Source organism: Aeromonas sp. QDB68 (genome assembly GCF_027707405.1).
Lineage (GTDB): Bacteria > Pseudomonadota > Gammaproteobacteria > Enterobacterales > Aeromonadaceae > Aeromonas > Aeromonas caviae.
In genome coordinates, this window is record NZ_JAPCIQ010000022.1 from 1 (window position 1) to 56,996 (window position 56,996).

Sequence of the window (56,996 nt, forward strand, 5' to 3'; positions counted from 1 at the left end):
AACCAGCGGGGCTGACGCCCCGGCGAAATTCCCCTCCCACCTACGTCGGAGGGAGTCCCCTTTCGCATTTAAGATGGTAGCCGTGGTAGTCGAGGCCGGAGCGGTTCTCCACCGGCGGCGTCACCCAGATGGCGGTGAAGCCGAGATCCTTGATGTAGTCGAGCTTGGCGATCAAACCCTTGAAGTCGCCACGCCACTGGGGATCCCCCGCCTTGTAGCGATCCCGGTTATGGTAGTTGTTGCCGGCATCGCCGTCATAGAAGCGGGCCGTCAGCAGGAAGTAGATGCTCTCGGCGCGAAAATCGCCGCTCGCCACCCCCTGCTCGCCGATACGGTACTCGAAGCGCTGCTCCCGCTGGTTGCCGCTCTCGTCCACCGCGAGGGTGCGGATCACCAGGTCCGTGCCGCTCCCCTTGTCGTTCGCCACCAGGGGCTGGCCTGCATAACAGGCCGACGCCGTGGTGGGCTGGCTGCCGTCCGTGGTGAAATGCACGGCGGGGGCGGCGTCCTGATCGTCGCTCACTCCCAGGGTGATGGACTGGCTGTCCACATAACTCCCCGGCGCCGGGGTAGCGGTCACCGTGGGGGCCTGCACATCTGCCCCCGCCAGGGTCTCGAGTTCAACGACCTTGCGCTGGCTGTCAAAGCAGATGCGATAGCGGGTGTTGGCGCTGACCAGGTAATCCTGGGCAGGATAGGCCTCGGTCCAGTCCCCCTTGTGGTCAATCTTGAAGCGGGGGTTGCTGCTGCCAAACGCCTGCTCGGTGCAGAAGGTGGTGCCATCCTCGGTTGTCATGGGGGTGAGACCCCAGTTATTGGGGGTACCGCGGAAGTACCAGCTGTCGCCGCTCTGTCCGGCGGCCACCACCACGCTCACGCTGCTGCTGCCCTTGGCCCCCTGATCGTCGGTGACCGTGAGGCCATAGGTGAAGGTGCCCGTCTGTGCCGTGTTGACGACCATGCTCTCCGTGGTCTCGCCGCTGCTCCACAGATAGCTCGCTATCTGACCGTCGGGATCCGTGGAGTCACTGCCGCTCAGGGTGAGCGCCGCACCCTGGGCCACGTTCACCGTGCCCCCCGGGGTGATGACCGCAAGCGGCGGCTGGTTGTCATCCCCAAGCGGCACGATGCTGTAGGCCAGGGTCTGGTCATTGACCTGGATGCGCACCGTGCCGGTGCCGTTCCAGAAGATGTCGCCGTCGCCGTTGCTGTCCCCGAAGTTGATGGCCCAGTCGCCGGCCTGATCAAACTTCAGGCGCTGGCTCGCCTTGCCATCCATGTAGGCCTCGGCCTGCCACAGGTGATCCCCTATCAGGGTCATGGGGAGGCTGGCCCAGCCGTTGAAGGTGCCGCGCACATTGAGCTGCGGCAGAGTGCTTGCAAACCCCGAGGCCTCGCAACTGGCGACCGCCGTCGTGCTCACCGCCTGGGTCGTGGCGTTGATGCGGATCTGGTACGCCGTGTTGGCATTGACCCCGTAGTCGGCCGCCGGGTAGCTCTGCTGCCAGTTGCCGTACCTGTCTATCTTGAAGCGCGGCCCGCCACTGGCGTCGCCGCTCACGAAGCGCTGGCAGGTTTCAAAATTGACGCCGTCGGTCGACGCCATGGCGGTCGCCGCCCATCCATTTGCGGTGCCCCGGAAGAACCACTCCGCCGCCATCCCGGGCGGCGTGATCATGGTCCCCAACATTCCGGCCACGAGTATCCATCTAGCCATTGATAGTCCTTTGTTTTTCATTGTGTTGTGTGTGATGCCGGTGTGCCCCGGCATTCCCCCATCCGCGACGTCCCGCCTTCAGATGAGCCCGACCAGTCTAGAAGTCGCCGTGGTCGATTCGTGGCCATAAGGTGCGAAATGTGACCGCCATAGACCAGGAAATAAGCTGTATGTGATTGATAGCGCTTTCATTTCTGGGCATGGGGTCGAACTTCCCAGGATAGAGAGGCGCTCCCCGTGACGGCCGTATCGGGGGGTAGGATCAGCGCTCTGCACGGCGCCGTTGCCATTGGGGGCTCTTGCCGCCATGATGCAGGGCCGCCCTTGCCATCCCGGGCACCGGGCGGCTCATTCAAGGAGAGACGATGAGACCATCGGATTATGGGAGGCTGCTGGCGCTGGCCGCCATCTGGGGCGCCAGCTTCCTGTTCATGCGCATCGCGGCGCCGGCGTTCGGCTCCATCAACACCACCTTCCTGCGGGTCTTCTTCGCCCTCGTCGGGCTCGCCGCCATGCTCCTGCTGCTGCGCACCCCCATGCAGTTTCACGGCAAGCTGAAAGCCATCATGGTGCTCGGCATCATCAACTCCGGCGTGCCCTTCCTGATGTACGCCGTGGCGGCCCTCTGGCTGCCCGCCGGCTACTCGGCCATCCTCAACGCCACCACGCCGCTGATGGGGGCCCTCATTGGCTTCTCCTTCTTTCACGAGGAGCTGACCTTGCGCAAGTGGGCCGGGGTCATGCTGGGGCTGGTGGGCATCGGGCTCATCACCACCACGGGGGAGGTCGACCTGAGCGGTCAGCTCGCCATCGGGGTGCTGGCCTGCCTCATCGCCACCGCCTGCTACGGCTGCGCTGGCTTCCTGACGAGGCGCTGGATCACCGAGCGGGGCGGACTGGACGCGAAGCTGGTGGCCTTCGGCAGCCAGATCGGGGCCGTCCTCTTCCTGCTCCCCTTCTTCGGCTACAGCCTGACGAGCGGGCCCGCCGTCGACTGGGCCCAGCCTGGGGTCTGGGCCAGCGTGCTGGCGGTCGGGCTCCTCTGCACCGCCTTCGCCTATCTGCTCTATTTCAGGCTGATCGCCGACATCGGGCCCCTGCGCTCCCTCACGGTCACCTTCCTCATCCCGCCGTTCGGCATCCTCTGGGGCTATCTGGTGCTTGGCGAAACCCTCACCGGCGGCTTCGTGCTCGGCGGCGCCGTGGTCTGCCTCGCGGTCTGGCTGGTGACCAGCCACGCCAAGCCGGCCAGGGCGCAGGAGTAGGGCAAAGCCTCATCTGTCGGGCCCCATGGCTCGGCAGATGGGCACAACTGGGGTAAGATGGCCCCCATCGTTTCTCCCGCCCCGGCGGACACCACAGCAGGGCCAGCCTTGAATCAGCTCAACCAATCCAGCCAGAACAAGCAGCAGATCTTTACCGTCACCCGCCTCAACAGCGCCGTGCGCATGATCCTGGAGCAGGATCTGGGGCTGGTGTGGCTGACCGGGGAGCTCTCCAACCTCGCGATGCCAAGCTCGGGCCACTGGTACTTCTCCTTGAAGGACATGTCGGCCCAGGTGCGCTGCGCCATGTTCAAGGGCAACAACCGCCGGGTGCCGTTCCGCCCCCAGGACGGCATGCAGGTGCTGGTGCAGGCCCGGGTCTCCCTCTATGAGCCCCGGGGCGACTATCAGCTCATCATCGAGTCGATGCAACCCGCCGGGGACGGCATGCTGGCCCTGCGCTTCGAGGAGCTCAAGCGCCGCCTCGGGGCCGAGGGGCTGTTCGACGAGGGGGCCAAGCGCCCCCTGCCCCGCGAGCCCCGCGCCGTGGGTCTGGTCACCTCGGCCACCGGCGCCGCCCTGCACGACATGCTGACCGTCTTGCGCCGCCGCGCCCCGGACTTGCCCGTCTTCATCTACCCGACCCTGGTGCAGGGCAGCGCCGCCACCGCCCAGATCGTCTCGGCGATCATGCTTGCCAACCGGCGCGCCGAGGTGGATGTGCTCATCGTCGGGCGCGGCGGCGGGTCACTGGAGGATCTCTGGTGCTTCAACGAGGAGGCGGTGGCCCGTGCCATCCACGGCTCCGCCATCCCCGTGGTGAGCGCCGTGGGTCACGAGGTTGACGTCACCATCAGCGACTTTGCCGCTGACTTGCGCGCCCCCACCCCCTCCGCCGCCGCCGAGCTGGTGGCGCCGGACAGGAGTGCCCGCGCCCAGCGCCTCGTGCACCTGCGCCAGCGGCTCACCCAGGCCATGAACCGCCACCAGACCGCCGCCCGCCACGGCTTCGCCCTGCTGCAAAAGCGGCTCGACCACCAGGATCCCAAGCGCCGGCTGGAGCAGCAGTCCCAGCGCCTCGACGAGCTGTCCGCCCGCCTGCAGCAACTGCTGGCAAGCCGCCTGCATCAGGGGGAGCGACGCCTGGCCAATCTTGAGCTGCGCCTGCAGGCCAAAAGCCCCGAGAAGCTGCTGGCCGCCGGCAAGCGCCGCCACCAGCTCGCGGAGGAGCGGCTCCATGCCCTGATTGCCCGGCGCCAGGATGTGGCCGGACACCGCCTCGCCATGCTGAGCGCACGCCTCGACGGGGTCAGCCCGCTGGCCACCCTGGGACGCGGCTACGCCATCGTACGCACCCCGACCGGCGAGGTGATCAGCCGCGCCGCTCAGGTGAACGTCGGCCAGCCCCTGGTCACCACCCTGGCCGAGGGCCAGCTGCGGGTGCGCGTGGAAGAGGTGCACAACCCCTAACCCAGCGGGGGCACTCATGGCGCCCCCGCTGCACTGCACTTCACCTCCCTCTCCCACCCTCTACACCAAGGTGGGGTGTACCGCCGCCCGGTTGCCGGATGACCCGGCGCCCCCCTGCTCCCCCGCCAGCGGGTTGCGTTGCACGTATTCAAACAGCCCGGCCTGCAGATTGACGTTCCAGAAGCGTCCCGCCAGGGTGAGCTCAAGGCGCTCCTGACCGAGCTCGGCCAGTCCGTGCGCCTGCCAGCGCTCGAACAGCGGCAGCAAATGGGCCCGCAGCGGCGCAGGCAGGCACGTCAGATCCAGCCAGCCCGCGTCCAGGCCTCCCCGCAGCAGACCGTCGATGCGCACATCGGGGGTCTGCCCCATCACCATGCCTGGGGGGCGTCGCCCTTCGGCCAGCGCCTCGTGCCAGGCGGCCAGATCCCGCCCCTGCATCAGGCCGTGGCCGTGAATGTTGCCCCCCGCCCCCGCCCCGAAGGGAAGGATCTCGGCGCCGCACTTCGCCATCTGGTTGTAACGGCTGCGCTCGGCGGGGGTGCGCCGCCAGTGGCTGCAGGAGAGGCGCTGCCAGCCTCCCGCCTCCAGCGTTTGGGCGCCCTGGGCATACATGGCAGCCCGCTGCGGGCCATCGGCGGCCCAGCCCAATGTCCCCTTCTCCCCGGCGCGGGCCAGGTTGGTGCCCGCCATGGCGATGAGCTGGTAGAGATCCACCCCGTGCACGCCGCTCGCCATCACGTCCGCAACGTCCTGGCGCCACACGAAGTCGTCCTGGCCGGGCAGACCGAAGATGAGATCCGCCGCGATGACGGCCTCGTCGTGGCGGGTCAACGCCCCTAGCCGGGCCAACAGGGTCTCCCTGTCGTCGAAGCGGGCCGCCTGCTGGCGCACGCGAGTATCAAAGCTCTGCACCCCGAACGAGAAGCGGTTGAAGCCCCCCGCCAGCGCGGTCTCCCACTTGGCGTCATCGAAACCGTTGAGGCGCCCCTCCAGGGTCAGCTCCACATCCGAAGTCAGGGGGAAGCGACCAATGGCATTGGCCAGCAGAGCCAGATCGCCCGCCGCCATGTCGGTGGGCGTGCCCCCGCCCACATAGACGGCGGAGAAGGACTGGCTCTGCACCAAGGGGGTCTTGGCCGCCCTGGTCAGCTGCTCGCAGAGGGCCGCCATATAGCGGCTCATGCGCGCCGGATTGGCGCCATTTTCGAAGAAGTTGCAGAAGCTGCAGCGCTTGCGGCAAACGGGACGTGGATGTAGAGCGCCCGCGCCTCGGCCTGGCTCGGTTGCTGCCACCAAGCCTGCCAGCCCGCCTCGTCGAGCATCAGGGGCCCGGCACCGCCGCGGCTGGCGTGGGCTGAGGTCTTGGCGGTGAAGGCGAATGCGAGGGGATCCGGGGTCGCAAGACCCGTCATGGTCGGGGTAAACAGGGGGGTCATCACTGTGGCTACCATCTGCAAATAATGCAAATGATAACCAATATCAACAAAGCCACCCTTGTGCTGGATCAAGTTCTGGACCTGGGTGCTCAGCCAGGATTCTCAGGAGCGGAGGAGGTTCAACGCCGTCGAAGCGGGTGCGGAAACAGCGGGATGAATAGAAGAAAGGGAAGGACAATGCTGGAGGAGGAAGAGAGCCACTCCCCGGCAGGAGAGTGGTATCACACACGCAGTCGGACATCAGAGACAGCCTCGTCATGCCGACGCAGGGACAAAATGGCTCAGCCGTTGTCGATGACGATGGCGACCCGGCGATTCTCCGCTCGTCCGGCGGCGGTGCCGTTGTCGGCGATGGGCGCCGCTTCACCCCGGCCGCGGATGTCCAGGTTCGCAGGTGGCATGCCCACCGACATCAGGACATCGGCCACGGAGCGGGCCCGTTTGAGCGAGAGCTGCTCGTTGTAGCTCGCCTCCCCGTTGGAGTCGGTGTGGCCGTCCACCCTGGCCCGGTTCAGACCGACGCCGATGAGGGTCTTGCCAAGACGCTCCACCACCAGGCGGGTCTGGGGAGTGAGGGCCCCGACATTGTTGGCAAACAGCACCTTGTTGGAGATATCCAGGGTCCAGCCCTCATCGGTCAGCTGAAATCCCTGCTCCCTGAGGGTGGCGATCTGCTCCGCCGTGAGCCCCTGGGGCGCACTCTGACACCCGGCCAGCACTCCCAGCAGCAGCGCAACAAGCCCGATTTTTAGCGCCTTCAAAATGATCATTGTTATGGTCCTTTCACTATGTCCGGTTCAACTTCACGTGGTTCTCCTGTGTGCTTCTTCCTCCTTACGTTGTCGTTTGGCTTGATACATGGCGTCGTCGGCGAACTGCAACAGGGCCTCCGCCGTCTCCCCCTGCTCGGGGTAGAGGGCGGCGCCGATGCTGATGCCCACCCCGAGGTGGCGGCCGTCGCTCAATACCACAGGGGTGCTCATCCCCTGCTGGATCCGCGTCATCACCTCGTGCACCTCGTGCTCGTCCCGGATCGGGGCGAGCAGGATGACAAACTCGTCGCCCCCGAGGCGGCACACCAGATCCAGCGGTCTGAGCTGGTGCTGCACCCGCCGCGCCAGAGCGATCAACACCTCGTCGCCTACCCCGTGGCCCAGGGTGTCGTTGATCTGCTTGAAGCGATCACAGTCGAGGTAGAGCAGGGCGAAGCGCTCCTGATCCCCCTGGATGGCCTGCCCCAGCCGCGCCTCGAACAGAGCCCGGTTGGGCAGGCCGGTGAGGGCGTCGTGGGTGGCCCGGTGCAGCAGGCTGGCATTTTCCCGCTTCTGGTGGGCCTGCCAGGCCTCCAGCTCGTCGAGCAGGGTGTTGAAGTCCTCCCCGAGCGCGTGCAGCTCGGCGATGTTGGCCGCCGGCACCCGCTGCTTGAGGGCGCGCTGGCGACTGACACTGTAGGCGACCTCGGCCAGGGCCTTGAGGGGCGCCGTGATGGAGCGCTGCATGCGGCGCGCCACGTGGAGAGCCCCGAGGATGCTGAGCAACAGGCACACCAGGGTCGCCAGCAGGGTCTGCAGCAGGAAGTGCAGCAGATATTGTCCGTGCCCCACCAGGTGCACCCGGGCTATCTCCCGGCTCTCCCGCACCATGGCCACTTCCACCGGCCCCGGCAGGATCAGGCGGGCCAGGTGCTGCTCCAGGGTAGTCCAGGGGGTGGTGATGGCACGGCGCCAGCTTGCCAGCACCTGGCCATCGGGCAGCACTATGCTGGCGCTCGCGATATCCTCCCGGGAGGTGATGGTCTCCAGGGCATCTTTCGCCGCCTCCTCGTCATCGAACACCACGGCGGCCTCTGAGGTGTAGCTGATGGCGCGGGCCACCAGCTCGAGGTTGTGATCCGCATAGAGGCGCAGCGCCAGCAGCGCCGTGATGGTCAGGAACAGGCCCGCCATGCAGACGGCGGTCAGGGAGATCATCATGTGGGTGCGGCCCAGGCTCTGTCGCAGGGTGAGCCTGGGGCTTGCGGGTGCAGTCGTCATCGTGCGCCCTCGTCAGCCTTGGCGAGCTTCAGCACGGCCGGGTGCACCCGCACGCCGCTGCGGGCGAGCGCATCCAGGTTGACCCGAAAGCGGACCCGATCCGTGTCCGGCTGAAGGCAGAAGACAGCGTCGGCGATGCACTCCCTGCTCTGTTCGCTGATGCTGAGGATAGCGTGCCCCTGCAGTCGCTCGAACAGGGGGAGACGCCGCTCCGGGGCCAGCACCCCCAGATAGATCACATCGCAGCGCTGGATCAGTGCCTCGTCGTCGAGCCCGTAGCGATGCACGTCCACCGGGCGCCCGTTGGCCTGCCGCTCGATGGCAAAGAGGGCGCCGGCATATTCCGTCGGCGCCGCAATGCAGAGCCGAAGCTTTGCAGGCTCCTTGGGCCAGCGGGTGTAGCTGAGGATGTCGAGCACGGTCTGGCGCACCAGCTCGCTGCGAAGCTCGGCCGAGGTCGCCGCCACGGCCGCATTGGCCAGCACCAGCGTGCAGCCCAGTGGCAACAGCCACACAAAAATCCGGATGAAAGACAACAACTGCATGATGTCCGCACTTATGTTTACGTCGACAATGGGGTGGGCCGACGCCCATGAAGGGATTGCCTGAAGGGAGTCGTACCGAGCTTATCAGCCCGAGGGGGTTGCCCCATCCGCCCGCACGCAGGGTGCGTCACGGGGTGTCGCAGTGCCGCCCGGGGTGCGCGTCAGCGCACGCCACGGGCAGCTCAGCCGCTACTTCTTGCCAATCCCGTACTCGCGCAGCTTGTTGGCGATGGCGGTATGGGAGACGCCGAGCCGCTTGGCCAGCTGGCGGGTGGAGGGGAAGGCCGGATAGAGGCGCTCCAGCAGGCGGCTCTCGAAGCGCTTCACCGCCTCGTCGAGCCCCCCTTCGAACCACTCGTCGATGAGGGGCATGGCATCGGCCGCCACCGGCAGATCCACGTGCTCGGGGCCGAGCTCGTCCCCTTCCAGCAGGGTCATGGCCCGGTAGAGGCAGTTGCGCAGCTGGCGCACGTTGCCCGGCCAGCGGTAGGCGGTGAGGTACTCGGCCATGTTGCGGGTAAAGCGCGGCTTGGGACGTTGCAACTCGCTGGCGAAGCGGGCGACGAACTGCTGGGCCAGTGCCATGATGTCCGCCTTGCGCTCGCGCAGCGGCGGCAGCGCCAGGCTGAGCACGTTGAGGCGGTAGTAGAGGTCTTCCCGGAACTTGCCCTCGTGCACCAGATCCAGCAACTGCTTCTGGGTGGTGCAGATGAAGCGCACGTTGACCCTCACCTCCTGCTCGTCACCGACCCGGCGAAACACGCCATCTTGCAGCACCCGCAGGAACTTGGTCTGCAGATGGGGGGACATGTCGCCGATCTCGTCCAGCATCAGGGTGCCGCCGCTGGCCAGCTCCAGCACCCCGCGCTTGCCCTCGGTGTTGTTGCCAAAGGCGCCGGGGGCATAGCCGAACAGCTCGCTCTCGGCCACGTTGTCCGGCATGGCCGCGCAGTTGAGCGCCATGAAGGGGTGGCTGGAGCGCAGGCTGGCGCCGTGGCAGGCCCGGGCCAGCAACTCCTTGCCGGTGCCGGTCTCCCCCACGATGAGCAAGGGAGCGTCCTGCATCGCGAGCTTGGCTGCCTGGGCCAGCACCTCTTTCATCTTCTGGCTCTCGGCCTGGAGGTGCTCAAAGCCCCCCACTTCCACCGCGTGCAGGGCACTGAAGTGCATGCCGACCCGGCGGGCGGATTTGAGCACCACTACGGCGCCGGCCAGAGCCTGCTTGCCCTTCTCTTCGGCCACGAACAGCGGCATCAGATCGCCCAGGTACTCTTCGCCACCGAGGCTCAGCTTGCAGGTCTGGGGCTTGATCTCCCCCGACTCCAGCCAGCGGCCAAACGAGAAGCCCTTGACCAGGGAGGCGATCGCCACGCCGCGCACCTCGTCCGGTGGCAACGCCAGGGTGGTGAGGGCGGCCTGGTTGGCCTGGGTCACCCGCCCCTTGCTGTCGAGGGAGAAGACCAGGTCCGGCAGCGCCTTGAGCAGGGCCTCTATCTCGTGGTGTTCCCGCTCGGAGGGCATGTAGGGGATGGTCTTGACGTCATAGACGCCGGGAATGCGGCGAATTTCCGGCATCAGATGCTGAAAGTCACGGAACTCCAGCTCGGGGAAATTGAGATAGATGATGCCTGAGGTATCGATTTCGATGCCGCGCAGATCGATGTTGTGCTCCACCAGTCGGTCGAGCAATTCCCGGGTCAGGCCCAGACGGTCTTCACAGCTGACTTCAAGACGCATTCGGCACACACTTCCTAGCTAACATTCTGAATAACGGGATAATACAGACTCGATCCCGCCAGTGCGAGCGCTCCCCCATAAAAATGCGGGCCTGCCCCGCTTTCACCGGGCAAGCCCTGTCTGCGTTGGCGCCAGATGGCGGTTACTTCATCAGCCCGTCGGTGCGGGCTGCCATGATGAAGTCGTTGCGATGCAAGCCGCCTATCTTGTGGGTCCACCAGCTCACGGTCACCTTGCCCCATTCAAGCAAGATCGCCGGATGATGGAACTCCGCCTCCGCCAGTTCTCCGAGGCGGTTGGTGAACGCCAGCCCCTCCTTGAAGTTGCGAAACACAAATTCACGGCGCAGTTGCAGCTCGCCGTTGACCACCAGGGGCTGCCAGTCGGGGATGAGGTGCATCAGCTCCCCCAGCTCCTGATCGCTCACCCTGGGGGCATCGGCGCGGCACGCCTCGCATCGTTGACTCGCCAGTTCAGTCATTCGGGACTCCTTTCATGAAACATCGTGGGAATGAATTCGGGTTAGCTCGCCTGCTTGCCGGCAACGGGGGCAAAGCGGGGTGGACGCAAGCCAAGACGACGGGCCTCGGCCACGGCCGCCATGATCCCCTGCCCCTCCAGACCATAGAGGGTATCGAGACGAGGCAGCACGAAATAGGTCGGCTGCATGATGTCGATGCGATAGGGGGTACGCAGGATCTCCAGCAGATCGAAGGGCTGCAGCTCGGGCTTGCCCGAGAGGGCATAGGCGGTCTCGCCGATGGAGGAGAGAATGCCGCCGCCGTAGATACGCAGCCCCTCCTCCCCCTGCAGGAGACCGAACTCCACCGTGAACCAGTAGAGCCGCGCCAGATAGACCCGCTCCTCCTTGCTCGCATGGAGTCCGAGCCGACCATACAGGTGAGTGAAGTGGGCAAAGGCCGGGTTGGTCAGCATGGCGCAGTGGCCGAAGATCTCGTGGAAGATGTCGGGCTCTTGCAGGTAGTCGAGCTCGTCCCGGCGGCGAATGAAGGTGGCGACGGGAAAACGGCGATCAGCGAGCAGCGCGAAGAAGTGATCAAAGGAGATGAGGGCCGGCACCGCCGCCACCGACCAGCCGGTGGCGGGCATCAGGGCAGCGTTGATCTCGCCTAGCTGGGGGATGCGGTCCAGAGGCAGGTCGAGGCGTGCCAACCCGGCCTGGTATTCGTCGCAGGCCTTGCCATCGAGCGCCGCAAGCTGGCGTGCAATCAGGATCCGCCAGGTGCCGTGCTCCTCGTCCGTGTAGTGGATCCTGCCCTGCCCATCCGGTTGGCGGGCCGTGTAGAGACTTGCCATGAGTGATCCCATCCTTCGGGTGCCAGCCGCCATCCGGGCGGTCACTGGCCGTTGAGTCATGGGATCACTGTAACGGTTTGCCCCTCAAAAAAGCAGCCGACCCCGGGGTCGGCTGCTTTTGACAATTGTAAATTATTTGTGACATCCCTATCAAATCCCAGCCACCTCACGACTTGTTGAGATAACCCGCCAACTGGCCGATCAGCCGCTTGCGCAACTCCCCCAGTTTCGGCTTCTCGTCGGCACACCAGGGGAGCGGACGACAGGCTTCCATGGTACGCATCCCAAGGCGCGCGGTGAGCAACCCGGCCCCGACCCCTTGGGCGGCGCGGGCGGAGAGCTTGGCGGTCAGCTCGGCCCCTAGCAGATCCATCCCTACCTCGGTCACCAGCTCGGTGGCCCCCGCATAGAGCATGTTGCGAAACACCTGGCGGATGAGGCGGATGCGGCTCCAGTAGCCGAGCTCGATGGCGTAGACATCGGCGATGTCCTCGATCATCCGCAGGTTGCGCCAGAGCATCAGCATCATGTCGACGGTGGCGAGCGGGCTCAGGGCCACCAGCACGGCGGCCTCCCCCGACCATTTGGCGACGCGGGCCTGGGCCAGCTTGTCCCGCTCGGTGAGCACCAACTGGCTGTAGAGGGTCAGCACTTCCCGATCGCTGTGGCTCTCGTCAAGCTGGGATAGCCAGGTGCGATACCCTTCCCGCCCCTTGTCACCGCTCTTCTCGGCCAGGGCCTCGCAGAAGGCCTGCCCCTGACCCACCCCCTGATGGGCCAGCAGACCCTCGGCTCTTGAGCGCACATCCTGGCGCCGCTTCAAGGTGCGCAGCCGCAGCCATTCGCGCCCCGCCACCCCGGCGGTGCCCACCGCCACCAGGCCGGAGGCGAGCAGCCAGGCGCCGCCCCAGAAGGGGGAGGCGGCAAACTGATCCACCAGAAAAGCGCCAAACTGGCCAAGCGACAGCAGCCCCACCCCGCCCAGCCCCCAGGCCAGCAGACGATGGCGGCGCCGAGGCCTGACGGTAAGCGCGGGTTCCACCTCGGTGAGCTCGTCCAGCGCGTCCAGAGGCTCGAAGCTCTCCTCTTCCAGCCGCCGGGCCGGGGCCGGTGGTTGCGCTTCGCTTGCCACCGATGGCGCGGGCTCCAGCGTCACCTTGCCTTGCAGGGGAGCGGCGTCATCGGTGCGCCATCTTGTCTGATCGTTCATCGCATTCTCTCCTGTGGGCGCCCCTCGAGCACAGCGGGTCACCCACCCGTTATTCGAGGTGATCCCCGAGCAGGAATTCCAGCGCCGCATCGAGCCGGATATGGGGGAGCACCTGATGGGCGCTCATGGGCAGCGGGCGAAAGGCCTGAAAATCAAACCCTTGAGTTTTCCACCACTGCGCAGGCGGGATCTGGGCAGGCACCTCCCCCGGGAAGAGCAGCAAGGGTTCGCCCGAGAGGGTAGTGCCACGAATGGCGGGAAATTCCCGTCCGTCTGCCACCCCCTTGCCTACCTCGGTGGCCTTGATGGCGGCCAGCGCCAGGCATTCGGTCTCTATCCCCTCGAAGCGGGCCTGACCCCGGCCACGGCTCACCAGGTGCTGCAGGAGCGACACCAGAGGCCCGTGCTGCTCCGGCGTGACGTGATCGGCCTTGCTCGCCACAAACAGCAGCTTGTCGATGCGCGGGGCGAACAGACGGCGCCACCAGTTGCTCTTGCCATAGGCGAAGCTCTCCATGATGCGGGCGATGGCCTGCTGCATGTCACCAAAGCTCGCGGCACCGGCATTGAGGGGCGCCAGGCAGTCCACCAGCACGATCTGGCGATCAAAGCCTGCAAAGTGCTGCTCATAGAAGCCCTGTACCAGATGCTGCTTGTACTGCTCGAAGCGCTGCTTGAAGGTGGCGTAGAGGGTGCCGTCTTCAGGGGAGTGTGTGGGCATCTCCCATACCCAGGGCACGAATTGCAGCAGCGGCGCACCGGCATACTCGCCGGGCAACACGAAACGCCCGGGCTGGATGAGGTGAAGCCCGAGCGCCTGCTTGCAGGCGTGCAGATATTCGGTGTAGCGGGCGGCCAGTTCGCTGGCGGCACGCTCCTCGAAGGCTTGATCTGCCTGCCAGAGCGGCGTCAACCAGCCTGCCGCCAGGGCTTGCAGCTCGGGGCGGCACAGTTGCTCCCGCACCTGCTCGCTCCACTGCTCGTAGTTCAGATCCAGCAGCGGCAAATCCAGCAGCCATTCCCCGGGATAATCCACCAGATCCACATAGAGGGTGGAGATCTCCCCCAGGTGCCGACGCAGCGGATGGCGGGTGCGATAACGGATCTCGAGGCGTACCTCAGCCACCCCCCGGGTCGGCGCGGGCCAGGCGGGCGGATCGCCAAACAGGGCATCGAGGCCCCGTTCATAGGGAAAGGTGGGAATGTGGGCGTTTTGCTGGGGCACCCGGCGAGCACCAAGGATGCGTCCCTGACGCTGGGCGTCCCAGAGTGGCAGACGACCGTCGATGGCCGCGTGCTCCAGTTGATTGACCAGCGCCGTGATAAACGCGGTCTTGCCACTGCGAGAGAGGCCGGTGACCGCCAGCCGGATGTGGCGATCCCGGGCCCGGTTCACCGCGTCAACGGCCTTGTGCTGGAGCACCGACCAGGAGTGTTCAAGTTTGTTGCGTATCAAGGCGGGTCTTCTTCTCCTTGTGATCACATCAGAGAGACGGCCGCGAGGCAGTATCCTCGCGGCCCGGCACGATTAGAGCTTGCTGAACTCCCGTTGCAGGGTGAACTCCTTGGAGGTCACCAGCTTCTCGATGCGCTGCACCCTGGGCTCCAGTGCATCCAGCTCCTGGCCGATGCGGACAAGGGCCTGATGAGGTGTGACGCCAGCCTGCCAGCTGCGCACCTTCATCCGCACCTCGGCGAATTCGGCATCTTCCTGGGAGTAGAGGGTGACCGGCTTCTTGTCGAGCAAGAACCAGGCGGCAATATAGGCGGTGAAGGTGATGAAACCGGCGAAGATGAGACCACTGATGGCCAGCAGCCGCACGATCCAGGTCTCCACCCCGAAGTACTCTGCCAGACCGGCACAGACCCCGGCAATCTTGCCTCGCTGGGGATCCCGGTACAGGTTGCGCCCTTCACGACTGACACTGTTCATACCTTGTTCCTCCAACCGGGGACTTCCGCATCCAGAATCGACGCCAATACGGTTTCGGCCCGCTCCGGCTTTTTGCCACGGTCATGACATCTCTCATTGAAAACCGTCATACCTTGTTTCTCCAACCAGGAACCTCGGCATCCAGAATCGACTCCAGGGCGCCGACCCGTTCCTGCATCTTCTCGGCACGCACCAGCAAGCCCTGCAGCTGTTCACGCTCACCATCGGCAAGACCGGCGCCAATGCGTCCCTTGGCGCGGTAGTGCAGCACCAGCCAGATGGGGGCCACCACCACCATGAAGACCACCATGGGAACCATCAATACACCCAGCAGATCTTCCATCTGTTACTCTCCCTGTTTCGGTGCCGGATTGTGCTGGCCCAGCTTCTGGCGCATGGCTTCCAGCTCGCGGCTGATCTGGTCGTCCGCTTCCAGCTCGGCAAACTGCTGGGCGAGCGCCTTGTCGGACTGCCCCAGATCGGCGCGGGCTTCCATCTCGTCGATGCGGCGCTCCATGCGCTCGAACTTGCTCACCACGGCCTGACTGTCGCCACGAGCCACCTGGCTTTGCACGTTGAGGCGGCTGCTGGCGGCTTCGCTGCGAATGGCCATCGCCTTCTGGCGGGCACGGGCGTCTTCCAGCTTGGCTTCCAGCTGGCGGATCTCCTCCCCCAGCTTCTCGATGCCGCTGTCCACCGCCTGCTGTTCCCGAGACAGGGCGTCGGCAAGCTCCGCCTGTTTGCTCTTCTCGATGAGGGCGGCCCGGGCCAGATCTTCGCGCCCCTTGGTCAGGGCCAGCTCGGCCTTGCCCTGCCACTCGGCGACCCGCTCCTGATGGCGGCTCACCTGACGGCCGATCTCTTTTTGATTCGCGAGGAAGCGGGCCAGGTTGGAGCGCTCCTTCACCAGTTCATCTTCCATCTCCTGGATGATCAGACGCACCATCTTCTGGGGATCTTCCGCCTTGTCGAGCAGGGCCGTCAGATTGGAATTGATGATGTCGGCCAGGCGAGAAAAAATGCTCATGATTGTACTCCTGTGATAGGCATCGGGTTGTGTCTCCATTGACAATGGCAACTTGTGTGCCAATCTGGAACAATATTTAACTTGTTGATTTATATGGGCACTCAGAATGCAGTTCAAGTCCCTGGGAAACAAGTGATGATTAAAATAACCAACTTTTGGTAAGATTAACCAGATTTTTCAACTCACAGGGGCAGGGATGACCACGGCCACGGAAAGTCTGTTGGGTGAATCCAACGCATTTCTAGAAATCATCGAGCAGGCATCGCGCCTCGCGCCGCTGCGCAAGCCCGTACTCATCATCGGCGAGCGGGGGACCGGCAAGGAGCTCATCGCCCACCGCCTACATTATCTCTCGGATCGCTGGGATCAAAGCTTTGTCACCATCAACTGCGCCACCTTGAGCGAGAGCCTGCTAGAGACCGAGCTGTTCGGCCACGAGGCGGGCTCTTTCACTGGCGCCGCCAAGCGTCATCAGGGGCGCTTCGAGCGGGCCGACGGCGGCACCCTGTTCCTCGACGAACTGGCCACCACCAGCGCCCGGGTGCAGGAAAAACTGCTGCGGGTCATCGAGTATGGGGAGTTCGAGCGGGTGGGCGGCGCCAAGCCCCTCAAGGTGGATGTGCGGCTGGTGTGCGCCACCAACGAGGATCTGCCAGCACTGGCACAGAAAGGACGGTTTCGTCACGACCTGCTGGACCGGCTCGCCTTCGACGTCATCACCCTGCCCCCCCTGCGGGAGCGGCGCGAGGACATCCTGATGCTGGCGGAGCACTTCGCCCACGGCATGACCCGGGAGCTGGGGTATCCGCTCTTTGCCGGCTTCTCGCGCAAGGCGACCCAGCTGCTGCAAGATTACCCCTGGCCGGGCAACGTGCGGGAGCTCAAGAACGTGGTGGAGCGCAGCCTCTATCGCCAGGGCAACCCCCAGCTGCCGCTGGCGGAGCTGGTGCTCAATCCCTTTGACTCCCCCTGGCGCCCCCGTGCCCGAGGTGACGCCGCCCCTTCCACCGACGCGCCGACCTCGGCAGAGACGGCCCCGACCCTGCCGCTGGATCTCAAAGGGGCGGTGGCGGAGTACGAGATTAATTTACTCAAGCAAGCGATGCAGCAATCCCAGTATAATCAGCGCAAAGCAGCCCAGTTGCTGGCCCTGAGCTATCACCAGTTCCGGGGGATGCTGCGCAAATATCAATTGCTGGACGGGGATGACAACAGTGGCAACCAGGAGGCGGGCTGATGCCTGGCACCGGGTCTGTGCGCGCGGATAACGCGGCGCACGTCACCCCCGACGGGAGCGCCTGCCCGGCCGCCCCCCGCAACGCGCCCGCCCCCTGGCGGGCAACTTTGTCTGAAAACATGGTTCCAACATGAGAATGCTCACCCCCCTGCTGCTTGGTCTCCTGGTCCTGGTCAGCGGCTGTCAGAAACGCGATGAAGCCTCCAAAACCGGGCTCATCTATTGTGCCGAAGGGGCACCCCGAACCTTCAACCCGCAGCTTGCCAATTCGGATGCGACCCTGGATGCCAGTGCCCGTCCCATCTACGATCGCCTGCTCGAGGTCAATGCCAACACCCTCGGCATCGAAGGGGGGCTCGCCACCCGCTGGCAAAGCAGCGAGGACGGCCTCTCCTATACCCTAACCCTGCGCAAGGGAGTGACCTTCCACCGTACCCCCTGGTTCAGCCCGACCCGTCACTTCAATGCCGACGACGTCCTGTTCACCTGGCAGCGTCTGCTGGACGAACACCACCCCTTCCACGCCGTCTCCGGCGGCGAGTACCCCTATTTTTACAGCCTGGGGCTCGGCAACCTCATCAAGCGGGTCTACAAGAAGGGGCCCTATGAGGTGGTGTTCGAGCTGAACCGCCCCGATGCCTCCTTCCTCGCCACCCTGGCCAGCGACTACGCCATCGTGCTCTCCGCCGAGTACGGGGAGCAGATGCTAAAGGCCGGCACCCCGGCGCTGCTGGACAGCCGCCCCATCGGCACCGGCCCCTTCAGCTTCAAGGAGTATCGCCACAACGAGTTCGTGCGCTACCTGCGCCACCCCGGCTACTGGGGCGGCGAGGCCAGAATGGAGCAGCTCATCTACGACATCACCCCCAAATCCTCCAAGCGCCTGGCCAAGCTGCTGACCGGCGAGTGCGACGTGATGAGCACCCCCTCTGCCAGCCAGCTGTCGGTGATAGACAAAGACTCCCACCTGGATCTGTCGGTGCAGTCGGGGATGAACGTCGCCTTCCTCGCCCTCAATACCCGCAAGGCCCCGTTCAACAAGGTGCAGGTGCGCCAGGCCCTCGCCAGCGCCATCAATGTGCAGAATCTGCTGCAGGCGGTCTATTTCGAGACCGGCCAGAGCGCCGCCAGCCTGCTGCCGCCCCTCTCCTGGGGCTACAATCCCTCCCTGCCCCAGCGCAAGCCGGATCTCAAGCTCGCTCGCCAGTTGCTCAAGGACGCGGGCTACCCCAACGGCTTCGAGATGCAGGTGCTGGTGCAACCCGGCGCCCGTCCCTACAACCCGGACGGCCTCAAGACGGCGCAACTGATGCGCAGCGATTTCGCCAAGATTGGGGTGAGCCTCAAGATAGTGCAGCAGGCCTGGCCGGTCATCGAGACCCGGCTCGCCCATGGACAATATGACAGCCTGCTCTCGGGCTGGATCGCCGACAACGCGGATCCGGACAACTTCTTCCGCCAGTTGCTGAGCTGCGCCGCCGTCGAGCGGGGCAACAACTACAGCCGCTGGTGCAGCCCCGCCTTCGATCAGCTGCTGGACGATGCGGTGACCACCCCGCAGCTCGCCTTCCGCCTGCGCAACTATTACTATGCCCAGTCCTTGCTCAACGAGCAGTTGCCGCTCATTCCCCTGGCCCATGCCCTGAGAACCCAGGTGAGTCGCAGCGACATTCAGGGGCTGACCCTGATGCCCTTTGGCGGCACCACCTTCAACCAGGCCCATCGGGAGTGACCATGACAGATAACCACTCCATCGTCGGGCCATCGGCGCACCGTCCCCAGGAGGCATAAGCATGTTTTTCTATATCCTGCGCCGCATCACCCTGCTGGTGATCACCCTCCTGGTGCTGACTCTGGGGGCCTACCTCCTGGAGTTTCGCCTCATCACCCAGGTGCTGGATTTCTGGCACGGCTATCCTGACTTCCTCCAGCGCATCGCCGCCGGGGATTTCGGGCTCTCCAGCGTCTCCGGCCAGCCGGTCCTCGACGAGATCCGTCACTACTTCCCGGCGACCCTGACCCTCTGCCTCGCCGCCTTCGCCATCTCGCTGCTGGTGGGCATCCCCCTGGGCACCCTCGCGGCCCTCTATCAGGGGCGCAGCCCGGACCTCTCCATCATGGCCGCCGGCCTCGTCGGCTATGCCATCCCGGTCTTCTGGCTGGGGCTGCTGATGGTGATGTTCTTCTCCCTGGATCTTGGCTGGCTCCCCTCCTCTGGCCAGATCAGCCTGCTCTACGACGTGCCCTCCATCACCGGGATCGCCATCGTCGATGTGCTGATGAGCCAGGAGCCCTGGCGGGAGGCCGCCCTGCACGACGCCCTGCGCCATCTGGTACTGCCTTCCCTGGTGCTGGCCGTGGTGCCCACCACCGAGGTGATCCGCCACGTGCGCAGCTCCCTCATCGACGTGATGAAACAGAACTACATCAAGGCTGCCGCCAGCCGCGGACTCTCCCGCCGCCAGATCGTCTGGCGTCACGGGCTCAAGAACGCCCTGCCCCCGGTGTTGCCGCTGCTGGGGCTGCAACTTGGCAGCGTGCTCACCTCCGCCATGATCACCGAGGTGGTGTTCGACTGGCCCGGCATCGGCCGCTGGCTGGTGAGCAGCATCGCGCTGCAGGACTATGCCGCCATCCGCGGCGCCTTCCTGGTGGTGGCGAGCTTCGTCATCTTCATCAGCGTCAGCACCGATCTGCTGACCACCATCATGTATCCGGCACGGCGTAAAGAACTCTATGCAAGACAAGATTGATTGCGGTCTGTGGATGAACCACGGCGGCCCATGGGCCACCGGCGCACAGGCGTGCCCATCCCCTTGCGACCAGCACGGGAGCCTGCATCATGCACGATAAATCGAACATCTATCCGGAGCTCAAGATCCTCTCCCCCCTGGAGCAGACCTGGGCCTCCTACCGACGCAACCCGCTGGCCATGGCGGGGCTCTGGTGCTTCGGGCTGCTGCTGCTGGTGACCCTCATCGGTCCCCTGGTGATCCCCTACGGCATCGACGATCAGCACAGCAGCCACCTGCTGCTCGCCCCCTCCTGGGCCAACAGCGGCAACATCGATTACTTCCTGGGGACCGACGATCTGGGGCGCGACATCCTCTCCCGTCTGGTGGCCGGGGCCAGACTCACCTTCGGCAACGCCCTGCTGGTGGTGCTCATCGCGCTGGTCATCGGCTCGGCCATCGGCATCCTCGGTGGCATGAGCAAGGGGGTGAAGTCGAGCGTGCTCCATCACCTGCTCGATACCCTGCTCTCCATCCCGTCCCTGCTGCTGGCCATCATCGTCGTGGCCATCCTGGGGCCGGGTCTGTTCAACACCCTGATCGCCATCACGCTCGCGTTGATACCGCCCTTCATCCGGGCCACCTACAACGCGGTCCACGCCGAGATGCAGAAGGAGTACATCATCGCCAGCCGCCTCGATGGCTCTCCGCCCCAGCGGATCATGCGTCTGGCCATCTTGCCGAACATCGTCGAGACCCTGGTGACTCAGACCACCCGCACCCTCTCCGCCGCCATCCTGGACATCTCGGCGGTGGGCTTCCTCGGTCTCGGGGCCCAGTCTCCCCAGCCGGAGTGGGGGGCCATGCTGGCCGATTCGAGCGATCTTATCTATCTGGCCCCCTGGACGGTGACCCTGCCCGGGATGGCCATCCTGTTCAGCGTGCTGGTGACCAACCTGGTGGGCGAAGGCATTCGCGAAGCACTCAAAGAGGGGAACGACTGATGTTGCCAGCCTTGTTATCTATCCCCGCCCCCGGACGCCCTGAGCGACCCGGCTGCGCCCTGAACGGGGGACGTTGCTGATGCCCCTGCTCGACATACGCAACCTCACCATCGAAATCGACACCCCCCAGGGCAAGGTCAAGGCGGTGGACAGAGTCAGCCTGACCCTGAACGAGGGGGAGATCCGCGGGCTGGTGGGGGAATCCGGCTCGGGCAAGAGCCTGGTGGCCAAGGTGATCGTTGGCATCCAGAAGGACAACTGGACGGTGCGCGCCGACCGGATGCGCTTCAACGACATGGACCTGCTGACCATGGCGCCCAAGGAACGACGCCGCATCATGGGGCGGGAGATAGCGATGATCTTCCAGGACCCCATCAGCTGCCTCGACCCCTCCGAGGAGATAGGCACCCAGCTCGAGGAGGCCATCCCCACCAGCGCCTTCACCGGCAAGTTCTGGCAGCGCTTCCAGTGGCGCAAGAAGCGGGCCATCGCCCTGCTGCACCGGGTCGGGGTCAAGGATCACCGCAAGGTGATGCGGGCCTATCCCCACGAGCTGTCAGACGGCATGTGCCAGAAGGTGATGATCGCCATGGCCATCGCCAACCAGCCGCGCCTGCTGGTGGCGGACGAACCCACCAGCGCCATGGAGTCCACCACCCACTCCCAGATCCTGCGGTTGCTGGACAAGATGAACAAGCTGGGCAATACCACCATCCTCATCATCAGCAACGACATCGCCGCCATCGCGAACCTGACCGACACCCTCAACATCATGTATTGCGGCCAGATGGTGGAAGTGGGGACCCGGGACCAGATCCTGGAATCCCCTCACCACCCCTATACGGATGCCCTGCTCAAGTCCATCCCGGACTTTGACAAGCTGGTGCGCCACAAGTCCCGGCTCGAGACCCTGCCCGGGGTGATACCGCCGCTGCAGCATCTGCCCATCGGCTGCCGCCTCGGCCCACGCTGCCCCTACGCCCAGAAGCAGTGCGTGCAGACGCCGCTGATGAGCAAGGTCAAGGGGCATCAGTTCAGTTGCCACTTCCCCCTCAACATGGAAGAACCGAAGAAATGAACCGGCACCAGACCCTGATCCGGGGCACCTGCCCGCCCCGTCAGCCCCTCTATCCGGCGAGCACACCCAAGGAGACCACGTCGTGACCGAACCTTCCCTGTTGCAGGTCAGGGGCCTGTGCAAGACCTACCAGAACCGCACCGGCCTGTTCAGGCGCCGCGCGGTGGAGGCGATAAAGCCCCTCTCGTTCGATCTCGAGGTGGGCCAGACCCTGGCCATCGTCGGGGAGGCGGGCTCGGGCAAGAGCACCCTGGCCCGCATTCTGGCGGGCATGATTGAACCGACCGGCGGGGAGATCGCCATCGAGGGGCAACCCATGGTCCACGGCGATTACCAGACCCGCTGCAAGCTGCTACGGATGATCTTCCAGGATCCTAACACCTCCCTTAACCGGAAAATCCGGGTCGGCCAGATCCTGGAGACCCCCCTTCGCCTCAACACGGCCCTGAGCGAGGAGGAGCGCCGGGAGAAGGTGATCCAGACCCTGCGCATGGTGGGCATGCTGCCCGACCACGCCCTCTTCTATCCCCAGATGCTCTCCGCCGGCCAGCAGCAGCGGGTGGGGCTGGCGCGGGCGCTCATCCTCAATCCCAAGATAGTGGTGGCGGACGAGGCGCTCTCGACCCTGGATATTTCGGTACGCTCCCAGATCATCAACCTGCTGCTGGAGATGCAGGAGACCATGGGGCTGAGCTATGTGCTGGTGGCCAACGATCTGGGGATCGTCAGCCACATCAGCGACGAGGTGCTGGTGATGCACGAAGGGCGTGTGGTGGAGCGCGGCAAGACCTTGCGGGTCTTCGCCGACCCCCAGCACGACGTCACCCGCCGCCTCATTCAGAACTACAACAACGAATACCGCCGCTGATCCCGCGGTGCGTTTCCCCTTGTGCCAGACATAAAAAAACCCGGCCTGATGTCTCATCAGTCGCCGGGGGATTGCGCTCAAAAAGTGATTGCGTCGCTCGTAGTAGGAACAGGGGAATGGTAGGCAGCCCCCGTCACCTCAACAACTGTCAGATCTGACAGGCAGTCCGCTATGGAACCGGAATTGCGGATCCGGCGAACAGATGAGCTCGGCCTCCAGGCGACCGAAGAAGGCCACCCGCTCGCTGATGTCTTCGTTTGCGAACGTCTGTGCCAGGGCCAGGTAGTCCTGATAGTGACGCGCCTCCGAGCGCAGCAGGGAGACATAGAAGCGGCCAAGCTCCTCGTCCAGATGAGGGGCCAGCCTGGCAAAACGCTCGCAGGATCGCGCTTCGATATAGGCACCGATGATCATCTTGTCCACCACGGCCGCCGGCTCATAGGTGCGCACGTGGGCCAGCAGGCTGCGGGCATAGCGGGAGGCGGTGACGGGACCATAGGGGATGCCCCGTGCGGCCATGATCTCCAGCACCTGCTCGAAGTGGTGCAGCTCCTCCTGGATGAGGCGCACCATGGGGAACAGCAGGGGATTGCGCTCCAGCTCGGCAAACACGCTCCTGTCTGATTCGCCCATGGTGCGCTTGCCGAGGATCTCCGCCTTCTCCGGCAAGGCATCGAGCTCCCGGTAGAAGGTCAGCTTGGGCAGCAGGTGACGCTTCTCCTTGGGCAGGCAGTAGCGGCGCACCAGGCTGTGGGCGGTGAGTGCCGCCTTGTTCTCGCAGTTGGCGTGATCGATAAGCAGGGTCGGCAACTGGGCGGGATCCCGCGCCATTTCCACCCACTCATCCGGGGTCTCGCAATGCAGGAACTGGCGAACGGGGGCTAACAGGTCATCCATCTGAACTCTCATCTGTTGATACGACACGCGGCGCCTCGCGCCGGGGGGCCTATGCTAACGGATCCCGCCCGGCCTGCCCACCGCCATCATGGCTCAGCCCGTCAGACGCCTGAGGGAGTCACGGCGGATCAGGGTGCCGCTGAAGGCGGGCAGTGCGTCCCGGCTCCCCTCCTCCACCATGGTGATCAGGCGGTTGATGGTCTCCTGGATCATCCCGTTCACCGGCATCTTGACGCTCGACAGCGCGGGAATGACGTAAGGGGCCAGGGGGATGTCGTCAAACCCCACCACCGAAACCTCGTCAGGCACCATCACACCGGCTTCGTGCAGCCGTTTGATGGCCCCGATCGCCATGTCATCGTTGCTGGCCACCAGGGCGCTGAAGCGAGCGCCTCGCGCCAGCAAGGTCGAGACGGCGGCCGCGCCACAGGCGGGGGTCCATTTGCCGGGGGCGATCAAGGTCTCCTGCACGGGGATGCCGTGCCGGATCAGCGCCTGCCGGTAACCGGCCAGGCGCTCGGCGCCGGTGGGGGAATCCGCAGAGCCTGCTATGAAGGCGATCTCCCTGTGCCCCATGGCCACCAGCTTGTCCATCACCGCCTCCGCCGCCGCCTGCTGGTCCGCATAGACGCAGTGGGCCGGATGGCGGCTCAGACGCCGGTTGAGCACCATGATGGGCTGCTCATGCTGCTCGATGATCTCGTCCATCTCCTCCACCCCAAGAAAGCGCGGATAGATGATGACGCCATCGCAACGGGAATCGAGCAGATACTGGATGGCCTGGCGCTCCTCGTCGGCGCTGTGCTTGCCGTCCGCCAGTATGAGCTGGCGCCCGCGATCCTCGGTCATCCGCGCCACCTGGGAGAGCAGCTCGCCGAAGTAGACGCCGTGGTAGAGGGTGTTGGTGACCACCAGTCCCAGGGTCCGGGTGTGCCTGGTCGCCAGCTGCCTCGCCACCAGGTTGGGGCGATAACCACACTCCTCGATGGCCTGCTGCACCCGGTCCCGGGTCTCCTGGCTGGTGTAACCATTGCCCGACAACACCCGGGAGACCGTCGCCTTCGACACCCCTGCCCGCCTTGCCACCTCCAGCATCGTCGTCATTGTGTTCTCCCTTGCTCGTAACGGGGCGCAGTGTACTGCACCGCCCCCGGCTTGTCGTCGCACGAATGGCGTGCAGGCCCGGGTTCAGTGATCTCATTCACGGATCCGGACGCTCGCTGCACAAGATGCTTGTCTCCCGCGCTCAGGCCGCGCACTCTATGTGGAACCGGTTCCACATTCAGTTTCATGCGCGTTCCCGCCCTTCGCGGCGGCGGGGGTGAGCAGGCCCACTTGGTTAAAAGGATCTACCTCGATGTCAAAAAACTATGCGGCTCTGGCCGGTACCGTCATCACAGCACTCGGCGGCGCCGACAACGTCGTCGCCGTGACCCACTGCATGACGCGGCTGCGCTTTGTGCTCGGCGATCCCGCCCGGGTCAATGGCCCTGCCCTCAAGGCGATCACCGGCGTGCTCGGGGTGGTGCAGGCGGACAACCAGTGTCAGGTGATCATCGGCAACACCGTCTCCCACGCCTATCGCGAAGTGCTGGCCCTGCTGCCCCAGGGTGGCGGGCAGACTCCGCTTGCGGAGGCTTCCGCTGGCTGGAGCCTGCGCCGCATGGGCGCCGCCATCCTCGACGCCCTGATCGGCACCATGTCCCCCCTCATCCCGGCCATCATCGGCGGCTCCATGCTCAAGCTGCTGGCCATGGTGCTGGAGATGACCGGCGTGCTGGAGAAAGGCTCCTCGACCCTCACCATCCTCACGGTGGCCGGGGATGGGGCCTTCTTCTTCCTGCCCCTGATGGTGGCCGCCTCCGCCGCCGTCAAGTTCAAGACCAACATGTCCCTGGCCATCGCCATCGCAGGCGTGCTGGTGCACCCCAGCTTCATCGAGCTGATGGCCAGAGCCGCCGAAGGGGAGCAGGTGACCTTCGCCCTGGTCCCGGTGACTGCGGTCAAATACACCTACACCGTCATTCCGGCCCTGGTGATGACCTGGTGCCTCTCCTACATCGAGGGCTGGGTCGACCGCATCACCCCGGCGGTCACCAAGAACTTCCTCAAACCCATGCTGATCGTGCTGATCGCGGCGCCGCTGGCCATCCTCTTCATCGGCCCCGTCGGCATCTGGATTGGCACCGCCATCTCCGGCCTGGTCTACACGGTCCACGACTACCTGGGCTGGCTGTCGGTGGCCATCATGGGGGCGCTCTGGCCCCTGCTGGTGATGACCGGCATGCACCGCGTCTTCACCCCGACCATCATCCAGACCATCGCCGAGACCGGCAAGGAAGGCATGGTCATGCCCTCCGAAATCGGCGCCAATCTCTCTCTTGGCGGCTCGTCCCTGGCGGTGGCCTGGCGCACCCGTAACCCGGAACTGCGCCAGACGGCGCTCGCGGCGGCCGCCTCCGCCATCATGGCGGGGATCTCCGAACCCGCGCTCTACGGTGTGGCCCTGCGCCTCAAGCGTCCGCTCATCGCGAGCCTCATCAGCGGCTTTGTCTGCGGTGCCGTCGCCGGCATGGCGGGGCTCGCCAGCCACTCCATGGCCGCCCCCGGGCTCTTTACCAGCGTGCAGTTCTTCGATCCGGCCAACCCCATGACCATCGCCTGGGTGTTCGGCGTGATGGCCCTCTCGGTGGTGCTCTCCTTCGTGCTGACCCTGGTGATGGGGTTCGAGGACATCCCGGTCGAGAGCCCGCCCCCCCGCGCCGAGCCCGTGCAACCCGTCGCCACCAGCCAGGCGCAGGCCGGGCTGTGACACCCCATTCAGACATGACAAGAGGTAACCAATGTCGTTAACAAGATTTCCCGAGGGCTTTCTCTGGGGCGGTGCCCTGGCCGCCAATCAGGCGGAGGGCGGCTATCTCGAGGGGGGCAAGGGGCTGACCACGGTAGACATGATCCCCCATGGCCCGCGCCGCATGGCGGTCAAACTCGGCCAGGAGAAGCGCATCACCCTGCAAGATGACGAGTTCTACCCAAGCCACGGGGCCATCGATTTCTATCACCGCTATCGGGAGGACATCGCCCTGATGGCCGAGATGGGCTTCACCGTGTTTCGCACCTCCATCGCCTGGGCCCGTCTCTACCCCAGGGGGGACGAGCGCGAGCCCAATGCCGAGGGCATCGCCTTCTACCGCGCGGTGTTCGAGGAGTGCAGAAAGTACAACATCGAGCCCCTGGTGACCCTGTGCCACTTCGATGTGCCCATGCACCTGGTGACCGAGTACGGCTCCTGGCGCAACCGCCAGATGGTGGAGTTTTTCACCCGCTACGCCCGCACCTGCTTCGAGCAGTTCGACGGCCTGGTGAAGTACTGGCTCACCTTCAACGAGATCAACATCCTGCTGCACAGCCCCTTCTCCGGGGCGGGGCTGGTGTTCGAGGAAGGGGAGCACCAGGATCAGGTGAAGTATCAGGCCGCCCACCACGAGCTGGTGGCCAGCGCCCTGGCGACCCGGATCGCCCACGAGGTGAACCCGGCCAACCAGGTGGGCTGCATGCTGGCGGGGGGCAACTTCTACCCCTACTCCTGTAAGCCCGCCGACGTCTGGACCGCCCTCCAGAAAGATCGGGAGAACCTCCTCTTCATCGACGTGCAGGCCAGGGGCGCCTATCCGGCCTATGCGCAGAGGGTGTTTCGTGACAAGGGGGTCACCCTGGTGAAGGGGCCGGAAGATGACGAGATCCTCAGGCACACCGTGGATTTCGTCTCCTTCAGCTACTACGCCTCCCGCTGCGCCGCCGCCGACATGAATGCGGGCAGCACCAGCGAGGCCAACGTGGTCAAGTCCCTGCGCAATCCCCACATCGAGGCGAGCGAGTGGGGCTGGGGCATCGACCCCCTGGGCCTTCGCATCACCCTCAACACCTTGCACGATCGCTACCAGAAGCCCCTCTTCCTGGTGGAAAACGGCCTGGGGGCGGTGGACGAGATGGATCCGCAGGGGGAGATCCGGGATGACTACCGCATCGACTACCTGCGCGCCCACATCGAGGCCATGGGGGACGCCATCGAGGACGGCGTGCCCCTGATGGGATACACCAGCTGGGGTTGCATCGATCTCGTCTCCGCCTCCACCGGGGAGATGAGCAAGCGCTATGGCTTCGTCCACGTGGACAGGGACGACGCCGGCCATGGCACCCTGGCCCGCCGGCGCAAGAAGTCGTTCTGGTGGTACAAGAAGGTGATCGCGAGTAACGGGGAGGATCTGGCCTGAGCCCCCCCTCAGTTTCGCCGCAAGGCGCATCCATGCAACAGGGGGGCCGAGGCCCCCCTGTTGTTCATCACGCTGGCAATCTGAAAACGTTTAACTGCCTTCGTTGAAGATCTCGAGGTTGCTGGTCCCTTCCTGCCACTCGCGCACCGCCTTGTTGTCGTCGCTGCGCAGGGCATTGAGGTGGTCCAGATAACCCTGATCCACGTCGGAGGTGACGTAGTGGCCGTTGAAGACCGAGGTCTCGAAGTGGCGCAGCTCGGGGTTGATCTCCCGCACCGCCTCTTCCAGATCTTCCAGATCTTGGAAGATGAGGCCGTCGGCACCGATAAGCTTGCACACCTCTTCCACTTCACGGCCATGGGCAATGAGCTCGTTGGCGGTGGGCATGTCGATGCCGTAGACGTTGGGGAAGCGAATTTCCGGCGCGGCCGAGGCGAAGTAGACCTTGGCGGCCCCCGCTTCACGGGCCATCTGGATGATCTGCTCGGAGGTGGTGCCCCGCACGATGGAGTCGTCCACCAGCAACACCTTCTTGCCCTTGAATTCGGAGCTGATGGCGTTGAGCTTGCGGCGCACCGACTTCTTGCGCTGGGTCTGGCCCGGCATGATGAAGGTACGGCCGATGTAGCGGTTCTTCACGAAGCCCTGACGGTACGGCAGGCCCAGGGTGTGGGCGATTTCCAGCGCCACGTCGCAGGAAGTCTCGGGGATGGGGATGACCACGTCCACGTCGAGATCGTCCCACTCCCGTGCGATCTTCTGGCCCAGCTTGCGACCCATGTTGAGGCGGGCGGCATAGACGGAGACCTTGTCGATGAAGGAGTCGGGACGGGCGAAGTAGACGTATTCGAAGATGCAGGGGTTCATCTGCGGGCTTTCCGCACACTGCTCGGAGAAGAGCTGGCCCTGCTCGGTGATGTAGATGGCCTCGCCCGGGGCGACGTCACGCACCGTCTCGAAGCCGATGGCGTCGAGGGCCACGCTCTCGGAGGCGAGCATGTACTCCACCTGCCCCTGCTCGTCGACCCGGCGACCCAGGATCAGCGGGCGAATGCCGTTCGGGTCACGGAACCCGATGAGGCCGTGGCCGATCACCAGAGAGACCACGGCATAGGCGCCGCGGATCTGCTGGTGCACCTTGCGCACCGCCGAGAAGATATCTTCCGGGCGCAGCGCCATCTTGTCGCACAAGTCCAGCTCGTGGGCCAGCACGTTCAACAGCACTTCGGAGTCCGAGGTGGTGTTGATGTGGCGGCGGGCCACCTTGAACTGCTGCTCCTTGAGCTCCTTGGCGTTGGTGAGGTTGCCGTTGTGGGCCAGCACCATGCCGTAGGGAGAGTTCACGTAAAACGGCTGTGCCTCTGCCGCACTGGAGCTGCCTGCGGTGGGATAACGGACGTGTCCGATGCCGATATTCCCTTTCAGGCGCTGCATGTGGCGCACTTCAAACACATCCTTCACCAGACCGTTGGCCTTGCGTTGCCGGAAGTTTCCACTGTCAATGGTCACGATCCCGGCGGCATCCTGTCCCCTGTGCTGCAACACCGTCAAGGCGTCGTAGAGGGCCTGATTGACGGGGGTGGTGCCAACTATACCGACAATACCGCACATGTCTTTGCTACCTCGAAGTCACTGTACCTGTTGAAGAAAACTGGACGAGTTCATCATGAACCCGAAAAACCACTGGATCACCGGCTTGAACTCCGGCACCAGCCTGGACGCCACCCACCAGTCGCTCTGGGAGAGGCTGGTGAAGGTATCCATGAAAAAAAGCAGGGCGCTGACGATCAGCACCCCGCGAATGGCGCCAAAACAGACCCCGAGCACCCTGTCGGTGCCGGAAAGCCCGGTCTTTTCCACCAGCAGGCCCACCACGTAGTTCACCACGCTCCCCAGGATCAGGGTCGCCACGAACAGGGCGGCGATGGCCAGACCGTTGCGAACCATGGCATCGGAGAAAGAGGTGAAATAGACGGCGAGATCGGGATAGAAATGGCTGGCAATGAAAAAGGCGACGAACCAGGTGACCAGAGACATGGCCTCCTTGAGAAAGCCGCGCACCAGGCTGATGAGGGCGGAGAAACCGACGATGCCGATGATGGCGTAATCAATCCAGACCATAGAAAAAGATGTCCTGCGAAATTGCGGCGCAGTCTAACAAAAACGATTGCGCAATGCTTGATAAAATTGTGTTACAGGCCCGAAGGGAGCTATCCCTTCCCCTTGCGGCGGGTTTCCCGGGCCCAGAATGCACAACGCCATGGCATGCCATGGCGTTGTCGTCTGCAACGAGCGCTTACCCGATGTGGGTCAGGCCGCCCATGTAGGATTGCAGCGCAGCCGGGATGGCGATGCGGCCATCTGCCTGCTGGTAGTTCTCGAGCACGGCCACCAGGGTACGACCCACCGCCAGACCGGAACCATTCAGGGTGTGAATGAGCTGCGGCTTGCCGTCGATGCGCACGCGAGCCTGCATGCGGCGCGCCTGGAAGTCGGTGCAGTTGGAGACGGAGGAGATCTCGCGATAGGTGTTCTGGGCCGGCAGCCACACTTCCAGATCGTAGGTCTTGGCGGCGCAGAAGCCCATGTCACCGGTGGAAAGCGCCATCACGCGATACGGCAGCTCCAGCAGTTGCAGCACCTTCTCGGCGTGACCCACCATCTCTTCCAGGGCATCCCAGGATTTTTCCGGGTGCACCAGTTGCACCATCTCGACCTTGTCGAACTGGTGCATACGGATGAGGCCACGGGTATCACGACCGTAGGAGCCCGCTTCGGAGCGGAAGCAGGGGCTGTGGGCGGTCATCTTGATGGGCAGCTCCTGCTCGTCGAAGATCTCGTCACGGGCCATGTTGGTGAGCGGCACTTCGGAGGTCGGGATGAGGGAGAACTTGCGCACCTTGCCTTCGTCTTCCCCTTCCCCTTCGATGCCGGTATTGAAGAGATCCTGGGAGAACTTGGGCAGCTGGCCGGTGCCGTACAGGCTGTCCGGGTTGACCAGATAGGGCACGTAGCACTCGGTGTAGCCGTGCTGCAGGGTGTGCAGGTCCAGCATGAACTGGGCCAGGGCGCGGTGCAGACGGGCAATCTGGCCCTTCATCACCACGAAACGGGCGCCGGAGAGCTTGACGCCGTTCTTGAAGTCGACCCCCTTGGCCGCCTCACCCAGATCGATGTGATCGCGTACTGGGAAATCGAACTCACGGGGAGTGCCCCAGCGGCGGACCTCCACGTTGTCGTTCTCGTCACGGCCCACCGGGGTGGTCTCGCTCGGCAGGTTGGGGATGGCGTCGGCGATCACCTTGAGCTGGGCCAGCAGGGCCTCCAGCTCGACCTTGCTGGTCTCGAGCTCGTCGTTGATCTTGGTCACCTCGGCCTTGAGGGGGGCAACATCTTCACCACGACGGGCAGCCTCACCGATGGACTTGGAGCGGGCGTTGCGCTCGGCCTGCAGCTCCTGGGTGCGGGACTGCAGATCCTTGCGTTTCTCTTCCAGAACATTGACCGCCGCTACGTCCAGAACGTAGCCACGTGTCGCCAGACGAGCGGCAGCTTCGGTGATGTCGCTGCGCAGATATTTGGGATCCAGCATGGTTTACCTACTTTTTTTAATGGGATCTGGGCCCGGGTCATCGTGACCGGGTTGGGAAACAGATCCGGAAGTTAACATCGGTTGGCGCACCCCTTTGCCTTCGGAATCGGGCCTTCGAAATCAAGAAGATGGTGCAAGGCCAAGACAACCGGGGTCAGACGGGCAGTGTAGCAGACCGCCCCCCCGCCCGAACAGGGACTATTGCGCCCGTTTTTTCCGGGCCCCCCTCCCCTGATGCCCTTGCCGTGCGCTTTCCGGGCGAGGGGCTTGAAGGTCTTTCCTATCGCTTGCGCGGGCTCTGCTTGTCCAGCTCGTGCAGATAGTCGAGCTTCTGGGCTATCTGCTTCTCAAGGCCTCGCTCGGTGGGCTGATAGTACTGCTTGCCGGCAAGCTCCGGGGGGAAGTACTGCTCGCCGGCGGCATAGGCCCCCGGCTCGTCGTGGGCGTAGCGATACTCGGCGCCGTAGCCCAGCTCGCTCATGAGCTTGGTCGGGGCATTGCGAAGGTGCGATGGCACCTCGAAGTCCGGCAGGTTCTTGGCGTCGTGAAGCGCCGCCTTCCAGGCGGTGTAGACCGCATTGCTCTTGGGGGCGCAGGCGAGGTAGACGATGGCCTGGGCGATGGCCCGCTCCCCTTCCGCCGGGCCGATGCGATGGAAGCAGTCCCAGGCCGAGAGCGCCACCTGCATGGCACGGGGATCAGCGTTGCCCACGTCTTCCGAGGCAATCGCCAGCAAGCGGCGGGCGATGTAGAGGGGATCGCAGCCGGCGCTCACCATGCGGGCATACCAGTAGAGGGCCGCATCCGGCGCCGAGCCGCGAATGGACTTGTGCACCGCCGAGATGAGGTCGTAGAAGTGATCGCCGCCCTTGTCGAAACGGGCCACGTGCTCCCCCACCACGGCGGCGAGCAAGGTACTGTCGATCACCCGCGCCCCTGAGCTGTCGGCCTCGGCCATGTCGGCCAGGAGCTCCAGATAGTTCAGAGACCTGCGCCCGTCCCCGTCCACGGCTTTCGCCAGCGCCTCCTTGGCCCCGGGGGCAAAGCGCAGGCTAGGGTCATTGAGACCGCGCGGGTCCTGCATCGCCTGATCGATCATGGCGAGGATGTCCTGCTCCTCCAGCCTCTTGAGCAGATAGACCCGGGCCCGGGAGAGCAGCGCATTGTTGAGCTCGAACGAGGGGTTCTCGGTGGTGGCGCCGATGAAGGTGATGGTGCCGTCTTCGATGTGGGGCAGAAAGACATCCTGCTGGCTCTTGTTGAAGCGGTGGACTTCATCCACGAACAGGATGGTGCGCACCCCGCGCCAGCCGTTCTCCTTCGCCTTGTCGAGGGCGGCGCGGATCTCCTTGATGCCGGAGGTGACCGCCGAGAGCCGCTCCACCTCCGCCTGGCAGTAGTGGGCAACCAGTTCTGCCAGCGTGGTCTTGCCGGTGCCGGGGGGGCCCCAGAGGATCATGGAGTGGCAGTGCCCCGCCAGGATCGCTTTTCGCAGGGGCTTGTCCGGCCCCAGGATATGCTGCTGGCCGATGTATTGCTCGAGGGTTTGCGGCCGCATCCGGGCCGCCAGCGGACGAAAGTCCGAGGAGAAATCCAGGGATAAATTGCTCATCTGCATTGACCTTTCATCTGACCGGTCGTCCATGACGCCCGGTCAGACGATAACACCGGTAACGGCTGGCTCATCAGCGCTGGTCGTCCAGCTCGACCCCCTTCGGGATCTTGAACACGAACTCGTTGCCCTTGAGCACCGGCTTGCGGTTGAAGCTGCTCAGGGTGAACTCGCTCCACTGGCCCTGGGCCTCTTTCACATCGAAGCGACTGATGTTGTTCTGACGGTCGAAGGTGATGCGAAAGGAGGCGATCAGCTCGTCCTTGTTGCGGCTGGTGACGGTATAGACATCCCCTTCCTGGGTCACGTCATAGTTCTTCCAGAGGCTGTTGTCGTTGCCCGCGATGAGCACGAAGGGGGTGTTGAGCACCGCATCCTTCATCTTGAGGGCGGTGACCTGCTCGACGAAGGGGTCGTACACCCACACATCCTTGCCATCGGCCACGATCAGGCTCTCGTCCGGGGAGGTAGTGTGCCAGTTGAAGCGGTTGGGTCGCTGCACCAGCAGGGAACCGCTCGCCTTTTGCAGCTCCTTGCCCTTGCTGTCATAGACAGTCTGGGCAAACGTCGCGGAGAAGACATTGACGGAGGAGAGCTTCTCCTTGAGATCGCTGGCCGCATCGGCCCATACCTGGCTGCTGGCGACCAGCAGAATGGAACCCATCAACAGTTGTTTTTTCATCAGGCTCTTCATAGGGAGGTTCTCGATAAAAGGCCACGCCCGCAGAGGGCATGGCCAGAATGATACAGGGGTTAGGCTTAGTCACGAACCGGCGGCGGTGCCAGCACGTCGCGCTGGCCGTTGCCACCCGGGGCGCTGACGATGCCCTGGTTTTCCATCTGCTCGATGAGACGGGCCGCCCGGTTGTAACCGATCTTGAACTTGCGCTGGACGCTGGAGGTGGAGCCACGGCGGGATTCCACCACGAAGGCCACCGCCTCGTCGAACAGGGGATCGAGCTCTTCATCGCCGCCCCCGCCGAAGTCGCCACCGCCGCCCTCGCCGTCCGACTCGCCGGAGAGGATCTCGTCGATGTAATCCGGCTCGCCACGCAGTTTCCAGTCCGCCACCACCTTGTGTACCTCGTGGTCATCGACGAAGGCACCGTGGACACGGGTGGGATTGGAGGTGCCGGCAGGCATGTAGAGCATGTCACCCATGCCGAGCAGGGATTCGGCGCCCCCCTGGTCCAGGATGGTGCGCGAATCGATCTTGCTCGACACCTGGAAGGAGATCCGGGTCGGGATGTTGGCCTTGATGAGGCCGGTAATGACATCCACCGACGGACGCTGGGTCGCGAGGATAAGGTGAATACCGGCCGCCCGCGCCTTCTGGGCGATACGGGCGATCAGCTCCTCCACCTTCTTGCCGACGATCATCATCATGTCGGCGAACTCGTCCACCACCACCACGATGTGGGGCAGTTTTTCCAGCTCCGGCGGCATCTGATCCATGGAGTCGCCCGGACGCCACAGGGGGTCGACCAGGGGATCCCCCGCCTCGATGGCGGCCAGCACCTTGTCGTTGTACCCCTTGAGGTTGCGCACCCCGACCGCGGACATCAGCTTGTAACGACGCTCCATCTCGCCTACGCACCAGCGCAGGGCGTTGGCGGCATCCTTCATGTCGGTGACCACCTCGGTCAGCAGATGCGGAATGCCTTCGTAGACCGAGAGCTCCAGCATCTTGGGGTCGATCATGATGAAGCGCAGATCCTCGGGGGAGGATTTGTAGAGCATGGAGATGATCATGGTGTTCACCCCCACCGACTTGCCCGAGCCCGTGGTACCCGCCACCAGCAGGTGGGGCATCTTGGCGAGGTTCACCACCACGGGTTCCCCCGCGATGTCCTGACCCAGCCCCATGGTGAGCGGATTGCGACTGGCCGCGAACGCCTCGCAGTCGAGGGTTTCCCGCAGGTAGACGGTCTGGCGTACCCGGTTGGGCAGCTCGATCCCGACGAACGTCTTGCCCGGGATCACTTCCACCACCCGCACGCTGCTGGCAGAGAGAGAACGGGCGAGATCCCGGGAAAGATTGGTGATCTTGCTCGCCTTCATGCCCGGCGCCAGGTCCAGCTCGAAGCGGGTAATGACGGGACCCGGATAGACGCCCACCACCTTGGCCTGCACGTTGTAATCGGCGAGCTTCGCCTCCACCAGCCGGCCCATGCGCTCCAGCTCGTCCTTGCTCATCATCTGGGTCTTGGCGGGCGGCCTGTCCAACAGATCGATGCTCGGCAAAGGGGCCAGACCGGGCTGGGGACGGCGCTTGGCTTTCACCGGCGCAGCGGCAACGGGAGCATCGGGTTCGTCATCCCCCTCCGCCCAGGGCAAGTCGAGGTCATCTTCTTCCTGGCGCACGGCAGGACGCGGACGGCCATTGGCCACGCGCTTGCCCTTGGCGGCAGGCGCCGGAGCCTCGTCCTCTTCGTCGTCAAACTGCGGATCGAACTGGAAGGTGTCTTCGTCAAGCTCCGGCAGCCATTCGTCAGCTTTTGTCTTTTGAGCGCGATTCTTCGCCTTGGGGTTGCGTGTCCAGCTGCCGTGGGGGTCTTCGTCATCCTCTTCCTGATCGAAGCTGCCCACGCCCCCTTCCAGCAGGGGATCCGGCCCCTCATAGCGGGGCTGACGCCAGCCACCGGTGAGCCAGCGGCCAAGAGTGGTGGGGAAATGGTAGATGGCGCTGACTGAGCCGGTGCAGGCGGCACCGATGCGCTCGACGATGGTGAGCCAGGACCAGCCGGTAAAGAGGGTGATGCCGGTCGCCACGAAGCAGAGCAGCATCAGGTTGGCCCCCAGGCCGCCAAACAGCGGCACCACGGCGGAGGCGATCACATCCCCCACCAGGCCGCCGGCGGAAAAGTTCTGCAAGTCGTTGAAGTTCATGCTGGCGATGGCGGACATGCCAAGCACCGTCAGCACGAAGCCGATGATCCGTACCGACAGAGTGAGGTAATCCACTTCCAGCAGCTTGCTCGGGCGCCAGAACAGGCTCCAGCCAAGCAGCACCACCAGAGGGGGCACCAGATAGGAGAAGGCCCCGAAGGTAAACATGGTGATGTCGGCGAGCCAGGCACCGGCGCTGCCCGCGAGGTTTTTCACCTCCCCTTGCCAGGAGGTTTGCGACCAGCCGGGATCGGCGGGATGGTAGGTCAGCAGGGCAAGCAAAAGATAGGCAGCCATCAGGGTGATGGCGATCAAGACGGCCTCGAAGATCCGTTGTGTACCTGATAAAGGAGTAAACAGCTTTTTATCGGCCAAACTCCGGCTCCTTTGTGAAAACATGAATGCGGGGATAGGGGGCCTAGTATCCCTGAAAAGCCCACCGATTGTCAGCCAGTGCCTGAGGGCGGGCCTGAAACTCTCTATAAGAAGAAACGAGCGGACCGGCCGCTCGTTTCTGACTATCGTGACTCGTCATGGAACTTGCAAGTCACAGCACAACCCCGCTTATCGGGTGCTGATCACCAGACGACTGCTCTGTTTGACCTCTTCCATCACCACGTAGGTGCGGGTGTCGTTGACGCCCGGCAGACGCAGCAGGGTTTCACCCAGCAGGCGGCGGTAAGCGGACATGTCGCTGACGCGGGTCTTGAGCAGATAGTCGAAATCACCGGACACCAGATGGCACTCCTGGATCTCTTCGAGCACCTGAACAGCCTTGTTGAACTGCTCGAACACATCGGGGGCGCCACGATTGAGGGTAATTTCCACGAACACCAGCAGAGACGCGTCCAGATAATGAGGGTTCAGAATGGCGGCATATCCTTCGATATACCCTTGTCGCTCCAGGCGACGAACCCGTTCCAGACACGGTGTGGGACTCAGGCCAACTCGTTTGGACAACTCAACGTTCGAAATCCTGCCATCCTTTTGCAGTTCATTCAGAATGTTGCGGTCAATCCTGTCCAAATCCTTTAGCCGACTCTTAGCTTCCATCATTTAATTCCATCCTTTGGCTATTTTTTGGTAAGAATCACCAGTCACTTTATAATAATGGTCACAAATCCTGTCAATACCTGAATATACTAGGCGCAAATGTCGCTTAACATCTAGGCAACATAAACCACCAATCGATAGACGAGGGATAGCATGATTATCGGTGTACCTAAGGAAATAAAAAACCATGAATATCGCGTAGGCATGGTTCCGGCCAGTGTACGTGAACTGACAGCACGAAACCATACTGTTTTCGTCCAAAGCGGCGCAGGAAATGGCATTGGGTTCAGTGACGCAGATTATCTGGCTGCCGGAGCCGAGATCCTGGCCTCCGCTGCCGAAGTTTTCGCCAAGGCGGAGATGATCGTCAAGGTCAAGGAACCCCAGGCAGTGGAACGGGCCATGCTGCGTCCTGGCCAGACCCTCTTTACCTATCTGCATCTGGCGCCGGACCTGGCCCAGACCCAGGATCTCATCGACAGTGGTGCCGTCTGCATCGCCTATGAAACCGTCACAGACGGTCGTGGCGGTCTGCCCCTGCTGGCCCCCATGTCGGAAGTGGCCGGACGCATGTCTATTCAGGCCGGTGCCCAGGCACTGGAGAAATCCCGTGGCGGCAGCGGCGTGCTGCTCGGTGGTGTGCCCGGTGTGGAACCGGCCAAGGTGGTGATCATCGGTGGTGGTGTGGTGGGCTCCAACGCAGCCCGCATGGCCGTCGGCCTGCGTGCCGACGTCACCATCCTCGACAACAACGTCGATACCCTGCGCCGTCTCGACAGCGAGTTCCAGGGGGCTGCCAAGGTGGTCTACTCCAACCGCGAGACCCTGGAGCGCCATCTGCTGGCGGCGGACCTGGTCATCGGCGGCGTGCTGGTGCCTGGCGCCACTGCGCCAAAACTTGTCAGCCGTGACCACATTGCTCGCATGAAACCCGGTGCGGCCATCGTGGACGTGGCCATCGACCAGGGCGGCTGTGTCGAGACCTCCCATGCCACCACCCATGAAGATCCCACCTTCATCGTCGACGAGGTGGTGCACTACTGCGTGGCCAACATGCCGGGTGCCGTGGCGCGGACCTCCACCGTGGCCCTGAACAACGCCACCCTCCCCTTCATCATCAAGCTGGCCGAACAGGGCTATCGCAACGCTCTGCTCGCCGATCCCCACCTGTTGCACGGCCTGAACGTGATGGCGGGCAAAATCACCTGCAAGGAGGTTGCCGTGGCCCACAATCTGGCTTACACGGATCCCCTGACCCTGCTGAACTGATCGCGTCCCTGCAAAGGGAGGTAGATGAGTGAAAATCCGCCCGCGATGGGCGGTTTTTTTATGCCTGCCATCCCCGGCTCACCCCTCTTGTTGGCGATTGCCCCAATCGATGCGCTGGCCTTTGACCACGGATCACGAATTACCTACAATCGCGCAAACTCATCACGTCTCGGAAATCACATCATGAGCCAAGTCACTCACAGCAAACTGCTGATCCTGGGATCCGGTCCGGCAGGTTACACTGCGGCCGTCTATGCCGCTCGCGCCAACCTCAATCCCCTGCTCATCACCGGCATGCAGCAAGGTGGTCAGCTGACCACCACCACCGAAGTGGAAAACTGGCCAGGGGACGCGGAAGGGCTGACCGGCCCGGCCCTGATGGAGCGCATGAAAGAGCATGCAGAGAAGTTCGATACCCGCATCCTCTTTGATCACATCAATGAAGTGACGCTGACCGAGCGTCCCTTCCGCCTCAAGGGCGACAACGGGGAATACACCTGCGATGCGCTGATCCTCGCTACCGGCGCCTCCGCCAAATACCTGGGTCTGCCCTCAGAAGAGGCCTTCAAGGGCCGCGGCGTCTCCGCCTGCGCCACCTGTGACGGCTTCTTCTACCGCAACCAGGAAGTGGCCGTGGTCGGTGGCGGCAACACCGCCGTGGAAGAGGCTCTCTATCTGGCCAACATCGCCAAGAAGGTGCACCTCATCCATCGCCGCGACGAGTTCCGCGCCGAGAAGATCCTGATCAAGCGCCTCAACGACAAGGTCGAGAGCAGCAATATCGTCCTGCACACCCATCAGACCCTGGACGAAGTACTGGGTGACGACATGGGCGTCACCGGCGTGCGCCTGCGCAGCACCCGGGATGACACCACCTCCGAGCTGCCGCTGATGGGGGTCTTCATCGCCATCGGTCACCAGCCCAACACCCAGATCTTCGAAGGGCAGCTGGCGATGGAAAACGGCTATCTGAAGGTGCGTGGCGGACTGGAAGGGTTCGCAACCCAGACCAGCATCCCGGGCGTGTTCGCCGCCGGCGACGTGGCCGATCACGTCTACCGCCAGGCGATCACCTCCGCAGGGACCGGCTGCATGGCCGCCCTCGATGCAGAGCGATATCTGGACGCACAATAATCGGAAGGATATAAAGGGCATGCCAGTTGGCATGCCCTTTTTTATTGCAAGGAGCAGGATGAAACGAAAAATAATGATAGTGGAAGACAGCCTGACGGTACGCCGCATGCTGACCCAGGCCATTGCGCAGCAGACCGGGCTGGAAATCGACGCCTTCGATACCCTTGAAGGGGCTCGCGATTGCCATGGGGAAGATTATGTGGTCGCCCTGGTGGATCTCACCCTGCCGGACGCCCCCAGCGGAGAAGCTGTCAATGTGCTGAGGGAGCGTGGGTTGCCGGTGGTGATCCTGACGGCCGACATCAGCGAAGAGAAGCGGGAAGCCTGGCTGGAAGCCGGGGTGCTGGACTATGTGATGAAGGATTCACGTCACTCCCTGCAATATGCCGTCGGTCTGGTGCACCGCCTCTACCTCAACCAGGCCATCGAAGTCTTGGTGGTCGACGATTCACGCACCTCCCGTCACCGTACCGCGGCCCAGTTGCGCAAGCAGTTGTTGCAGGTGCACGAGGCCAATTCAGCCCGCGATGCGCTGGCGCAGCTCGAGCAGCACCCCGCCATTCGCCTGATGCTGGTGGACTACTACATGCCGGAGATCGATGGCATCAGCCTGGTGCGAATGCTGCGCGAGCGCTACAGCAAGCAGCAGCTCGCCATCATCGGCATCTCGGTGTCGGACAAACACGGCCTCTCGGCACGCTACCTCAAGCAAGGGGCGAATGATTTTCTCAATCAGCCCTTTGAACCCGAGGAGCTGCAGTGCCGGGTCAGCCACAACCTGGAGGCCCTTGAGCAGTTCAACAACATCCAGGAATCGGCCAACCGAGACTACCTGACCGGACTTTACAACAGACGCTACTGGTTCAACGAGGGTCAAAAGTGGTTCGAGGAGCATCAGCGCCATCAGGCGCAGCTCTCCCTATGCGTGCTCGATGTGGATCACTTCAAGCAGGTCAATGATCACTGGGGGCACGCCATCGGCGATCAGCTGCTCTGTCACCTGGCCAGGCTGCTCACCCAGTTCTTCCCGGATGCCATGATAGCCCGATTCGGTGGTGAAGAATTTGCCCTGATGGTGCCCCACTGCCCCGTTCCCGTGCTGCTCAAGCGGCTGGAAGGGCTTCGTCTGCAAATGCGCCAGCAACCGCTGTCCCGGGAGATATCGCTCTTTGTACGCGCCAGTTTCGGCGTCATCAATGTCGGGCGGCTCTCCATGGACGAGGCGCTGAGCGAGGCAGATCGCCAGTTGTATCAGGCAAAGAATACCGGGCGAGACAAGATAGTCTGTCAGGACGTCTGAGCAAGCATCAGCAGAGGCACTCCGTGTAGTACCGCCCGGCGCCCCTTGTGTGGCGGCCGCCGGGTCAGTCCCTTCTTCACCGTTCAATAGGTCTTGTCGACCCGCACCCCATCGCTGAAATAGAGGATGCGCACCTTGTCGCCCTGCGCAAAGACCATGGCCGGATCGTAATCCTGGATCACGTTGATGAGCCCGTTCTGCTCGTTGCGGATCAGCAGCTCCACCAACTTGTTCTCCACCACGCTGCCCCCTGACTGAAACTGCTGCACCGCCGCCGCTCCCGCCAGCGCTCCGACCGCAGTGGCAATTTCCCGCCCGTGCCCACCGCCAAACTGGTTGCCGAGCAGCCCGCCAAGCACGGCCCCTCCCAGAGTTTTCCAGCCGGAATGCTCCGATTCCACCATCTGGCGCTGGGTGATGTTGCGCACCGCATCCACCTGGCCGAAGACCACCTGCTCCACCGGACGCGCCGTGTTGCGTTCATACACCGCACTCCAGGCCGGCGCCGTGACAAAGCCAAGCAAGCTGGATACTATCAGGATAATGGCCTTCATCTATGAACCTCTGCCTTATGTCTCGCTATCTTACCGAACTGGATGATGAGCTGTGCTGGTTTCCCTCCCCCAGCCATGCGCTGGAAGAGCCCAACGGGCTGCTCGCGATTGGGGGAGATCTCTCTCCCGCTCGATTGCTGGCAGCTTACCACAGCGGGATCTTTCCGTGGAATGAACCCCATCAGCCACTGCTGTGGTGGTCACCGGACCCCAGGGGAGTCATCGTGCCCGAGGAACTCCACATCGGCCGCAGCCTGCAGAAGTGTTTGCGCCGCACCCCCTTCGAGATTTACATCAATCGCGCCTTTGATGACGTCATTGCAGCCTGCGCCGCCCCCCGTCGCACCGCCAGCGGCACCTGGATAAGTGCCCCCATGATCGACGCCTATCGGCGCCTTCATCGCCTCGGTCATGCCCACTCCATCGAGATCTGGCAGGATGATCAGTTGCAGGCAGGCCTCTATGGCCTCTCCCTGGGCCGACTCTTTTGTGGTGAATCCATGTTCAGCCGCATCGACAATGGCGCCAAACTGGCCATGGTGGCCCTCTGTCGCCACTTTGCAGGGCATGGCGGTGCCCTCATCGACTGCCAGATGCAAAACGACTTTCTGGCCACGCTGGGCGTCCAGGAGTGGCCAAGGCAGCGCTTTCTGACCACCCTGGCCACCCTCACCCGGCAACCGTTGCAAGAGGGATGCTGGCAACCGAGGAGAATCAGCCTATGAGTGAAGAAGTGATCCTCAAGGTCGGGCTGACCCCCAGGCACCCGTGCAGCTACCTCGGTCACGAGCAGGAGCAGTTGCTGGTCTTGATGGACCATGAATTGCTCAACGCCACCGGGTACGAACGGCTGCTGACGGCAGGATTCCGGCGCAGTGGCAACGACATCTATCGTCCTCACTGCCCCGCCTGCAGCGCCTGCCAATCCTTGCGCATACACAGTGAACGCTTCATCCCGAGCCGTGGGCAGAAACGCATCCGCCAGTTGAACCGGGATCTCGAACTCGTGCTGAGCTATGACGACAAGCCCGAGTATTACCAGCTCTATGAACGCTATATCCGTGAGCGTCATCGGGATGGCAGCATGTATCCTCCGAGCCGGACCCAATACAAGGGGTTCCTGCACTGCGACTGGATGCCCCCCCTTTATCTGGAGATACGCAAGGAGGGACGCCTCATCGGCGTGGCCACCACGGACCTGCTTCCCCACTCTCTGAGCGCCATGTACACCTTCTTCGACCCCGACTATGCCGACCGGTCGCTCGGCACCTTCGCCATCCTGAGCCAGTTGGAACTGGCCAGACGTACCGGTCGTCAGTGGCTCTATCTGGGGTATCTGGTGGAGGAGTGCCGCAAGATGAATTACAAGCGCCAATACCTGCCCCATGAGCTGCTGGTACAGGGCGAATGGAAAAAAATCGACACCAAGCCCGAGTAAACTTTACACATAGCCTTAAATCCGGCATGATCCAGCGGTTTTTTGTTGTGGCTTATCAAGAGGATTCAATGGCTAAAGAAGACAGTATTGAGATGCAGGGTACCATTCTCGAAACCTTGCCCAATACCATGTTCCGTGTGGAACTGGAAAATGGTCACGTGGTTATCGCTCATATTTCCGGCAAGATGCGCAAAAACTACATCCGTATCCTGACTGGGGACAAAGTAACGGTGGCTCTGACTCCGTACGATCTCTCCAAGGGACGTATTGTTTTCCGCTCTCGCTAAGCCAGGAATTCAGCAAAAAACCCCAGCCTCTCGGTTGGGGTTTTTTGTCATTTCCGGCCTTGCTCACAGTCAGTGAGAGACAGCTTCAACGTTGACCTGAAAATCAAAGCTGAGGCTGTTGTTCACCAGCTCGACCTTCACAATGCCGCCATCGACCAGGGAACCGAACAGGATCTCGTTGGCCAGGGGCTTCTTGAGGTGCTCCTGAATGACCCGACCCATGGGTCTTGCCCCCATTGCCCTGTCATACCCTTTCTCTGCCAACCAGTGGCGCGCTTCTTCAGACACCTCCAGTGAAACGCCCTTGGCATCCAGCTGAACCTGCAGCTCGACGATGAACTTGTCGACCACCTGATGGATCACTCCCATGTCGAGATGGTTGAACCAGATGGTGTGATCGAGCCGATTGCGGAACTCCGGACTGAACGTCTTGTTGATCACCGCCATGGCATCGTGGCTCATGTCCTGCTGCTGGAAGCCGATGGACTTGCGCTGGGTTTCCTGAACCCCTGCGTTGGTGGTCATCACCAGGATCACATTGCGAAAATCTGCCTTGCGCCCGTTGTTGTCCGTCAGGGTACCGTTGTCCATCACCTGCAGCAGCAAGTTGAAGACATCCGGGTGCGCCTTCTCGATCTCGTCAAGCAGCACGACGGAGTGCGGATGCTTGAGGACGGAGTCGGTCAACAGCCCTCCCTGCTCGAATCCCACGTAACCGGGAGGAGCCCCTATCAACCGGGACACGGTATGGCGTTCCATGTATTCCGACATGTCAAATCGCAATACCTCGACCCCGAGCGCCTTGCCAAGTTGCTGGGTCACTTCGGTCTTGCCCACCCCGGTCGGGCCGGCAAACAGGAAGCAGCCCACAGGTCGGCGTTCGTTGCCAAGCCCTGAACGTGACAACCGAATGGCATCGGTCAGCACCTCGATGGCCTTGTCCTGCCCGAACACCACCATCTTGAGATTACGCTCCAGATTCTTCAGCACTTCCTTGTCGGAGGAGGAGACAGATTTCTCGGGAATACGGGCAATCTTGGCAACAATGGCTTCGATTTCCGGCACATTGATCACCTTCTTGCGCTTGCTGACGGGCAAGAGGCGTTGCCCTGCCCCCGCTTCGTCGATGACGTCGATGGCCTTGTCAGGCAGATGGCGATCATTGATGTACTTGGCGGAAAGCTCCACCGCCGCCCGGATCGCCTTGACGGTGTAACGCACGCCATGGTGAGACTCATAACGGCTCTTGAGTCCCATCAGAATGCGAGTGGTGTCGTCTACTGTGGGTTCGACGATGTCGATCTTCTGGAAGCGGCGAGCAAGGGCCCTGTCCTTCTCGAAGATCTGGGCATATTCTTGGTAGGTGGTGGAGCCCACGCAGCGCAGCAAACCATTGGAGAGCAGCGGCTTGATGAGGTTGGCCGCATCCAGCTGCCCACCGGAAGCCGCACCAGCGCCAATGATGGTGTGGATCTCGTCGATGAAGAGGATGGCCCCCTCCTGACGTTCGATCTGCTTGAGCAGCACCTTGAGGCGCTTCTCGAAGTCACCACGATACTTGGTGCCCGCCAGCAGGGAGCCCATGTCCAGGGAGTAGATGGTGCTACCCGCAATCACCTCGGGCACATCCCCCTTGACGATACGGTAGGCAAGCCCTTCGGCGATGGCGGTCTTGCCCACGCCGGCTTCCCCGACCAGCAAGGGGTTGTTCTTGCGGCGGCGGCACAATACCTGAATGGTGCGATTGAGCTCCTGATCACGGCCGATGAGCGGATCGATACGCCCCTCCAGCACCAGCTGGTTGAGGTTGGTGGCAAAGCTTTCTATCTGGGCAGAGGATACCTCGTCATCAGATTCCGCATTGTTGCCACCACTCTCGGGCTTGTTGTCCTTGCGCACCCCGTGGGACAGGAAGTTCACCACATCCAGGCGGCTTATTTCGGCTTTTTTCAGGAAGTAGGCGGCCTGGGACTCTTGTTCGCTGAAGATGGCGACCAGGACATTGGCGCCGCTCACCTCGGTATTGCCGGACGACTGGACATGGAAGACGGCACGTTGCAGCACGCGCTGGAAGCCCAGCGTCGGCTGGGTTTCCCTGTCTTCGTCGTCACGGGGGATGAGCGGAGTCGTTTGATTGATGAAGGCGCGGATCTCTTTGCGCATCTGTTCCACATCCGCACCACATGAACTCAGCGCCTCATGGGCTGAGCTGTTATCCAGCAGGGCCAACAACAGGTGCTCGACGGTCATGAATTCGTGGCGCTCGTCACGGGCCAGCTTGAAAGCCTCGTTCAGCGTCTTTTCTAGATCTTTGTTCAACATAGGCACCTCCCCTCAGTACAGCAACAATGCGGTGTCGTTATCGCCATCAAGTCATCAGATTCAAGCCTTTTCCATGGTACATAGCAGTGGATGTTCGTTGTTACGTGAATAGGTGTTGACCTGGACCACTTTGGTCTCGGCAATCTCGGCGGTAAATGTGCCGCAGACTCCCTTACCACTATAATGCACGCTCAGCATCACCTGAGTGGCCTTCTCCAGATCCATACCAAAGAACCTTTGCAGCACCTCCACCACGAACTCCATCGGTGTGTAGTCGTCGTTGTTCAGGACGACCTTGTACATGGGTGGCGGTTGCAGCTTCGTTTTCTCTGCCTCTGCAATCTCTTCATTAGCAAAGAGTTCTTTCTGCTTGCTCATAGTTGCGCTTTGGTACCTCTAGATTACTACCGTGTCGCTCAAGATTGTCAATAGACTTGTTAACCAGATCACATCGGTTGTTAACAACTTCTTGACTCGCTTAAAAGTTGGACTAGATTGGTTACTTGCTAATCGGCGCCCGTCTGCTACGGGGTCATGCCCTAGTTATATAAGGCTGGCGCAGGTTACTCAACGACTTCAGGGTAATCAATAAAAGGATGTAGATGTATGGCAACCGGAACAGTCAAGTGGTTCAACAACGCAAAAGGATTTGGGTTTATCTGTCCGGAAGGCGGTGGTGAAGACATCTTCGCTCACTACTCCACGATTCAAATGGAAGGTTACAAGACCTTGAAAGCAGGTCAGGCAGTCAACTTTGAACTGCAGCAGGGGCCGAAAGGAAATCATGCCTCTGTCATCGTGCCAAACGAAGCACAGAACATCTAAGAGTCAAACTGGATAAATTAAAAAGCGGCATCCCAAGGGATGCCGCTTTTTTACGGACAGGCACTAAGAGGGGAACAAGAAAGGCCAAGCCTTCCTTGTTCCCTGCTCCTGCTGCCGCTACTTCAGCGGGCCAGCAGGATGTTCAGCATGCGGCGCAGCGGTTCGGCGGCGCCCCACAGCAGCTGGTCACCCACGGTAAAGGCGGCCAGGTATTCCGGGCCCATGTTGAGCTTGCGCAGACGACCCACCGGGATGCTGAGGGTGCCAGTAACGGCAGCCGGGGTCAGCTCGCGGGCGGTGATGTCGCGATCGTTGGGGATCACCTTGACCCAGTCGTTGTGGGCAGCCAGCAGGGCTTCGATCTCGGCCAGCGGCACATCTTTTTTCAGCTTGATGGTGAAGGCCTGGCTGTGGCAGCGCAGGGCCCCGATCCGCACGCACAGACCATCCACCGGGATAGCGGCGTTTTCGATACCCAGGATCTTGTTGGTCTCGGCCTGGCCCTTCCACTCTTCACGGCTCTGGCCGTTGTCGAGCTTGGTGTCGATCCAGGGAATGAGGCCACCGGCCAGCGGCACACCGAAATTGTCCACCGGCAGGGTGCCGGAGCGGGTCTTCTCGGTGATCTTGCGCTCGATGTCGAGGATGGCGGAGGCGGGATCCGCCAGCTCCACCGCCACTTCATCCCGCAGCATGCCCATCTGGGTGACCAGCTCGCGCATGTGGCGGGCACCACCACCGGAGGCCGCCTGATAGGTGGCCACGCTCACCCACTCCACCAGATCGGCCTTGAACAGGCCACCCAAGGCCAGCAGCATCAGGCTGACGGTGCAGTTGCCGCCAACGAAGGTCTTGATGCCGTTGTTCAGGGCGTGTTCGATGACGTCGCCGTTGACCGGATCCAGGATGATGACCGCGTCCTTCTCCATGCGCAGGGAGGAGGCGGCGTCAATCCAGTAGCCCTGCCAGCCGGCGGCTTTCAGGCGCGGATAGACATCCTTGGTGTAGTCGCCGCCCTGGGCGGTGATGATGACGTCCTGCGCGGCCAGTGCCTCGAGATCGAAGGCGTCCTGCAGGGTGCCGGCATCGACGCCAAAATTGGGGGCGGCCTCACCGGCCTGGGAGGTGGTGAAGAAGGTGGGTTGAATGCGGGCAAAATCCTTCTCTTCCTGCATCCGGCTCATCAACACCGAACCCACCATGCCACGCCAACCGACCAAACCTACTTTTTTCATAATGTCCTACCCTGGATAGCTGCTTATAGAAATCGTGTGTGGTACCCGTGACCCCCTGCCTTGGCGCCAGCCGTTTACAAGGGATTCACAATATATGAGTTGCAAAAAATGCGTCTGTCCACATTACGGATTGTGACGGCGGGCGCAAGTCGAATTGCGCAATATTCTGTGCCATTCGCTGCAATATCCGTCGGCCTGGCCGACCTGCGGGCAGCCGATTGGCATCCTGCCTCCAGTTGGGGCATCATTGAGACCGACCGGCAGCCCCGCTGCCCCTCGGGGACGGCCCCGAGGCCTCCTGATACGCAGGGACGACCCTGCTTCCTGCGGAATCTGCCTTATGTCGTGGTTGCTCCTGCTGTTGGCCGGCCTATTCGAGGTCGCCTGGGCCATCGGCCTCAAGTACACCGACGGTTTCAGCCGTCCCCTCCCCACCCTGCTGACCCTGATCGCCATGGCCGTGAGCGTGCTGCTGCTCGCCATGGCGGTCAAACAGTTGCCCCTTGGTACCGCCTACGCAGTCTGGACCGGCATCGGCGCGGTCGGCACCGTGCTGATGGGGATCTGGCTGTTCAACGAACCGGCCACCCTGGCCCGGGTGCTCTGCCTGCTGCTCATCATCGGCGGGATCCTGGGTCTGAAATTCATCGGTTAGGCGCGCTGAAAGGGCCGGGTACACCGGCCCCGACGTGGCAAGCTCCAGGGGACGATGTCAGCCCGGCGTGTTGCCGTGTTCCTCTGCTTGCTGATGTGTTCGCAGGCGGTGGGTAAAGGCGGGCGGCACAGACGTGGCATGGCGAGCAAGATCCTCCCCATGACCGCCCGGGCGAGCATGAGGCGCCTCCTTTTATCTTTTCGTCTGCTCCTTCAATCACTCCACCAGCGTCTGCTCGATGCGGGCCCCAGGCATCATCTGCGTAAGACCGGCAATCAGCCTGTCGCCGGCCTCCCACAAGGCCGTGCGCGGCATCGGCGGCAGACACTCCAGAATGAACCACATCCGGGGGGAAGAGAGGCTCAGGCGAGTGCGGATCCCCTGGCGCCAGTTCCAGCGGCGACAGGTGACGCCGAGATCGTCCCGCCACACCACCTCTCCGGGAGCCGGTGCCTCCTGGGTTGGCAGCCCTTCTTTGAGGGTGTCAAAGCATTCGCTGCCATCGGCAATCACCAGGCGCGGCGCTCCCACATAGGCCGCCAGATCCTCCCCGCCCACGGGAATGGCATACTCGATGCTGATGGCGTTGTAGAGATCGACCACGGGATCGATGGCGGGCAAGACGCCATCGCGCAGCACCCGCTTGCGCAGTGCCTGGGCCGAGCAGGGCGTGCGGGCAGGCTTGGCGCCAAACCCCTTGAATACCTGATCCCAGGCGGCCAGATGTTCAAGGGCCCAGGGGGCCTCGTCGGTGCCAAGGGCCGCACATGCCCGGGCCAGGGCCCGCTCCCCCACCAGAGTGTCAATCACGGGGGCGGCTTCCACCACGATGCTGAGGGCACAAAAGCCCGGCGCCAACCTGGCTATCTCGGGGTCGATACGGGGGATCATCGGGAACATTCAGCACTCCTGGTCAAGGTTCATCAAGACGGGGGGGCGGAACGGGCACGGGCGTTTCCCTCTTTTCCTCCCCCCACCAACGGTTGACGCCATGATGAAGGGCACAGGGTCATAATAAAATTTACTTTATCTTAATTGTGTTAAGTAAAACTGATGACCCAACCCTCTTTCCCATGAAAAATCGCCGCCCCGCAGCGCACCACCCGACCCCACTGCCACACCCCGCCCCTCCAATGCAGACCTGGGCAAACCCACACCATTGCCCTGGCCGCTTTCCCCGTCACTCATGCTATTATCTGCGTCCAAACATGAGCCCATAAAATCAGGACATTGTGATGACCGACCACACTTTTATTCCCGGCAAGGACGCAGCGCTGGAAGATTCCATTGAACGCTTCCAGACCAAGCTGCAAGCCCTGGGGTTTGATATCGAAGAGGCCTCCTGGCTCAACCCCGTGCCCAACGTCTGGTCCGTGCACATCCGGGACAAGGAGTGCGCTCTCTGCTTCACCAACGGCAAGGGTGCCAGCAAGAAGGCGGCGCTCGCCTCCGCCCTTGGCGAATATTTCGAGCGTCTCTCCACCAACTACTTCTTCGCCGACTTCTACCTGGGCGAGCAGGTAGCCAATGGCGACTTCGTCCACTACCCGAACGAGAAGTGGTTCCCCATCGAGGGGGATCAGCTTCCCACTGGTCTGCTCGACTCCTTCACCCGCAAGTTCTACAACCCGGACGGTGAAGTGACCGCCGACATGCTGGTGGACCTGCAATCCGGCAACGAGGAGCGCGGCATCGTCGCCCTGCCCTTCGAGCGCCAGTCTGATCACCAGACCGTCTACATCCCGATGAACATCGTCGGCAACCTGTATGTTTCCAACGGCATGAGCGCCGGCAACACCCGCACCGAAGCCCGCACCCAGGGGCTGTCGGAGGTGTTCGAGCGCCACGTGAAGAACAAGATCATCGCCGAGGCCATCAGCCTGCCCCAGATCCCGGGCGAGGTCATCGCCCGTTACCCCGGCATCAAGGCGTCCATCGATGCACTGGAGGCCGAAGGCTTCCCCATCTACAGCTTCGATGCCTCCCTCGGCGGCCGTTATCCGGTCATCTGCGTGGTGCTGCTCAACCCGAGCAACGGCACCTGCTTTGCCTCCTTCGGCGCCCACCCGCGCTTCGAGGTCGCCTTCGAGCGCACCGTCACCGAACTGCTGCAAGGGCGCAGCCTCAAGGATCTGGACGTCTTCGTACCGCCGTCGTTTGACAACGAGCAGGTGGCGGATCACCACAACCTGGAGACCCACTTCATCGACTCCTCCGGCCTCATCAGCTGGGATCTGTTCAAGGAAGAGTCCGACTTCGAGTTTGCCGACTGGGACTTCCGTGGCACCTCGCAAGAGGAGTTCGACCACCTGATCGGCATCTTCCACGAGCTGGAGCAGCCGGTCTACATCGCCGACTACGAGCATCTGGGTGTCTACGCCTGCCGTATCCTGGTGCCCGGCATGTCCGACATCTATCCAGTGGAAGATCTGCTGCTGGCCAACAACACCATGGGGGCCCACCTGCGGGAGACCATCCTGGCGCTGCCGGCGCTCGAGTGGGACGCAGAGCAGTACATGGCCCTGTTCGACCAGCTGGATGAAGAGGGGCACGACGAGCGGACCCGGGTGCGCGAGCTGCTCGGCATCGCCGCCGCCAAGGGCACTGCCCTGCACACCCTGCGCGTCGGTGAGCTCAAAGCCATGCTGGCGCTGGCCGCTGGCGACCTGGAGAGCGCCCTCGACCTCATCGACTGGACCATGGAGTTCAACCAGTCGGTGTTCCCGGCGGATCGCGCCGCTTACTACCGCGCCCTGCGCGCCTGCGTCGAGCTTTTCCTCGACGAGGAACGCGACCCCGAGCAGTACCGCCCGGTGTTCGCCCGCATGTTCGGGGAAGAGACCCTGGCACAGGCGTGGGCCAACGCCCGCGGCGAGGCGCGCTTCCACGGTCTGGAAGCCGCCGATCTCTCCCTCTCCCAGTTCCCGCTGCACCAGAAACTGCTGGCCGCTTACGAGAAATTGCAAAAAGCCAAACGAATCCATACCTGGAACTGATATGCTAGCGTGACGAAGGGGCCTTATGGCCCCTTCTGTTTTATGGTCTACGCTTTGGCTGGCCGTGCCACAAAGATGAAATAAAAGACAAAAAATACCTCTTAGGGGGTTGTTAATTTGGCACTCATGGTGCAGTGCGGCTGCACAGGTGCCTTGCCGGTACGTTTTTCAGGGCGCCCTTTATAAGCTCTTAAAAATCATAAAATTAATAACAGACTCATTTCTGTTTCACCTGAAACCTGGTGTAAAGAAACGCTTCCGGATGGCGAAAAATCCTGTAGTAAAATTACATTCACAATCTGTAATTCTTGATCGGAGTCAATTTTGGGGATCAGCCCCTTTGTTATGATTTCCACAGGCAAAATATGCAGGTACTGAGAATTGAAAGCAGAATCTCCCTTTGATTGTCTGAAGCCCGAAGCCATCGCCGCCCTGGCCGAAGACATTACCTATGCCAAGGCCACCAAGCCCGCATACAAGGTCATTCCCCTGGCCATCACTGCTGGCGCCTTCATCGCCATCGCCTTCGTCTTCTATATCACCGTCACCACGGGCTCAAGCGGCATGGCCTGGGGCATGTCCAAGCTGGTGGGCGGCATCTGCTTCTCCCTCGGTCTCATCCTCTGCGTCCTGCTCGGCGCCGAACTGTTCACCTCCACTACCCTCACCCTGGTAGCCAAGGCGGCCAATCGCATCAGCTGGGCCCAGCTGCTCAAGAACTGGGGACTGGTCTACTTCGGCAACCTCATCGGCGGTCTCATCATCGTCGGCCTCATCATCATGTCGGCACAATACATGGCAGCGGATGGTCAGTGGGGGCTGAACGCCATGAAAGTGGCCCAGCACAAGATCCATCACACCTTCTTCGAGGCCGTGGCCCTTGGCATCCTCTGCAACCTCATGGTGTGTCTCGCCGTGTGGATGGCCTTCGGCGCCCGCAGCGCCACCGACAAGGTGATGGTGATGCTGCTCCCCGTCGCCATGTTCGTGGCCTCCGGTTTTGAGCACAGCATCGCAAACATGTTTATGATCCCGGTCGGTATCGCCATCCACAGCGTCGCGAGCCCGGAATTCTGGCAGGCCATCGGCCAGGATCCGGCGACCTTTGCCGACCTGACCGTGTCCAACTTCGTCCTGCACAATCTCATCCCTGTCACCATCGGTAATATCATTGGTGGTGGCGTCATGGTTGGGCTGACTTACTGGTTTATCTTCCGTCGCCATCATTAAGGATGGCGGCAGACACATAAATACCTTGAGAGGTAATGAAAATGGCAGAACTTAACGAACAGTTCCAAAAAGCATGGGAAGGCTTCGCAGCCGGTGAATGGCAGACCTCTGTCAACACCCGTGACTTCATCCAGAAGAACTACACCCCGTATGAAGGTGACGAGTCCTTCCTGGCTGGCGCGACCGAAGCTACCACCAAGCTGTGGGACAAGGTCATGGAAGGCATCAAGATCGAGAACCGCACTCACGCGCCGGTCGATTTTGATACCGACCTGCCCTCCACCATTACCGCTCACGATGCCGGCTATATCGACCAGAGCCTGGAGCAAATCGTTGGTCTGCAGACCGACAAGCCGCTCAAGCGCGCCATCATCGCCAACGGCGGTATCAAGATGGTCAAGACTTCTTGCGAAGTGTACGGTCGTCAGCTTGACCCCATGGTCGAGAAGATCTTCACCGAGTACCGCAAGACTCACAACCAGGGCGTGTTCGACGTCTACACCAAAGACATCCTGAACTGCCGCAAGTCCGGCGTCATCACCGGTCTGCCGGATGCCTACGGCCGTGGCCGCATCATCGGTGACTACCGCCGTGTTGCCCTGTACGGTATCGACTTCCTGATGGCCGACAAACTGGCTCAGTTCAAGTCCCTGCAGGCTGACCTGGAAAACGGTGTCAACCTGGAAGCCACCATCCGTCTGCGCGAAGAGATCTCCGAGCAGCACCGTGCCCTGGCACAGATGAAGGTGATGGCTGCCAAATATGGCTGCGACATCTCCGTACCGGCCAAGACCGCCAAAGAAGCCGTACAGTGGACCTACTTCGCCTACCTGGCGGCGGTCAAGTCCCAGAACGGCGCGGCCATGTCCTTCGGTCGTACCTCCAGCTTCCTGGACATCTACATCGAGCGTGACCTGCAAAAAGGCCTGATCACCGAGCAAGAAGCCCAGGAGCTGATGGACCACATGGTCATGAAGCTGCGTATGGTTCGCTTCCTGCGTACCCCGGAATACGATTCACTGTTCTCCGGCGACCCGATGTGGGCCACCGAGACCCTGGCCGGTATGGGCGTTGATGGCCGTACCCTGGTCACCAAGAACAGCTTCCGTATGCTGAACACCCTGTACACCATGGGCCCGTCCCCTGAGCCGAACCTGACCATCCTGTGGTCCGAGAAGCTGCCGGTCGGTTTCAAGAAGTACTGCGCCAAGGTATCCATCGAGACCTCTTCCGTTCAGTACGAGAACGACGACCTGATGCGTCCGGACTTCAACAACGATGACTACGCCATCGCTTGCTGTGTGTCCCCGATGATCGTCGGCAAACAGATGCAGTTCTTCGGTGCCCGTGCCAACCTGGCCAAGACCATGCTGTATGCAATCAACGGCGGTATGGACGAGAAGCTCAAGATCCAGGTCGGTCCGAAGACCGAAATGGTCACCTCCGAGTACCTCGACTACAACGACGTGATGGACAGACTGGATCACTTCATGGACTGGCTGGCCAAGCAGTATGTCGCCGCCCTGAACATCATCCACTACATGCACGACAAGTACAGCTACGAAGCCTCCCTGATGGCGCTGCACGACCGTGACGTCTATCGCACCATGGCCTGTGGTATCGCCGGTCTGTCCGTAGCCGCTGACTCCCTGTCTGCCATCAAGTACGCCAAGGTCAAGCCGGTACGTGATGCCGATGGCGTCTCCATCGACTTCGAAATCGAAGGCGAGTACCCGCAGTTCGGCAACAACGACGCTCGCGTCGATGACATCGCCTGCGACCTGGTCGAGCGCTTCATGAAGAAGATTCAGAAGCTGAATACCTACCGCGGTGCCGTGGCTACCCAGTCCGTGCTGACCATCACCTCCAACGTGGTGTACGGCAAGAAGACCGGTAACACTCCGGATGGTCGTCGCGCCGGTGCGCCGTTCGGCCCGGGTGCCAACCCGATGCACGGTCGTGATCAGAAGGGTGCCGTTGCTTCCCTGACGTCCGTCGCCAAGCTGCCGTTCGCCTACGCCAAAGATGGTATCTCCTATACCTTCTCCATCGTGCCGAACGCGCTGGGCAAAGACATGGAAGCCCAGAAAGCCAACCTGGCCGGCCTGATGGATGGTTACTTCCACCACGAAGCCAACCTGGAAGGTGGTCAGCACCTGAACGTCAACGTGATGAACCGTGAAATGCTGCTGGACGCCATGGAAAACCCGGAGAAATATCCGCAGTTGACCATCCGCGTATCCGGTTATGCCGTTCGCTTCAACTCCTTGACCAAGGAGCAACAGCAAGACGTCATCACCCGTACCTTCACCGCCTCTCTGTAATAGCGTCTCGGTGAACAAAAACCGGCGCCCAGGCGCCGGTTTTTTATGGCCGTTAGCCGGTGTGCAACCAGTTCCTACCTCACAGTTTCTACTGGCGTTGACCCGCTGACTCACTGGCTTTAATCCGCTGGCTCTGGCTAGGCATTAGCTCCCATAACGCCCCTCTCCACTCCCCTCCTCCGCTTGATGCACGGATGTGCCCACCGGCACTCAGGCACTCAGGCACTCAGGCACTCAGGCACTCAGGCACTCAGGCACTCAGGCACTCAGGCACTCAGGCACTCAGGTACTCAGGTACTCAGGTACTCAGGTACTCAGGTACTCAGGTACTCAGGTACTCAGGTACTCAGGTACTCAGGTACTCAGGTACTCAGGTACTCAGGTACTCAGGTACTCAGGTACTCAGGTACTCAGGTACTCAGGTACTCAGGTACTCAGAAAAGCAGAGCAGAACCATGCTCGACCACCACGAGTTTTGCATAGCAACCTCGATCTATTCCCTCTCCCCTTGGGAGAGGGTAAGGGTGAGGGTGAGGGGAAACCACTCTACATCGCTAGCAAGCGCCAGAAAGCAACAAGGGCTGCAGAGTGTAAACTCTGCAACCCTTGTGTCATGGATGCAGTTTAACGGGTGCTGGCTGCGCCAGGGGCGACCTCTCACGACTTCACGATGCTTTCATCTCACCATGAAGTTTCAAACTGCCTTTATCGCAAAAAACTGATCACTTATATGCCAAAAACAACAGAGGCAGCGAAGTCTCACTCCCCTGCCCCTATAGTAAGAAATAAACGGTGGTTTAAAGCTTAGCTCGCCCAGGTGATGATATGGTCGGCCCAATCGCCGGCATGTACCTCATGGATCACCTTGCCGCGCACCGACTGGCCGGCCTGGTGCATGGCGCTGCGGCTGCCGGTGATAAGGGGATGCCACTCTGGCAGGCTCTGCCCCTCCGCCAGCAGGCGGTAGGCACAGGTAGAGGGCAGCCAGTTGAACTCGGCAATCTTGTCGTGGGTGATCTGCAGGCAGTCCGGCTCTTTTTTAAAGCGGTTGTCGTAGTCGGAGCACTGGCAAGTCTTGGTATTGAGCAGGTTGCAGGCCACGTTGGTGAACACCAGCTCCTCGGTGTCCTCGTCAATCAGCTTGTTCAGGCAGCACTTGCCGCAGCCGTCGCACAGGGACTCCCACTCCGTCATGGTCATCTGTTGCAGGCTTTTTACCTGCCAAAAGGGGGTGTTCTGCACGGGTTCACTCTGCTGCATAAAAGTTGGCTCACTCAATACACTGACAAGCGCGTGGTTATACGCCCTATGGCCCGATTTTTCAAGGTTGGTGGAGTCTTTTACTATCGTTCGCCACTGTTGGTACTCCTGAATAGATCGTTAATCATCTGAACACGCGCACATTATTCATATTTTACTGCTGCAAGACTCTTCTTGCTAACAAGGCTAAATAACTGATCCCAATAGTGCTACACCTTCGCTGTACCATAGCCATTCCCCGGGAAAGGAGACACGGTATCCATGAAGTGTTTCACTCGGGCCAGCAGGCTGGCCATTCCTCTGCATTGATGATTGCGCGTGATGGTTTCATGTAACTTGTGCCACAGCCGTTCGATGTGATTAACCCAAGGGCTGTAAACTGGCTGGAACACCAGGCAGAACTTGGGGTTCTTCTTCAACCATCGCTCGGTCTGTTTGCTTTTGTGAATGATGTAGTTATCGAGGATCAGTGTGATGGTTTTGGCTCGTCGGTAGTGGCGACGCAGCTTTTCCAGCATGGCGATAAACAGCGATGAGTTTTTCTTTATCCCGCTGACGTAAAGTACTCTTCCATTGCCTGCATGGAGAACGCCTGCCAGGTAATGTTTGGCGTTCTTTCCAGGTGTGACAACCCGCTTTTGCTGCGCTCTGAACATCCAGTCGGCCCCTAATTTGGGATTAAGGTCTATATCGACTTCATCCTCATAAAACACCGGATTATCTGCATCACAGCGGGCCAGTGCCGCGTCGATATTAGCCATTTTCTCCTGATAGGCAGGGTCTTTTATCCGCAAGGTCGGCACGGGCCTTCGCCAGACAATGCCCATACGCGGTAACCATCGGCGGAGCGTGGAGGCTGCCATATTGAGCCCTGTTAACCGATTGATTTTTATAGCCAATAGTTCAGTACACCAACGGCTGCGCTGATAACCAAAATCTTGCGGAGAAAACTGCATGAGCAGCACCAGTAGGGTGACAATCTTGGCGACAGGTAAGATCGGGGCACGGCCAGCCGGTAAGGCTTCTAGCGCATCTATGCCTTCATCTCGATACCACCGAAGCCAACGACCGATGGTCGAGCGCGCAGCGCCGGTAAGGTGATGAACATCGGTGATCGTGCGTCCTTCATGTAACAGCAAGATGGCCATCAAGCGACGAGCATGTCCTTTATCACGGGTGGCATGGATGATTTTGTGAATGCGGCGCCGTTGTGGTCGTGGCAGAGGTGGTAGGATAGGCAT

49 protein-coding genes and 1 pseudogene are annotated in these 56,996 nt (G+C 62.2%); 21 read left to right on the plus strand and 29 right to left on the minus strand.

The window, feature by feature from the left end; all coding sequences use genetic code 11:
- Positions 1-40: 40 nt before the first annotated feature.
- A complete protein-coding gene (locus PG892_RS09250; protein ID WP_227263636.1) occupies positions 41-1,717 on the minus strand; it encodes an alpha-amylase family glycosyl hydrolase in 1,677 nt (558 codons plus the stop codon).
- 365 nt (positions 1,718-2,082) lie between these two features.
- On the opposite strand from PG892_RS09250, the gene PG892_RS09255 reads away from it, so the two are divergent.
- Together PG892_RS09255 and xseA are read left to right on the plus strand one after the other, a co-directional pair.
- Positions 2,083-2,982 carry a DMT family transporter gene (locus PG892_RS09255; protein ID WP_052815263.1) on the plus strand — a complete coding sequence of 300 codons (900 nt, stop codon included), beginning with the start codon at positions 2,083-2,085 and terminating at the stop codon, positions 2,980-2,982.
- Positions 2,983-3,090: 108 nt separating this feature from the next.
- A complete protein-coding gene (gene xseA, locus PG892_RS09260; RefSeq protein WP_052815262.1) occupies positions 3,091-4,452 on the plus strand; it encodes an exodeoxyribonuclease VII large subunit in 1,362 nt (453 codons plus the stop codon).
- A gap of 60 nt (positions 4,453-4,512) precedes the next feature.
- On the opposite strand, the pseudogene hutW reads toward xseA, so the two are convergent.
- The 12 genes and pseudogenes from hutW to pspA form a co-directional block, all read right to left on the minus strand.
- A pseudogene (gene hutW / locus PG892_RS09265) lies at positions 4,513-5,888 on the minus strand (heme anaerobic degradation radical SAM methyltransferase ChuW/HutW).
- Between the two features lie 281 nt (positions 5,889-6,169).
- A complete protein-coding gene (locus PG892_RS09270) occupies positions 6,170-6,658 on the minus strand; it encodes an OmpA family protein (protein ID WP_043760992.1) in 489 nt (162 codons plus the stop codon).
- Positions 6,659-6,691: 33 nt separating this feature from the next.
- On the minus strand, positions 6,692-7,921 hold the full coding sequence (locus PG892_RS09275; RefSeq protein ID WP_052815261.1) for a diguanylate cyclase domain-containing protein: 1,230 nt from the start codon (positions 7,919-7,921) through the stop codon (positions 6,692-6,694).
- A complete protein-coding gene (locus PG892_RS09280) occupies positions 7,918-8,466 on the minus strand; it encodes a YfiR family protein (RefSeq protein ID WP_052815260.1) in 549 nt (182 codons plus the stop codon). Before PG892_RS09280 ends, PG892_RS09275 begins: the two co-directional genes overlap by 4 nt.
- Before the next feature lie 189 nt (positions 8,467-8,655).
- Positions 8,656-10,203, minus strand: coding sequence for a transcriptional regulator TyrR (gene tyrR, locus PG892_RS09285; RefSeq protein WP_270825337.1), 1,548 nt, complete (start codon positions 10,201-10,203; stop codon positions 8,656-8,658).
- Positions 10,204-10,345: 142 nt separating this feature from the next.
- Entirely contained in the window at positions 10,346-10,684 is a 339-nt protein-coding gene (locus tag PG892_RS09290; protein WP_010674539.1) for a 4a-hydroxytetrahydrobiopterin dehydratase, read from the minus strand.
- Positions 10,685-10,725: 41 nt separating this feature from the next.
- Positions 10,726-11,520 (minus strand): phenylalanine 4-monooxygenase, encoded by a 795-nt coding sequence (gene phhA, locus PG892_RS09295; RefSeq protein WP_041215282.1) that lies wholly within the window; start codon positions 11,518-11,520, stop codon positions 10,726-10,728.
- Between the two features lie 166 nt (positions 11,521-11,686).
- On the minus strand, positions 11,687-12,730 hold the full coding sequence (locus tag PG892_RS09300; RefSeq protein ID WP_201984275.1) for a YcjF family protein: 1,044 nt from the start codon (positions 12,728-12,730) through the stop codon (positions 11,687-11,689).
- 49 nt (positions 12,731-12,779) lie between these two features.
- A complete protein-coding gene (locus PG892_RS09305) occupies positions 12,780-14,186 on the minus strand; it encodes a YcjX family protein (protein ID WP_201984276.1) in 1,407 nt (468 codons plus the stop codon).
- Between the two features lie 72 nt (positions 14,187-14,258).
- On the minus strand, positions 14,259-14,663 hold the full coding sequence (pspC, locus tag PG892_RS09310) for an envelope stress response membrane protein PspC (RefSeq protein ID WP_201997396.1): 405 nt from the start codon (positions 14,661-14,663) through the stop codon (positions 14,259-14,261).
- A gap of 106 nt (positions 14,664-14,769) precedes the next feature.
- Entirely contained in the window at positions 14,770-15,006 is a 237-nt protein-coding gene (gene pspB, locus PG892_RS09315) for an envelope stress response membrane protein PspB (RefSeq protein WP_005300084.1), read from the minus strand.
- Between the two features lie 3 nt (positions 15,007-15,009).
- Positions 15,010-15,690, minus strand: coding sequence for a phage shock protein PspA (pspA, locus tag PG892_RS09320; protein WP_010674534.1), 681 nt, complete (start codon positions 15,688-15,690; stop codon positions 15,010-15,012).
- A gap of 196 nt (positions 15,691-15,886) precedes the next feature.
- Here pspA and pspF point away from each other — a divergent pair, with 196 nt between their 5' ends.
- The 6 genes from pspF to PG892_RS09350 all read left to right on the plus strand — a co-directional run bounded on the left by pspF (position 15,887) and on the right by PG892_RS09350 (position 22,609).
- Positions 15,887-16,927, plus strand: a complete 1,041-nt coding sequence (pspF, locus tag PG892_RS09325; RefSeq protein WP_010674533.1) for a phage shock protein operon transcriptional activator — start codon at positions 15,887-15,889, stop codon at positions 16,925-16,927.
- 136 nt (positions 16,928-17,063) lie between these two features.
- Positions 17,064-18,659 carry an ABC transporter substrate-binding protein SapA gene (sapA, locus tag PG892_RS09330; RefSeq protein WP_010674532.1) on the plus strand — a complete coding sequence of 532 codons (1,596 nt, stop codon included), beginning with the start codon at positions 17,064-17,066 and terminating at the stop codon, positions 18,657-18,659.
- Between the two features lie 61 nt (positions 18,660-18,720).
- Positions 18,721-19,680 (plus strand): ABC transporter permease, encoded by a 960-nt coding sequence (locus tag PG892_RS09335; RefSeq protein ID WP_010674531.1) that lies wholly within the window; start codon positions 18,721-18,723, stop codon positions 19,678-19,680.
- A gap of 89 nt (positions 19,681-19,769) precedes the next feature.
- Entirely contained in the window at positions 19,770-20,663 is an 894-nt protein-coding gene (locus PG892_RS09340; RefSeq protein ID WP_069784996.1) for an ABC transporter permease subunit, read from the plus strand.
- 79 nt (positions 20,664-20,742) lie between these two features.
- Complete coding sequence (locus PG892_RS09345) at positions 20,743-21,741, plus strand: peptide ABC transporter ATP-binding protein (protein ID WP_010674529.1); 999 nt, start codon at positions 20,743-20,745, stop codon at positions 21,739-21,741.
- Positions 21,742-21,823: 82 nt separating this feature from the next.
- Positions 21,824-22,609, plus strand: coding sequence for a peptide ABC transporter ATP-binding protein (locus PG892_RS09350; protein WP_201997397.1), 786 nt, complete (start codon positions 21,824-21,826; stop codon positions 22,607-22,609).
- Between the two features lie 138 nt (positions 22,610-22,747).
- Here PG892_RS09350 and miaE read toward each other — a convergent pair whose 3' ends face one another.
- Complete coding sequence (gene miaE / locus PG892_RS09355; RefSeq protein WP_270825340.1) at positions 22,748-23,506, minus strand: tRNA isopentenyl-2-thiomethyl-A-37 hydroxylase MiaE; 759 nt, start codon at positions 23,504-23,506, stop codon at positions 22,748-22,750.
- A 93-nt stretch (positions 23,507-23,599) separates the two neighbouring features.
- Positions 23,600-24,610 carry a LacI family DNA-binding transcriptional regulator gene (locus PG892_RS09360; protein WP_029314441.1) on the minus strand — a complete coding sequence of 337 codons (1,011 nt, stop codon included), beginning with the start codon at positions 24,608-24,610 and terminating at the stop codon, positions 23,600-23,602.
- Positions 24,611-24,863: 253 nt separating this feature from the next.
- Between PG892_RS09360 and ascF the strand changes: the two genes are divergently transcribed.
- On the plus strand, positions 24,864-26,318 hold the full coding sequence (ascF, locus tag PG892_RS09365; RefSeq protein ID WP_270825342.1) for a PTS cellobiose/arbutin/salicin transporter subunit IIBC: 1,455 nt from the start codon (positions 24,864-24,866) through the stop codon (positions 26,316-26,318).
- 31 nt (positions 26,319-26,349) lie between these two features.
- The gene (locus PG892_RS09370) at positions 26,350-27,780 is read left to right on the plus strand and encodes a 6-phospho-beta-glucosidase (RefSeq protein ID WP_270825344.1); all 1,431 of its coding nucleotides are present in this window, start codon (positions 26,350-26,352) and stop codon (positions 27,778-27,780) included.
- Positions 27,781-27,870: 90 nt separating this feature from the next.
- Here the strand turns inward: PG892_RS09370 and purF are convergent, their stop codons facing one another.
- The 7 genes from purF to lrp form a co-directional block, all read right to left on the minus strand.
- The gene (purF, locus tag PG892_RS09375; RefSeq protein WP_041215287.1) at positions 27,871-29,391 is read right to left on the minus strand and encodes an amidophosphoribosyltransferase; all 1,521 of its coding nucleotides are present in this window, start codon (positions 29,389-29,391) and stop codon (positions 27,871-27,873) included.
- Positions 29,392-29,409: 18 nt separating this feature from the next.
- Positions 29,410-29,901: a CvpA family protein gene (locus PG892_RS09380; protein WP_010674522.1), complete on the minus strand. Its 492-nt coding sequence runs from the start codon at positions 29,899-29,901 to the stop codon at positions 29,410-29,412.
- Positions 29,902-30,076: 175 nt separating this feature from the next.
- Entirely contained in the window at positions 30,077-31,372 is a 1,296-nt protein-coding gene (serS, locus tag PG892_RS09385; protein ID WP_052815251.1) for a serine--tRNA ligase, read from the minus strand.
- 280 nt (positions 31,373-31,652) lie between these two features.
- Positions 31,653-32,990: a replication-associated recombination protein A gene (locus tag PG892_RS09390; protein ID WP_270825346.1), complete on the minus strand. Its 1,338-nt coding sequence runs from the start codon at positions 32,988-32,990 to the stop codon at positions 31,653-31,655.
- Between the two features lie 67 nt (positions 32,991-33,057).
- Positions 33,058-33,666, minus strand: coding sequence for an outer membrane lipoprotein chaperone LolA (gene lolA / locus PG892_RS09395; RefSeq protein WP_039039163.1), 609 nt, complete (start codon positions 33,664-33,666; stop codon positions 33,058-33,060).
- 77 nt (positions 33,667-33,743) lie between these two features.
- Positions 33,744-36,248 (minus strand): DNA translocase FtsK, encoded by a 2,505-nt coding sequence (locus tag PG892_RS09400; protein WP_052815249.1) that lies wholly within the window; start codon positions 36,246-36,248, stop codon positions 33,744-33,746.
- Positions 36,249-36,437: 189 nt separating this feature from the next.
- Entirely contained in the window at positions 36,438-36,929 is a 492-nt protein-coding gene (gene lrp / locus PG892_RS09405; protein ID WP_005300047.1) for a leucine-responsive transcriptional regulator Lrp, read from the minus strand.
- Between the two features lie 150 nt (positions 36,930-37,079).
- Between lrp and ald the strand changes: the two genes are divergently transcribed.
- From ald to PG892_RS09420, 3 genes are all read left to right on the plus strand, one after another.
- A complete protein-coding gene (ald, locus tag PG892_RS09410) occupies positions 37,080-38,195 on the plus strand; it encodes an alanine dehydrogenase (protein ID WP_010674517.1) in 1,116 nt (371 codons plus the stop codon).
- Between the two features lie 183 nt (positions 38,196-38,378).
- Positions 38,379-39,329 (plus strand): thioredoxin-disulfide reductase, encoded by a 951-nt coding sequence (gene trxB, locus PG892_RS09415; protein ID WP_052815247.1) that lies wholly within the window; start codon positions 38,379-38,381, stop codon positions 39,327-39,329.
- A gap of 58 nt (positions 39,330-39,387) precedes the next feature.
- Positions 39,388-40,629 (plus strand): diguanylate cyclase, encoded by a 1,242-nt coding sequence (locus PG892_RS09420; RefSeq protein ID WP_052815246.1) that lies wholly within the window; start codon positions 39,388-39,390, stop codon positions 40,627-40,629.
- Between the two features lie 83 nt (positions 40,630-40,712).
- Here the strand turns inward: PG892_RS09420 and PG892_RS09425 are convergent, their stop codons facing one another.
- Positions 40,713-41,183 carry a glycine zipper 2TM domain-containing protein gene (locus tag PG892_RS09425; RefSeq protein ID WP_041211363.1) on the minus strand — a complete coding sequence of 157 codons (471 nt, stop codon included), beginning with the start codon at positions 41,181-41,183 and terminating at the stop codon, positions 40,713-40,715.
- Positions 41,184-41,200: 17 nt separating this feature from the next.
- Between PG892_RS09425 and aat the strand changes: the two genes are divergently transcribed.
- The 3 genes from aat (at position 41,201) to infA (ending at position 42,908) form a co-directional block, all read left to right on the plus strand.
- The gene (aat, locus tag PG892_RS09430; RefSeq protein WP_039039162.1) at positions 41,201-41,908 is read left to right on the plus strand and encodes a leucyl/phenylalanyl-tRNA--protein transferase; all 708 of its coding nucleotides are present in this window, start codon (positions 41,201-41,203) and stop codon (positions 41,906-41,908) included.
- Entirely contained in the window at positions 41,905-42,621 is a 717-nt protein-coding gene (locus PG892_RS09435; protein ID WP_041215290.1) for an arginyltransferase, read from the plus strand. Before aat ends, PG892_RS09435 begins: the two co-directional genes overlap by 4 nt.
- A 68-nt stretch (positions 42,622-42,689) precedes the next feature.
- On the plus strand, positions 42,690-42,908 hold the full coding sequence (gene infA / locus PG892_RS09440) for a translation initiation factor IF-1 (protein ID WP_005300033.1): 219 nt from the start codon (positions 42,690-42,692) through the stop codon (positions 42,906-42,908).
- A 69-nt stretch (positions 42,909-42,977) separates the two neighbouring features.
- On the opposite strand, the gene clpA is transcribed toward infA, so the two are convergent.
- Together clpA and clpS are read right to left on the minus strand one after the other, a co-directional pair.
- On the minus strand, positions 42,978-45,230 hold the full coding sequence (gene clpA, locus PG892_RS09445; protein ID WP_010674511.1) for an ATP-dependent Clp protease ATP-binding subunit ClpA: 2,253 nt from the start codon (positions 45,228-45,230) through the stop codon (positions 42,978-42,980).
- 60 nt (positions 45,231-45,290) lie between these two features.
- Positions 45,291-45,608 carry an ATP-dependent Clp protease adapter ClpS gene (gene clpS / locus PG892_RS09450; RefSeq protein WP_005325410.1) on the minus strand — a complete coding sequence of 106 codons (318 nt, stop codon included), beginning with the start codon at positions 45,606-45,608 and terminating at the stop codon, positions 45,291-45,293.
- Between the two features lie 228 nt (positions 45,609-45,836).
- Here clpS and cspD point away from each other — a divergent pair, with 228 nt between their 5' ends.
- Positions 45,837-46,055: a cold shock-like protein CspD gene (gene cspD, locus PG892_RS09455; RefSeq protein WP_010674510.1), complete on the plus strand. Its 219-nt coding sequence runs from the start codon at positions 45,837-45,839 to the stop codon at positions 46,053-46,055.
- Between the two features lie 122 nt (positions 46,056-46,177).
- Here cspD and asd read toward each other — a convergent pair whose 3' ends face one another.
- Complete coding sequence (gene asd, locus PG892_RS09460; RefSeq protein ID WP_039039005.1) at positions 46,178-47,290, minus strand: aspartate-semialdehyde dehydrogenase; 1,113 nt, start codon at positions 47,288-47,290, stop codon at positions 46,178-46,180.
- A 340-nt stretch (positions 47,291-47,630) separates the two neighbouring features.
- Here asd and sugE point away from each other — a divergent pair, with 340 nt between their 5' ends.
- On the plus strand, positions 47,631-47,945 hold the full coding sequence (gene sugE, locus PG892_RS09465; protein WP_041211362.1) for a quaternary ammonium compound efflux SMR transporter SugE: 315 nt from the start codon (positions 47,631-47,633) through the stop codon (positions 47,943-47,945).
- Between the two features lie 216 nt (positions 47,946-48,161).
- On the opposite strand, the gene PG892_RS09470 is transcribed toward sugE, so the two are convergent.
- Positions 48,162-48,845: a B3/B4 domain-containing protein gene (locus tag PG892_RS09470; protein WP_039039002.1), complete on the minus strand. Its 684-nt coding sequence runs from the start codon at positions 48,843-48,845 to the stop codon at positions 48,162-48,164.
- Positions 48,846-49,180: 335 nt separating this feature from the next.
- Here PG892_RS09470 and ycaO point away from each other — a divergent pair, with 335 nt between their 5' ends.
- From ycaO to pflB, 3 genes are all read left to right on the plus strand, one after another.
- Positions 49,181-50,941 (plus strand): 30S ribosomal protein S12 methylthiotransferase accessory factor YcaO, encoded by a 1,761-nt coding sequence (ycaO, locus tag PG892_RS09475; protein ID WP_048207529.1) that lies wholly within the window; start codon positions 49,181-49,183, stop codon positions 50,939-50,941.
- Between the two features lie 381 nt (positions 50,942-51,322).
- A complete protein-coding gene (focA, locus tag PG892_RS09480; protein ID WP_113070380.1) occupies positions 51,323-52,171 on the plus strand; it encodes a formate transporter FocA in 849 nt (282 codons plus the stop codon).
- A gap of 41 nt (positions 52,172-52,212) precedes the next feature.
- The gene (gene pflB, locus PG892_RS09485; RefSeq protein WP_010674504.1) at positions 52,213-54,495 is read left to right on the plus strand and encodes a formate C-acetyltransferase; all 2,283 of its coding nucleotides are present in this window, start codon (positions 52,213-52,215) and stop codon (positions 54,493-54,495) included.
- 804 nt (positions 54,496-55,299) lie between these two features.
- Here the strand turns inward: pflB and PG892_RS09490 are convergent.
- Positions 55,300-55,755: a YcgN family cysteine cluster protein gene (locus PG892_RS09490; RefSeq protein ID WP_270825347.1), complete on the minus strand. Its 456-nt coding sequence runs from the start codon at positions 55,753-55,755 to the stop codon at positions 55,300-55,302.
- A gap of 209 nt (positions 55,756-55,964) precedes the next feature.
- Positions 55,965-56,996 (minus strand): IS630 family transposase, encoded by a 1,032-nt coding sequence (locus PG892_RS09495; RefSeq protein ID WP_270825348.1) that lies wholly within the window; start codon positions 56,994-56,996, stop codon positions 55,965-55,967.

What these genes read in the sequence shown, in the direction of transcription:
- PG892_RS09250 (WP_227263636.1), bottom strand. Translation starts at nt 1,717, where the DNA reads ATGGCTAGATGGATACTCGTGGCCGGAATGTTGGGGACCATGATCACG.
- PG892_RS09255 (WP_052815263.1), top strand. Translation starts at nt 2,083, where the DNA reads ATGAGACCATCGGATTATGGGAGGCTGCTGGCGCTGGCCGCCATCTGG.
- PG892_RS09270 (WP_043760992.1), bottom strand. Translation starts at nt 6,658, where the DNA reads ATGATCATTTTGAAGGCGCTAAAAATCGGGCTTGTTGCGCTGCTGCTG.
- PG892_RS09275 (WP_052815261.1), bottom strand. Translation starts at nt 7,921, where the DNA reads ATGACGACTGCACCCGCAAGCCCCAGGCTCACCCTGCGACAGAGCCTG.
- PG892_RS09280 (WP_052815260.1), bottom strand. Translation starts at nt 8,466, where the DNA reads ATGCAGTTGTTGTCTTTCATCCGGATTTTTGTGTGGCTGTTGCCACTG.
- tyrR (WP_270825337.1), bottom strand. Translation starts at nt 10,203, where the DNA reads ATGCGTCTTGAAGTCAGCTGTGAAGACCGTCTGGGCCTGACCCGGGAA.
- PG892_RS09290 (WP_010674539.1), bottom strand. Translation starts at nt 10,684, where the DNA reads ATGACTGAACTGGCGAGTCAACGATGCGAGGCGTGCCGCGCCGATGCC.
- phhA (WP_041215282.1), bottom strand. Translation starts at nt 11,520, where the DNA reads ATGGCAAGTCTCTACACGGCCCGCCAACCGGATGGGCAGGGCAGGATC.
- PG892_RS09300 (WP_201984275.1), bottom strand. Translation starts at nt 12,730, where the DNA reads ATGAACGATCAGACAAGATGGCGCACCGATGACGCCGCTCCCCTGCAA.
- pspC (WP_201997396.1), bottom strand. Translation starts at nt 14,663, where the DNA reads ATGAACAGTGTCAGTCGTGAAGGGCGCAACCTGTACCGGGATCCCCAG.
- pspB (WP_005300084.1), bottom strand. Translation starts at nt 15,006, where the DNA reads ATGGAAGATCTGCTGGGTGTATTGATGGTTCCCATGGTGGTCTTCATG.
- pspA (WP_010674534.1), bottom strand. Translation starts at nt 15,690, where the DNA reads ATGAGCATTTTTTCTCGCCTGGCCGACATCATCAATTCCAATCTGACG.
- pspF (WP_010674533.1), top strand. Translation starts at nt 15,887, where the DNA reads ATGACCACGGCCACGGAAAGTCTGTTGGGTGAATCCAACGCATTTCTA.
- sapA (WP_010674532.1), top strand. Translation starts at nt 17,064, where the DNA reads ATGCTCACCCCCCTGCTGCTTGGTCTCCTGGTCCTGGTCAGCGGCTGT.
- PG892_RS09335 (WP_010674531.1), top strand. Translation starts at nt 18,721, where the DNA reads ATGTTTTTCTATATCCTGCGCCGCATCACCCTGCTGGTGATCACCCTC.
- PG892_RS09340 (WP_069784996.1), top strand. Translation starts at nt 19,770, where the DNA reads ATGCACGATAAATCGAACATCTATCCGGAGCTCAAGATCCTCTCCCCC.
- PG892_RS09345 (WP_010674529.1), top strand. Translation starts at nt 20,743, where the DNA reads ATGCCCCTGCTCGACATACGCAACCTCACCATCGAAATCGACACCCCC.
- miaE (WP_270825340.1), bottom strand. Translation starts at nt 23,506, where the DNA reads ATGGATGACCTGTTAGCCCCCGTTCGCCAGTTCCTGCATTGCGAGACC.
- PG892_RS09360 (WP_029314441.1), bottom strand. Translation starts at nt 24,610, where the DNA reads ATGACGACGATGCTGGAGGTGGCAAGGCGGGCAGGGGTGTCGAAGGCG.
- ascF (WP_270825342.1), top strand. Translation starts at nt 24,864, where the DNA reads ATGTCAAAAAACTATGCGGCTCTGGCCGGTACCGTCATCACAGCACTC.
- PG892_RS09370 (WP_270825344.1), top strand. Translation starts at nt 26,350, where the DNA reads ATGTCGTTAACAAGATTTCCCGAGGGCTTTCTCTGGGGCGGTGCCCTG.
- purF (WP_041215287.1), bottom strand. Translation starts at nt 29,391, where the DNA reads ATGTGCGGTATTGTCGGTATAGTTGGCACCACCCCCGTCAATCAGGCC.
- PG892_RS09380 (WP_010674522.1), bottom strand. Translation starts at nt 29,901, where the DNA reads ATGGTCTGGATTGATTACGCCATCATCGGCATCGTCGGTTTCTCCGCC.
- serS (WP_052815251.1), bottom strand. Translation starts at nt 31,372, where the DNA reads ATGCTGGATCCCAAATATCTGCGCAGCGACATCACCGAAGCTGCCGCT.
- PG892_RS09390 (WP_270825346.1), bottom strand. Translation starts at nt 32,990, where the DNA reads ATGCAGATGAGCAATTTATCCCTGGATTTCTCCTCGGACTTTCGTCCG.
- lolA (WP_039039163.1), bottom strand. Translation starts at nt 33,666, where the DNA reads ATGAAAAAACAACTGTTGATGGGTTCCATTCTGCTGGTCGCCAGCAGC.
- lrp (WP_005300047.1), bottom strand. Translation starts at nt 36,929, where the DNA reads ATGATGGAAGCTAAGAGTCGGCTAAAGGATTTGGACAGGATTGACCGC.
- ald (WP_010674517.1), top strand. Translation starts at nt 37,080, where the DNA reads ATGATTATCGGTGTACCTAAGGAAATAAAAAACCATGAATATCGCGTA.
- trxB (WP_052815247.1), top strand. Translation starts at nt 38,379, where the DNA reads ATGAGCCAAGTCACTCACAGCAAACTGCTGATCCTGGGATCCGGTCCG.
- PG892_RS09420 (WP_052815246.1), top strand. Translation starts at nt 39,388, where the DNA reads ATGAAACGAAAAATAATGATAGTGGAAGACAGCCTGACGGTACGCCGC.
- PG892_RS09425 (WP_041211363.1), bottom strand. Translation starts at nt 41,183, where the DNA reads ATGAAGGCCATTATCCTGATAGTATCCAGCTTGCTTGGCTTTGTCACG.
- aat (WP_039039162.1), top strand. Translation starts at nt 41,201, where the DNA reads ATGTCTCGCTATCTTACCGAACTGGATGATGAGCTGTGCTGGTTTCCC.
- PG892_RS09435 (WP_041215290.1), top strand. Translation starts at nt 41,905, where the DNA reads ATGAGTGAAGAAGTGATCCTCAAGGTCGGGCTGACCCCCAGGCACCCG.
- infA (WP_005300033.1), top strand. Translation starts at nt 42,690, where the DNA reads ATGGCTAAAGAAGACAGTATTGAGATGCAGGGTACCATTCTCGAAACC.
- clpA (WP_010674511.1), bottom strand. Translation starts at nt 45,230, where the DNA reads ATGTTGAACAAAGATCTAGAAAAGACGCTGAACGAGGCTTTCAAGCTG.
- clpS (WP_005325410.1), bottom strand. Translation starts at nt 45,608, where the DNA reads ATGAGCAAGCAGAAAGAACTCTTTGCTAATGAAGAGATTGCAGAGGCA.
- cspD (WP_010674510.1), top strand. Translation starts at nt 45,837, where the DNA reads ATGGCAACCGGAACAGTCAAGTGGTTCAACAACGCAAAAGGATTTGGG.
- asd (WP_039039005.1), bottom strand. Translation starts at nt 47,290, where the DNA reads ATGAAAAAAGTAGGTTTGGTCGGTTGGCGTGGCATGGTGGGTTCGGTG.
- sugE (WP_041211362.1), top strand. Translation starts at nt 47,631, where the DNA reads ATGTCGTGGTTGCTCCTGCTGTTGGCCGGCCTATTCGAGGTCGCCTGG.
- PG892_RS09470 (WP_039039002.1), bottom strand. Translation starts at nt 48,845, where the DNA reads ATGTTCCCGATGATCCCCCGTATCGACCCCGAGATAGCCAGGTTGGCG.
- ycaO (WP_048207529.1), top strand. Translation starts at nt 49,181, where the DNA reads ATGACCGACCACACTTTTATTCCCGGCAAGGACGCAGCGCTGGAAGAT.
- pflB (WP_010674504.1), top strand. Translation starts at nt 52,213, where the DNA reads ATGGCAGAACTTAACGAACAGTTCCAAAAAGCATGGGAAGGCTTCGCA.
- PG892_RS09490 (WP_270825347.1), bottom strand. Translation starts at nt 55,755, where the DNA reads ATGCAGCAGAGTGAACCCGTGCAGAACACCCCCTTTTGGCAGGTAAAA.
- PG892_RS09495 (WP_270825348.1), bottom strand. Translation starts at nt 56,996, where the DNA reads ATGCCTATCCTACCACCTCTGCCACGACCACAACGGCGCCGCATTCAC.